The sequence below is a fragment of the Bradyrhizobium sp. LeoB3 genome (assembly GCF_055456055.1).
The window spans coordinates 1-56,835 of record NZ_JBVBEF010000036.1; the positions used below are offsets into that span (position 1 = coordinate 1).

General features: G+C 63.4%; 48 protein-coding genes (1 of these 48 only partly in view). 26 read left to right on the top strand and 22 right to left on the bottom strand.

From position 1 onward, the window contains the following. Nucleotides 1-218: 218 nt before the first annotated feature. The 3 genes from ACZXDY_RS22510 to ACZXDY_RS22520 form a co-directional block, all read right to left on the bottom strand. Nucleotides 219-1,589: a vWA domain-containing protein gene (locus ACZXDY_RS22510; protein ID WP_464346997.1), complete on the bottom strand. Its 1,371-nt coding sequence runs from the start codon at nt 1,587-1,589 to the stop codon at nt 219-221. A gap of 5 nt (nt 1,590-1,594) precedes the next feature. Next, nucleotides 1,595-2,542, bottom strand: a complete 948-nt coding sequence (locus tag ACZXDY_RS22515; protein ID WP_028167913.1) for an AAA family ATPase — start codon at nt 2,540-2,542, stop codon at nt 1,595-1,597. Between the two features lie 231 nt (nt 2,543-2,773). Continuing rightward, complete coding sequence (locus tag ACZXDY_RS22520; protein WP_464346998.1) at nt 2,774-3,028, bottom strand: hypothetical protein; 255 nt, start codon at nt 3,026-3,028, stop codon at nt 2,774-2,776. 137 nt (nt 3,029-3,165) lie between these two features. Between ACZXDY_RS22520 and ACZXDY_RS22525 the strand changes: the two genes are divergently transcribed. The 4 genes from ACZXDY_RS22525 to ACZXDY_RS22540 all read left to right on the top strand — a co-directional run bounded on the left by ACZXDY_RS22525 (nt 3,166) and on the right by ACZXDY_RS22540 (nt 7,300). Then, the gene (locus tag ACZXDY_RS22525) at nt 3,166-4,554 is read left to right on the top strand and encodes an FAD-dependent oxidoreductase (protein ID WP_464347039.1); all 1,389 of its coding nucleotides are present in this window, start codon (nt 3,166-3,168) and stop codon (nt 4,552-4,554) included. Nucleotides 4,555-4,565: 11 nt separating this feature from the next. Continuing rightward, nucleotides 4,566-5,570, top strand: coding sequence for an ABC transporter substrate-binding protein (locus tag ACZXDY_RS22530; protein ID WP_464346999.1), 1,005 nt, complete (start codon nt 4,566-4,568; stop codon nt 5,568-5,570). 136 nt (nt 5,571-5,706) lie between these two features. Then, complete coding sequence (locus ACZXDY_RS22535; protein WP_464347040.1) at nt 5,707-6,480, top strand: ABC transporter ATP-binding protein; 774 nt, start codon at nt 5,707-5,709, stop codon at nt 6,478-6,480. Then, entirely contained in the window at nt 6,473-7,300 is an 828-nt protein-coding gene (locus ACZXDY_RS22540) for an ABC transporter permease (protein WP_464347041.1), read from the top strand. Before ACZXDY_RS22535 ends, ACZXDY_RS22540 begins: the two co-directional genes overlap by 8 nt. 120 nt (nt 7,301-7,420) lie before the next feature. Here the strand turns inward: ACZXDY_RS22540 and gtdA are convergent, their stop codons facing one another. Then, nucleotides 7,421-8,461 carry a gentisate 1,2-dioxygenase gene (gene gtdA, locus ACZXDY_RS22545; protein WP_454616220.1) on the bottom strand — a complete coding sequence of 347 codons (1,041 nt, stop codon included), beginning with the start codon at nt 8,459-8,461 and terminating at the stop codon, nt 7,421-7,423. Between the two features lie 104 nt (nt 8,462-8,565). Between gtdA and maiA the strand changes: the two genes are divergently transcribed. The 3 genes from maiA to ACZXDY_RS22560 are packed head-to-tail and all read left to right on the top strand — an operon-like array spanning nt 8,566 to nt 10,890. Beyond that, complete coding sequence (gene maiA, locus ACZXDY_RS22550; RefSeq protein WP_464347000.1) at nt 8,566-9,198, top strand: maleylacetoacetate isomerase; 633 nt, start codon at nt 8,566-8,568, stop codon at nt 9,196-9,198. Beyond that, complete coding sequence (locus ACZXDY_RS22555; protein ID WP_028167905.1) at nt 9,188-9,703, top strand: MarR family winged helix-turn-helix transcriptional regulator; 516 nt, start codon at nt 9,188-9,190, stop codon at nt 9,701-9,703. Before maiA ends, ACZXDY_RS22555 begins: the two co-directional genes overlap by 11 nt. Then, nucleotides 9,703-10,890, top strand: coding sequence for a 3-hydroxybenzoate 6-monooxygenase (locus ACZXDY_RS22560; RefSeq protein WP_464347001.1), 1,188 nt, complete (start codon nt 9,703-9,705; stop codon nt 10,888-10,890). The genes ACZXDY_RS22555 and ACZXDY_RS22560 overlap by 1 nt, the downstream gene beginning before the upstream one ends. 272 nt (nt 10,891-11,162) lie before the next feature. On the opposite strand, the gene ACZXDY_RS22565 is transcribed toward ACZXDY_RS22560, so the two are convergent. The 3 genes from ACZXDY_RS22565 to ACZXDY_RS22575 all read right to left on the bottom strand — a co-directional run bounded on the left by ACZXDY_RS22565 (nt 11,163) and on the right by ACZXDY_RS22575 (nt 14,822). Beyond that, nucleotides 11,163-12,773, bottom strand: coding sequence for a benzoate-CoA ligase family protein (locus ACZXDY_RS22565; RefSeq protein ID WP_464347002.1), 1,611 nt, complete (start codon nt 12,771-12,773; stop codon nt 11,163-11,165). Continuing rightward, nucleotides 12,770-13,900, bottom strand: coding sequence for an FAD-dependent monooxygenase (locus ACZXDY_RS22570; protein ID WP_464347003.1), 1,131 nt, complete (start codon nt 13,898-13,900; stop codon nt 12,770-12,772). The genes ACZXDY_RS22565 and ACZXDY_RS22570 overlap by 4 nt, the downstream gene beginning before the upstream one ends. Nucleotides 13,901-14,045: 145 nt before the next feature. Continuing rightward, on the bottom strand, nt 14,046-14,822 hold the full coding sequence (locus ACZXDY_RS22575; RefSeq protein WP_464347004.1) for a cysteine rich repeat-containing protein: 777 nt from the start codon (nt 14,820-14,822) through the stop codon (nt 14,046-14,048). Between the two features lie 232 nt (nt 14,823-15,054). On the opposite strand from ACZXDY_RS22575, the gene ACZXDY_RS22580 reads away from it, so the two are divergent. Both ACZXDY_RS22580 and ACZXDY_RS22585 read left to right on the top strand, forming a co-directional pair. Next, the gene (locus ACZXDY_RS22580; protein WP_464347005.1) at nt 15,055-16,254 is read left to right on the top strand and encodes an efflux RND transporter periplasmic adaptor subunit; all 1,200 of its coding nucleotides are present in this window, start codon (nt 15,055-15,057) and stop codon (nt 16,252-16,254) included. A 10-nt stretch (nt 16,255-16,264) separates the two neighbouring features. Then, nucleotides 16,265-19,435, top strand: a complete 3,171-nt coding sequence (locus ACZXDY_RS22585) for an efflux RND transporter permease subunit (protein ID WP_464347006.1) — start codon at nt 16,265-16,267, stop codon at nt 19,433-19,435. A 149-nt stretch (nt 19,436-19,584) separates the two neighbouring features. On the opposite strand, the gene ACZXDY_RS22590 is transcribed toward ACZXDY_RS22585, so the two are convergent. After that, on the bottom strand, nt 19,585-20,592 hold the full coding sequence (locus ACZXDY_RS22590; RefSeq protein ID WP_464347007.1) for an NADP-dependent oxidoreductase: 1,008 nt from the start codon (nt 20,590-20,592) through the stop codon (nt 19,585-19,587). Between the two features lie 212 nt (nt 20,593-20,804). On the opposite strand from ACZXDY_RS22590, the gene ACZXDY_RS22595 reads away from it, so the two are divergent. Both ACZXDY_RS22595 and ACZXDY_RS22600 read left to right on the top strand, forming a co-directional pair. Beyond that, the gene (locus tag ACZXDY_RS22595; protein ID WP_028167897.1) at nt 20,805-22,094 is read left to right on the top strand and encodes a dicarboxylate/amino acid:cation symporter; all 1,290 of its coding nucleotides are present in this window, start codon (nt 20,805-20,807) and stop codon (nt 22,092-22,094) included. A gap of 12 nt (nt 22,095-22,106) precedes the next feature. After that, nucleotides 22,107-23,018: an amino acid ABC transporter substrate-binding protein gene (locus tag ACZXDY_RS22600; protein WP_464347008.1), complete on the top strand. Its 912-nt coding sequence runs from the start codon at nt 22,107-22,109 to the stop codon at nt 23,016-23,018. 273 nt (nt 23,019-23,291) lie between these two features. Here the strand turns inward: ACZXDY_RS22600 and ACZXDY_RS22605 are convergent, their stop codons facing one another. Beyond that, nucleotides 23,292-24,242: an ATP-grasp domain-containing protein gene (locus ACZXDY_RS22605; protein WP_464347009.1), complete on the bottom strand. Its 951-nt coding sequence runs from the start codon at nt 24,240-24,242 to the stop codon at nt 23,292-23,294. 290 nt (nt 24,243-24,532) lie between these two features. Here ACZXDY_RS22605 and ACZXDY_RS22610 point away from each other — a divergent pair, with 290 nt between their 5' ends. Beyond that, nucleotides 24,533-25,306 carry a ferredoxin--NADP reductase gene (locus ACZXDY_RS22610; protein ID WP_028163358.1) on the top strand — a complete coding sequence of 258 codons (774 nt, stop codon included), beginning with the start codon at nt 24,533-24,535 and terminating at the stop codon, nt 25,304-25,306. Between the two features lie 318 nt (nt 25,307-25,624). After that, a complete protein-coding gene (locus tag ACZXDY_RS22615) occupies nt 25,625-27,250 on the top strand; it encodes an FMN-binding glutamate synthase family protein (RefSeq protein WP_464347010.1) in 1,626 nt (541 codons plus the stop codon). A 219-nt stretch (nt 27,251-27,469) separates the two neighbouring features. On the opposite strand, the gene ACZXDY_RS22620 is transcribed toward ACZXDY_RS22615, so the two are convergent. The 4 genes from ACZXDY_RS22620 to ACZXDY_RS22635 form a co-directional block, all read right to left on the bottom strand. Continuing rightward, nucleotides 27,470-28,783, bottom strand: a complete 1,314-nt coding sequence (locus ACZXDY_RS22620; protein ID WP_464347011.1) for an ABC transporter ATP-binding protein — start codon at nt 28,781-28,783, stop codon at nt 27,470-27,472. A gap of 104 nt (nt 28,784-28,887) precedes the next feature. Continuing rightward, nucleotides 28,888-30,888 (bottom strand): carbohydrate porin, encoded by a 2,001-nt coding sequence (locus ACZXDY_RS22625; protein WP_051396673.1) that lies wholly within the window; start codon nt 30,886-30,888, stop codon nt 28,888-28,890. A 489-nt stretch (nt 30,889-31,377) separates the two neighbouring features. After that, a complete protein-coding gene (locus ACZXDY_RS22630) occupies nt 31,378-31,653 on the bottom strand; it encodes a hypothetical protein (RefSeq protein ID WP_028163362.1) in 276 nt (91 codons plus the stop codon). A gap of 119 nt (nt 31,654-31,772) precedes the next feature. Continuing rightward, nucleotides 31,773-32,606 (bottom strand): creatininase family protein, encoded by an 834-nt coding sequence (locus ACZXDY_RS22635; RefSeq protein ID WP_464347012.1) that lies wholly within the window; start codon nt 32,604-32,606, stop codon nt 31,773-31,775. A gap of 114 nt (nt 32,607-32,720) precedes the next feature. Between ACZXDY_RS22635 and ACZXDY_RS22640 the strand changes: the two genes are divergently transcribed. The 5 genes from ACZXDY_RS22640 to ACZXDY_RS22660 are packed head-to-tail and all read left to right on the top strand — an operon-like array spanning nt 32,721 to nt 37,053. After that, complete coding sequence (locus ACZXDY_RS22640) at nt 32,721-33,740, top strand: ABC transporter substrate-binding protein (RefSeq protein WP_464347013.1); 1,020 nt, start codon at nt 32,721-32,723, stop codon at nt 33,738-33,740. Between the two features lie 20 nt (nt 33,741-33,760). Then, a complete protein-coding gene (locus tag ACZXDY_RS22645; protein ID WP_464347014.1) occupies nt 33,761-34,570 on the top strand; it encodes an ABC transporter ATP-binding protein in 810 nt (269 codons plus the stop codon). Next, complete coding sequence (locus ACZXDY_RS22650) at nt 34,567-35,355, top strand: ABC transporter permease (protein WP_464347015.1); 789 nt, start codon at nt 34,567-34,569, stop codon at nt 35,353-35,355. The genes ACZXDY_RS22645 and ACZXDY_RS22650 overlap by 4 nt, the downstream gene beginning before the upstream one ends. Further along, nucleotides 35,355-36,341, top strand: a complete 987-nt coding sequence (locus ACZXDY_RS22655) for a 2-hydroxyacid dehydrogenase (protein WP_028163367.1) — start codon at nt 35,355-35,357, stop codon at nt 36,339-36,341. Before ACZXDY_RS22650 ends, ACZXDY_RS22655 begins: the two co-directional genes overlap by 1 nt. Nucleotides 36,342-36,354: 13 nt before the next feature. Then, a complete protein-coding gene (locus ACZXDY_RS22660) occupies nt 36,355-37,053 on the top strand; it encodes an AprI/Inh family metalloprotease inhibitor (protein ID WP_464347016.1) in 699 nt (232 codons plus the stop codon). Nucleotides 37,054-37,302: 249 nt separating this feature from the next. Here the strand turns inward: ACZXDY_RS22660 and ACZXDY_RS22665 are convergent, their stop codons facing one another. Beyond that, complete coding sequence (locus tag ACZXDY_RS22665; RefSeq protein ID WP_464347017.1) at nt 37,303-38,973, bottom strand: methyl-accepting chemotaxis protein; 1,671 nt, start codon at nt 38,971-38,973, stop codon at nt 37,303-37,305. Between the two features lie 321 nt (nt 38,974-39,294). On the opposite strand from ACZXDY_RS22665, the gene ACZXDY_RS22670 reads away from it, so the two are divergent. Continuing rightward, nucleotides 39,295-39,669: a hypothetical protein gene (locus ACZXDY_RS22670; protein WP_464347018.1), complete on the top strand. Its 375-nt coding sequence runs from the start codon at nt 39,295-39,297 to the stop codon at nt 39,667-39,669. An 89-nt stretch (nt 39,670-39,758) separates the two neighbouring features. Here ACZXDY_RS22670 and ACZXDY_RS22675 read toward each other — a convergent pair whose 3' ends face one another. Continuing rightward, entirely contained in the window at nt 39,759-39,950 is a 192-nt protein-coding gene (locus tag ACZXDY_RS22675) for a hypothetical protein (protein WP_464347019.1), read from the bottom strand. A 202-nt stretch (nt 39,951-40,152) separates the two neighbouring features. Here ACZXDY_RS22675 and ACZXDY_RS22680 point away from each other — a divergent pair, with 202 nt between their 5' ends. Continuing rightward, nucleotides 40,153-44,019, top strand: a complete 3,867-nt coding sequence (locus ACZXDY_RS22680) for a DUF4082 domain-containing protein (RefSeq protein WP_464347020.1) — start codon at nt 40,153-40,155, stop codon at nt 44,017-44,019. A 60-nt stretch (nt 44,020-44,079) separates the two neighbouring features. Here ACZXDY_RS22680 and ACZXDY_RS22685 read toward each other — a convergent pair whose 3' ends face one another. From ACZXDY_RS22685 to ACZXDY_RS22695, 3 genes are all read right to left on the bottom strand, one after another. Then, on the bottom strand, nt 44,080-44,511 hold the full coding sequence (locus ACZXDY_RS22685) for a GNAT family N-acetyltransferase (protein ID WP_028163371.1): 432 nt from the start codon (nt 44,509-44,511) through the stop codon (nt 44,080-44,082). An 81-nt stretch (nt 44,512-44,592) separates the two neighbouring features. Then, complete coding sequence (locus tag ACZXDY_RS22690) at nt 44,593-45,126, bottom strand: isochorismatase family protein (protein WP_464347021.1); 534 nt, start codon at nt 45,124-45,126, stop codon at nt 44,593-44,595. 4 nt (nt 45,127-45,130) lie between these two features. Beyond that, a complete protein-coding gene (locus ACZXDY_RS22695) occupies nt 45,131-45,754 on the bottom strand; it encodes a TetR family transcriptional regulator (protein WP_464347022.1) in 624 nt (207 codons plus the stop codon). 86 nt (nt 45,755-45,840) lie between these two features. Here ACZXDY_RS22695 and ACZXDY_RS22700 point away from each other — a divergent pair, with 86 nt between their 5' ends. Next, nucleotides 45,841-47,361, top strand: coding sequence for a 4-hydroxyphenylacetate 3-hydroxylase family protein (locus ACZXDY_RS22700; RefSeq protein ID WP_464347023.1), 1,521 nt, complete (start codon nt 45,841-45,843; stop codon nt 47,359-47,361). 28 nt (nt 47,362-47,389) lie between these two features. On the opposite strand, the gene radC is transcribed toward ACZXDY_RS22700, so the two are convergent. After that, a complete protein-coding gene (radC, locus tag ACZXDY_RS22705) occupies nt 47,390-48,103 on the bottom strand; it encodes a RadC family protein (RefSeq protein WP_028163375.1) in 714 nt (237 codons plus the stop codon). Nucleotides 48,104-48,308: 205 nt separating this feature from the next. Here radC and ACZXDY_RS22710 point away from each other — a divergent pair, with 205 nt between their 5' ends. From ACZXDY_RS22710 to ACZXDY_RS22725, 4 genes are all read left to right on the top strand, one after another. Next, the gene (locus ACZXDY_RS22710) at nt 48,309-49,256 is read left to right on the top strand and encodes a helix-turn-helix domain-containing protein (RefSeq protein WP_464347024.1); all 948 of its coding nucleotides are present in this window, start codon (nt 48,309-48,311) and stop codon (nt 49,254-49,256) included. 145 nt (nt 49,257-49,401) lie between these two features. Continuing rightward, on the top strand, nt 49,402-50,115 hold the full coding sequence (locus ACZXDY_RS22715; protein WP_028163376.1) for an SDR family NAD(P)-dependent oxidoreductase: 714 nt from the start codon (nt 49,402-49,404) through the stop codon (nt 50,113-50,115). Nucleotides 50,116-50,125: 10 nt separating this feature from the next. Further along, nucleotides 50,126-51,217 carry an NAD(P)H-dependent flavin oxidoreductase gene (locus tag ACZXDY_RS22720; protein WP_464347025.1) on the top strand — a complete coding sequence of 364 codons (1,092 nt, stop codon included), beginning with the start codon at nt 50,126-50,128 and terminating at the stop codon, nt 51,215-51,217. Between the two features lie 76 nt (nt 51,218-51,293). Beyond that, a complete protein-coding gene (locus ACZXDY_RS22725; RefSeq protein ID WP_035689916.1) occupies nt 51,294-52,013 on the top strand; it encodes a DNA-3-methyladenine glycosylase I in 720 nt (239 codons plus the stop codon). A 72-nt stretch (nt 52,014-52,085) separates the two neighbouring features. Here the strand turns inward: ACZXDY_RS22725 and map are convergent, their stop codons facing one another. Beyond that, entirely contained in the window at nt 52,086-52,910 is an 825-nt protein-coding gene (map, locus tag ACZXDY_RS22730) for a type I methionyl aminopeptidase (RefSeq protein WP_028163378.1), read from the bottom strand. 113 nt (nt 52,911-53,023) lie between these two features. Further along, complete coding sequence (locus tag ACZXDY_RS22735; protein ID WP_028163379.1) at nt 53,024-54,337, bottom strand: mechanosensitive ion channel family protein; 1,314 nt, start codon at nt 54,335-54,337, stop codon at nt 53,024-53,026. 214 nt (nt 54,338-54,551) lie between these two features. On the opposite strand from ACZXDY_RS22735, the gene ACZXDY_RS22740 reads away from it, so the two are divergent. Then, entirely contained in the window at nt 54,552-56,345 is a 1,794-nt protein-coding gene (locus tag ACZXDY_RS22740) for a potassium/proton antiporter (protein ID WP_028163380.1), read from the top strand. Between the two features lie 154 nt (nt 56,346-56,499). Here ACZXDY_RS22740 and ACZXDY_RS22745 read toward each other — a convergent pair whose 3' ends face one another. After that, nucleotides 56,500-56,835, bottom strand: partial view of a hypothetical protein gene (locus ACZXDY_RS22745; protein WP_464347026.1) — the final stretch only. It continues 393 nt past the right edge of the window; 336 of the gene's 729 nt are visible here — the last part of the coding sequence; its start codon lies off the right edge, out of view; the stop codon is at nt 56,500-56,502.

Below are 56,835 nucleotides of genomic sequence, written 5' to 3' on the forward strand. Positions count from 1 at the left end.
GGTGATCTTCGCAATCACCGGACTTACCATGACCGCTCCAGCCTCTCAGGCTTTTGCAGAACCTTCCGCACACTACCGGAGCTTGCTGCGCCGGCGCCGCGCAATTCTTGACGCCGACCCGTAGCCCGGATGGAGCGAAGCGTAATCCGGGACCGCTCGTGCCGGCCGCCAAAGAACCCCGGATTGCGCTTCGCTCTATCCGGGCTACAAGGCGCGATCTACTGATACGTCGCCACGATGTCCGACACCGCGCGCTCGAGCTGCTGGGCGGTGGCACATTGGCGCACCACGCTGCAGAAGGTGGCGTAACGCGGCATTTCCGAATCGCCGAAGCCCCAGGTCATGCGTCCCTCGGGGTTGAGCCAGACCAGGCGTTTCGAGCGCTCGGCGATGCGGCGCAGGATGTCGGCGCGCGGGTCGAGGTTGTTGCTGCGGGCGTCCCCGAGCACGATCACGGTGGTCTGCGGCGTGATCGTGTCCATCCAGCCCTTCTCGAAATCGGCAAGCGAATTGCCGTAGTCGGAAGAGCCGAAGCCGACCTTCGACATGATCTCGGCCATCGCCGCCTCAGGCGATTTGTCCTCCAATATGTCGCTCACCTCGATCAGATGGCCGGAGAAGGCAAAGGAGCGGACATCGTCGACCACTTCGTGCAGCGAGTGGATCAACAGCAGGAAGAAATCGGACACGCGCGCGACCGAGCCGGAGACGTCGCAGAGCGCGACGATCTTCGGCCGGTCGCGGTGCTTGCGCTTCCAGGCGGTCAGGAAGGGCACGCCGCCCCAGGCCGCGTTTCGCCGCAGCGTGCGGCGCACGTCGAGATGGCCGCGGCGCTGGCGCTTGCGCGGCTTGGAGTAGCGTTCGCGCAGGCGGCGGGCGATCTGGCGGATCAGCGCGCGCATCTGCTCGACCTGGCGCGGCTCGATCCGGGCGAGCGGCGCATTGCGCAGGATCTCGTTGCGCAGGTTCTCGGTCTCCTCGCGGCCGTAGAGCAGAAGCGCCTGCGAGACCGTGTCGCGGACGGTGGCGCGCAATCCGTCGAGTGCCGCCTGCAGCCGCTCGGCCAATGCCGGATTGGTCGCGGTCAGGTTGTCGAGATCGTCGCGCAGGCGCTGGATGCCCATGGCGTCCAGGATGCGGCCCGAGAAGATGCCGCGTTGGGTGAAGTATCTGATGTTTGAGAGCGAGGCCGCGCCGGAGGCGTTGGCGATCGCCGCCGCTATCGCACTACGGTCTTGCGACAGCAGCATCTGCGCGAGGGGGCCAAGATTCTGGGCCTGATCGCCGCTGCTTGCGTCGTTCGAAGAGTCGGAGCCCGCGCTGGAATCCGTATCGTCCGACTTGCTCTCGTCCTGCGCCGTATCCTGCGCCGGCTCGGGCTGGCTGAAGAACAGATCAAAGCATTCGCCGAGCGCGCGCTTCTCGTCCTGCGACTTCGCAAGCGTCAGCAGGAAAGTGTCGCGCAGGACGCCGCGATCGGCAAAGCCGACCTTTGAGACCGCGCGCATCGCATCGATGCTTTCGGCAGGCGAGACCCGGACCCCGGCTCCGCGCGCGGCACGAAGGAACCGATGCAGGTTCTCGCGCATGGCGTCTACCCGAACACGCCCTGCCGCGACGCCTTGGCGATGAAGGTGGTGAGTTGCGGCTGCGCGGCCTCGATGTCGGCCTCGTATTTGAGCAGGACGTTCAGCGTGTCCTTGACGATCTCGTGGTCGAGCTCGGTCGCCTGCAGCAGCACCAGCACGCGCGCCCAGTCGATGGTCTCGCTGACCGACGGCAGCTTCTTCAGGTCGAGGGTGCGGATTTCATGAATAAAGCCGACCATCTGCCGGCGCAGCGCCTGCGAGATGCCGGGCACGCGGCTCTCGACGATGCGTTCCTCCAGCTTCTGTTCGGGGAAACCGATATGCAGATGCAGGCAGCGCCGCTTTAGGGCGTCGCCGAGATCGCGTTCGCTGTTGGAGGTCAGGATCACGGTCGGCGGCGCGATCGCCGAAACCGTGCCGAGCTCGGGAATGGTGACCTGGAAATCGCTGAGGATTTCAAGCAGCAGCGACTCGAACTCGGCGTCCGACTTGTCGATCTCGTCGATCAGGAGCACGCAGCCCGCCGGCTGCTCCAGCGCCTGCAGCAGCGGCCGCGGCTCGACGAATTCCTTGGAGAAGAACACGTCGCCGAAGGTGTGGAGCTGGTCCAGCGCCTGATGCAGCGTCTGCGCGCCGCCCAGCACCTCGCCGAGCTTGTCCTTCAAGATCTGGGTGTAGAGGAGCTGTTTGGCGTATTTCCACTCATACAGCGCCTTGGCCTCATCGAGGCCCTCGTAGCATTGCAGGCGGATCATCTTCATGCCGCGCCAGGCGGCGATCGCCTTCGCCAGCTCGGTCTTGCCGACGCCCGCGGGGCCTTCGACCAGGATCGGTTTCTCGATCTCTCGCGAAAGATAAACCGCAGTCGCGATCTGCCGGCTCGCGATATAGCCTTGCGCGGCGAGGCCGCTTTCGACGGCCTCGATCGAGGCCGCAGGCCGATTGTCAGCCACCGATGTGAGCTCCGGATTTGCCTTGGTGCATCAGGTTGTTCTGCCTCCCTCCCCGGCAAAGCACAAGGCTCATTTGCGCGAGGGCGGACCTGGTTCCGGCATTTTCCGCCTAGCGATATTTGTTCTCCAACCGGGAGCCCCCCGCGATTCCATCTGTCACGGTGTTTGCGGAGGCCGCCCCAACCCTCCCTCCGTAAGAATGGGGAGAGGGGGAAGTACCGTCGACGCCGCTCAGCAGCCGCGGCAGATGCTGCGCAAGCTCTTGTAGACTTCCTCGTCATCCCGCCGCATCTGCTGCAGCGATTCCATCGGCTTGCTGTCGTAGACCGGCTCCGGCTTGCGCTTGGCCTCGAGCGCCACGGCCTGCCGCTCGTAGCAGGCTTCCCGCTCGGCTTTCGCCTGGATGAACCGGCATTGCTCGACCGCTGCCGAGGGAGGGGCGAAGCCGACCAGAAGGCCGAGGGTTAGGAGGCTGAGGAGTTTCATGTCGCCCGTCCTTTACCGGCCCCTTGTCTCAGTTCCGTGAAACGCGAGCAACATCAACTTTGCGCGCGAGCCATTTCCTGACCGAGCTTTCTTTGCTAGCCCGTTGTTGCGATAACAAAATCCTCCAGCCGGTCATGATGGCGGGTCACTTCCGGGAAGCAAGCGTGCCAAAGACGATCGACGAACCCGCACGGCGCGTGCCGATCTATGGCGAATATGAAGTCGCGGTGCTCGGCGGTGGGCCTGCCGGGATCGCGGCAGCGGTTGCCGCAGCGCGTGCGGGGCGGCGCACGCTCCTGATCGAGCGCTACGGCTTTCTCGGCGGCATGGGCACCGCCGCGGGCGTGACCAACTTTTGCGGATTGCACGCCAATGTCCGCGGCGAAGCGCATCGGGTGGTGCAGGGCATCGCCTCCGACCTGCTGGCTCGACTCGACCGGCTGAACGGGCTGAACAAGCCGCATCTGATCCTCGGCAAGATCCTGGCGCAGGCCTATGACACCGCGGCCTACAAGATCGCGGCCGATGATCTCCTGGCGAGCCACAGGGTCGATATCCTCTTCCATGCGCTCGGCGCCGGCGTCGTGATGGATGGCGAGAAGCGCATCGGCGCGCTGATGGTAGAGACTAAGGCTGGCCGCCGCGCGGTGCTGGCCAGCATCTTCATCGATTGCTCAGGTGACGGCGATCTCGCCGCCTGGGCCGGCGCGCCGTTCGAGGTCGGCGATAGCAAGGGCAGCATGCTCTATCCCTCGATGATGTTCCGTCTCAACGGCATCGACCCCGAAAAGGCCGGTGACGCCTGGCGCACGATCCCGGCGCTGATGGAAAAGGTGGAAGCCGCCGGTACCCACCGGTTTCCGCGCAAGGCCGCCATCGTGCGGCCGCAGCGCTCTCAGATCGAATGGCGGGTGAACTTCACCCAGCTCGCGCGCGAGGACGGCACCGCCATCAACGGTTTGGAGCCTGATGACCTGACCCGCGGCGAGATCGACGGCCGCCGCCAGGCGATCCAGGCGTTCGAGTTCCTGCGCACGGTGCCGGGCTTCGAGAATTCCTACATCGTCGACCTGCCGCCGCAGCTTGGCATCCGCGAAACGCGGCGCGTGATCGGTGGTTACAAGCTCAGCGGCGAGGATGTGCTCGGCTGCGCCTCGTTCGAGGATTCCATCGGCGTCAATGGCTGGCCGATCGAGGCGCATGTCGCCGGCGATGTCATCTTCAAGTTCCCGCCGATCCCGGAATCGCGCGGCTTCAACGAACTGCCCTATCGCATGCTGGTGCCTGAATGCGTCGACAATCTCCTCATTGCCGGGCGCTGCGCCTCGATGACCCATGAGGGACAGTCGGCGGCACGGGTCTCCGGCGCCTGCTTTGCCATGGGGGAAGCGGCAGGCTCCGCCGCCGCGCTCGCGCTGTCCGGCAATACCAGGCCGCGCGACATCGCGGTAGACAGACTGCAACAGGGACTGAAAGCGCAGGGCGCCTTCATCGGGCGCGAGCAGAAAGTTCCTGACGGATTGTGAGGAGAAAGTGGATGAAGGGTTTTGTGCGGCTTGCGCTTGCGGGCCTGCTGGCGCTGACGGCAAGCGGTGTCGCCCGGGCCGATGAATTGTTGAAAGCCAAAATCGGCGTGCTCCGGCTGTCGTCCTCGGCACCGGTGTTCATCGCGCAGGACAAGGGCTATTTCCGCGAGGCCGGGCTCGATGTTGAACTGAAATTCTTTGACGCGGCGCAGCCGATCGCGGTCGCCACCACTTCGGGCGATGTCGATTTCGGCGTCACCGCCTTCACCGCCGGGCTCTACAATCTCGCCGGCAAGGGCACGCTGAAGGTGATCGGCGGCATGAGCCGCGAGAAGGCCGGGTACCCCTTGATCGGCTATTTCGCTTCCAACAACGCCTATGCGGCCGGGCTGAAGACGCCGAAGGATCTTGCGGGCAAGCGCGTGGCGGTGACGCAGGTCGGCTCCAGCTTTCATTATTCGCTCGGCCTGCTCGCCGACAAATATGGCTTCAGGCTTGCGGACGTGAAGGTGGTGCCGCTGCAATCGCTTTCGAACGCGGCCGCCGCGCTGAAGGGCGAAACCGTCGATGCGGCGCTGCTGCCGGTCTCGACCGCGCGCCCGCTGATGGAGACGAATGGCGCCAAGCTCCTCGGTTGGGTCGGCGACGAGACGCCGTGGCAGCTTGGCGCTGTCTTCGCCTCGCCGAAGACGCTTGCGAACAAGGCGCTGGTGACGAAACTGCTTGCAGCTTTGGTGAGGGCCGACCGCGAATATCACGACGTGATCCTGGCTGCGATGAAGAACGGCACAGCACCGACCAACGAAAAGACAAAACCGCTGCTCGACATCATCGCCAAATACACAAATCTGCCAGTTGAGCAGGTGGTCGGCAATTGCGCCTATATCGATCCCGACGGCAAGCTCGACGTCAAGAACGTCGCCAACCAGATTTCCTGGCTGCAGGAGCAGGGCTTTGTCGACAAGGGTTTTGATGCGGACAGCATCATCGCGAAGGAATATGTGAAGCCGGATTGATACCGTAGTCGCCGTCATGGCCGGGCTTGTCCCGGCCATCCAGGCACTTTGTGGCCGGGGAAAGAAAGACGTGGATGCCCGGGACAAGCCCGGGCATGACGAGCGAGAACGAAGTGCGGAGCCAAGCAAGAGCCAGATGGACCTGATCGCCGACCATATCAGCCACCGCTTCGACACGCTCGACGTGCTCGACGACGTCTCGTTCACGGTGCGGGCGGGCGAGGTGGTTGCGGTTGTCGGCCCCTCCGGCTGCGGCAAGAGCACGCTGCTTTCGATCCTCGGCGGTCTGTTGCGGCCGAGCGGCGGCGCGGCCGAGCTGCGCGGCGCGCCGCCAAAGGACACCCTTAACCCGCTGACCTTCGTGTTCCAGGATTTTGCGCTGCTGCCCTGGTGCACGGTGGAGGAAAACGTCGCGTTCCCGCTCGAGCATACGGCACTCAGTGCTGCGGAGCGCCGCGGCATCGTCGATGATGCGCTCCGCCGCACCGGGCTTTTCGATTTTCGTGGGACCTACCCAAAACAGCTTTCCGGCGGTATGCGCCAGCGCGTCGGCATTGCGCGGGCGCTGGCCGTAAAGCCGGCAATCCTCTTGATGGACGAGCCGCTGTCGGCTCTGGATTCGCAGACGCGCGAACTCCTGATGGAGGATTTCGTCCGCCTGCTTGCCGACGGCGCGATGGGCGCAGTCTATGTCACGCATAATCTGGAGGAAGCGGTGCGGCTTGCAGACCGCATCGTGGTGCTGTCGCGCCGGCCCGGACGCATCCGCAAAGTCGTGCCCATTGCGATGACGCGCAGCGAGCGCGGCGACAGGAACGTGCGCGAAAAACTGCTGGTGCTGCAGGGCGAGCTATGGTCGCTGATCCGCGAGGAGGCGATCGATGCCGAGCGCGAGGTGCAGCATGCTTGAGCGCGCGCCACCAGAGACGCCGTCCGACATCGACACCAAATCGCGGCCGGTCGAATTTCGCGGCGCCGGCTTCACGCCGAGCACGGGGCGCGCGTCGGGCTGGATCGCGCTCGCGCTCGTCATCGCACTGTGGCAACTGGCGGGCAGTGCCGGATGGGTCAATCCGCTGTTCCTGCCACCGCCATCGGCGATCGCGGTCGCGACCTACAAGCTCGCGATGTCGGGCGCGCTCTGGCAGCATCTCGGCTGGTCGGTGATGCGGATCGGCGTTGGCTGGCTGCTTGGCACGGTGGCCGGCGTCATCGTCGGTTTCGCGATCGGCCTGTCGACGCTGGCGCGCGGCGTCGGCATCACCTTCATCTCGGCGCTGTTTCCGATTCCGAAGATCGCGCTGCTGCCATTGTTGATCCTCTGGCTCGGGATCGGCGAGGAGCCCAAGATCGCGACCATTGCGCTCGGGGTGTTCTTCTCCACCGCGATCTCGGTCTATAGCGGCGTCGATGCGGTGCCGCGCAATCTGATCCGCATGGCGCAGAGCTTCAACGTGCCGTTTCATGCCATCGTGCGGCGCGTGATCTGGCCGGGCGCGCTGCCCTCGATCCTGGCGGGTTTTCGCATCACCGCCTCGGTCGCGCTGCTATTGGTGGTGAGCGCCGAGATGATCGGCGCTCAGTATGGCATCGGCGCTTTCGTGCTGCAGGCCGGCAATCTGATGCAGACCGATCAACTGCTCGCCGGCGTCGTGATCCTGTCGCTGTTCGGGCTCGCAGTGGGGAAGCTGATCAATTTGCTTGAGGCGAGGTTGCTCCACTGGCGATGAGAGGTGGTTCCGCTCCACCACAGCCGTCATGCCTGGGCTTGTCCCGGGCATCCACTCTTGCTCTCCTTGCGCCAAAGGCGTGGCTGGCCGGGTCAAGCCCGGCCATGACGGAGAGAGCGGCTATGCATTGCCGCGGTCTTCACGGAACAGGTCGAGCTTCTGCTGCACCGGGCGGTCGGAGAAGCTGAAAAGCACCGAATCGACATCCGCCTCATGCGTGACCCAGTGCCAGCTCGGCACCACGAACAGGTCGCGCGGGCCCCATTCGAAGGTCTGCTCGCCGATCCTGGTGCGGCCCTTGCCCTCGATCGCGGCGAATACAGTCGCATCCGTTGAGCGATAGCGCGCGGTCTTGAAGCCCTTCGGCAGGAGCTGGATGAAAGTGCCGATGGTCGGCATCGCATAGTCGCCGGTCTCGGGATTGGAGAATTTCAGCTTCAGGCCGTGACAGGCGTCCCATTCGTCGCGCGCCTTGGCCTGCTCCAGCGCTTCGCGGGTGTAGCTGTAGGGATAGTTGAAGATCGGCGACGTCTTCGACGCGCGCTTCTGGTCGACCGGCAGCAGGTTGTGACCATAGCGCGCAAAGCTGTCGCCGGCGGGTTTTGTGATCTGCTGCTGATCTTCCTTCGCGCCCTCGGCGAAGGAAGCGTCGAAGAACTGCACCATTGGGATGTCGAGCCCGTCGAGCCAGAACATCGGCTCGCTGGTTTCGTTGGAATGGTCGTGCCAGGTCATCGACGGCGTGATCACGAAATCGCCCGGCGACATCGCGGTGCGCTCACCGTCGACGGACGTATAAGCGCCCTTGCCCTCGAGCACGAAGCGCAGCGCCGATTGGCTGTGGCGGTGGGCCGGGGCGATATCGCCGGGCACCACCATCTGCACGCCGGCAAACAGCGACGTCGTGATCTTCGATTGCCCGCGCAGGCCGGGGTTTTCCAGCACGAGCACTCGACGCTCGGCTTCCTTGGCCGTGATCAGCTTGCCTGCCTCATTCATGTAGTCGCGGATCTGGTCGAACTTCCACAGGTGCGGCCGGCAGGCGCTCCTCGGCTCCGGCGTGATCAGATCGTTCATCACGTTCCAGAGCGCGGAAAGATTTTCGCCGTCGATCTTCTTGTAGAACGCCTCGCGCTCCGGCGTCTTCTGCACCGCTTCCATGGCAGGCCTCCCGTCTATTTCTATGTTGTTCGCTGATTGACAGCATACTGACAATATGGCTAGCGTCAACTTGAAGAAAATCAGAAGACACCAGGGAGGTTCCGATGAAGCTGCACGGCTATTTCCGCAGCAGCGCCGCGTATCGGGTGCGGATCGCGCTGAACCTGAAGGGGCTCACCGTTGAGCACCTGCCGCATCACCTTCGCAAAGGCGAACAATGCGCTCCCGCCTATCTCGCCATCAATCCGCAAGGGCTGGTGCCGACATTGGAAAGCGACGCGGGCGCAATCCTCACCCAGTCGCTCGCCATCATCGAATGGCTCGACGAGGTCAATCCCGAACCACCGCTATTGCCGAAGGATTCGTTGCAGCGCGCAAAAGTCCGCGCCTTCGCGCAGGCCATCGCCTGCGACACCCACCCGGTGCAGAACCTGAAAGTGCTGGCGCGATTGCGGCAGCTTGGCCTGCCTGAGGACAAAGTGACGGAATGGGCGGCATGGGCCAACCGCGAGGGGCTTTCGGCCTGCGAGACATTGGCAGCGGGCGAAGCCGGGCCGTTCTGCTTTGGTGCTATGCCGACGCTGGCCGATCTTTGCCTGGTGCCGCAGCTTGCCAATGCACGGCGCTTCGGCGTCGATGTCACCGCTTTTCCGCGGCTGCTCAAGGCGGAAGCCGCGGCCAAGGCAATGAAGGCATTTGCCGACGCCGCCCCGGACAAGCAAGTCGATGCCGAATAATAACAAGCCAACCCTCGTTACCATGGACGCGGTCTATACCGCGCCCGGCTATCTGTTCCGGCGGATGCAGCAGATCGCTGTCTCGATTTTTGTCGAGGAGTGCAGGGCGTTCGACCTGACGCCGGTGCAATATGCCGCGCTGATCGCGATCCACACCCATCCCGGCATCGATGCGACGCGGCTGTCCGCCGTGATCGCCTTCGACCGCTCCACGCTCGGCAATGTGATCGAGCGGCTGCAGACCAAGGGTCTGATCGAGCGCAAGTCCGATTCCGACGACAAGCGCGTCAAGCTGCTCACCATCACCCGGCAGGGCGCTTCGCTGCTGCGCGAGATCATGCCCGTGGTTGACCGTGCCCAGGCGCGGATGCTGCAGCCGCTCAAGCCTGCCGACCGCAAGACGCTGATGGCGCTGCTCGCGCAGCTCGTCGATCTCAACAACGAGGCCTCGCGCGTGCCGCTGCGCGCCGAGGACGCCCTCGAACATCTCGGGAAGTCGGGCTGATGGCAAAGGGCGACCTGCCGGTCCTGATCGCAGGTGGCGGCATCGGCGGCCTTGCCGCGGCGCTCGGGCTTGCGCAGAAGGGCATTCGCTCGATCCTGCTGGAAAAGTCTGCCTCGCTCGGCGAGATCGGCGCCGGCATCCAGCTCGGCCCGAACGCATTCCATGCCTTCGACTATCTCGGCGTCGGCGAGGCCGCACGGCGCATGGCCGTCTATATCGACCAGCTCCGCCTGATGGATGCACTCACCGCCGAGGAGATCACCCATGTTGATCTGCGCGAGCCGTTCCGAACCAGGTTCGGCAATCCCTACGCCGTGGTGCATCGCGGCGATTTGCATGGCGTGTTCCTGCGCGCCTGCCGCGAGCACGAACTGATCGAGCTGCGCGTCAGCAGCGAGGTGACCGGCTACGAGCAGGACGGTGCCTCGGTCACCGCGCAGCTCGCCAATGCCGAGCGCGTCACCGGCCGGCTCCTGATCGGCGCTGATGGCTTATGGTCGAACATCCGCAAGCAGGTCACATCGGATGGGCCGCCGCGCGTATCCGGCCACACCACTTACCGCTCGGTGATACCGACCGAAGAGATGCCGGAGGATCTGCGCTGGAACGCGGCGACGCTGTGGGCCGGGCCGAAATGCCATATCGTGCATTATCCGCTGTCGGACTGGAAGGTATTCAACCTCGTCGTCACCTACCACAACGACGCGCCGGAGCCGGTCGCGGGAAAGCCGGTCGGCGATGAAGAGGTGATGCAGGGCTTTCGGCACGTCCATGCGCGTGCGCAAAACATCATCCGTCACGGCAAGAACTGGCGGCTCTGGGTGTTGTGCGACCGCGATCCGAACGAGCGCTGGGTCGACGGCCGCGTCGCGCTTCTCGGCGATGCCGCGCATCCGATGCTGCAATATTTCGCGCAAGGCGCGTGCCAGGCGATGGAGGATGCGGTGTGTCTGTCGCACATGCTGTCGCATCACGACGACCACGCAGTCGCGCTGGAGCATTACCGAGCACAACGCTTCCCGCGCACCGCGCAGGTGCAGCTTTGGTCGCGCGCGATCGGTGAGCACATCTATCACCCCGCCGGCGACCACGCCCGTTTCCGCAACGCCATCATGGGCGCGAAGACGTCCGAGGATTACTATCGTGATCTCGCCTGGCTGTACGGGGGGACGGGGTTGAACGCGTAACCACCCATACTCCGCCGTGGTCCCGGGCTTGACCCGGGACCCATAACCACGAATGTTGATGTGACGTGATGTCCGTGCGGCAAGCTCCACCTCTCCCCTTGTGGGAGAGGTCGGAATCCAAGCGCAGCTTGGATTCCGGGTGAGCGGTATGCCTCCGCGAGTCGTGGTCCCTCGATAGACCGCGACCCCTCACCCGGATCTCATTCCGCTTCGCTACATGCGCTCCGGCCTCTCCCACAAGGGGAGAGGCGGGGCAGTTGCGTAAGCGGATATCACATCCTCATCACCGCCTGCCGGTCGATCTTGCCTGTTCCCGTTTTCGGCAGCTCGTCAATAAACTTGATCTCGCGCGGATATTTGTACGGCAGCAGCTTTGCCTTCACGTAATCCTGCAGCCGCTTCGCCGTCTCCTCCGCATCGAACGCGCGGTCGTTCATCACCAGCACAGCCTTCAGCGTCATGCGTCTATCAGGCAGTTCGGCGGCGAAGACCGCGCATTCGCGCACGTCGGGATGATCGGCGAGGCAGAGCTCGACCTCCAGCGGATAGACCCATTGGCCTGATATCTTGATCAGGTCGTCGGCGCGGCCGCGGAAGAAATGGAAGCCGTCGCGGTCGCGGACGAAGCGGTCGCCGGTGTAGATCCAGCCGCCATCGCGCACGGTCTCGGCGGTCTTGTCGGGACGATTCCAGTACAGCGGCGTGTTCGAATCGCCGCGCACCCACAAAATGCCTTCTTCGTTGTCGGCGACCTCGCGGCCGTCCTTGTCGCGCAGCAGGATCTCGTAGCCGGGGACGCGTACGCCCGCAGCGCCCAGCTTCTTCCTGTCCGCGCGGTTGCAGAGATAGATGTGCAGCACCTCGGTCGAGCCGAGACCTTCGATGATCTCGAGCCCGGTCAGTGCCTTCCAACCGTTGAAGACGTCGGCCGAGAGCACCTCCGCGGCCGAGATCGCCATGCGCAGTGAGGAGAAATCGGCCTTGTCAGCACCGTCGGCCTTGGTCAGCGCGGTGTAGAGTGTCGGCAGACCGAAGAACACGGTCGGACGATACTGCTCGATCGCGGCGAAGATCGATGCCGGCTTCGGCTGGCCGGGCAAGAGCAGCGTGGCGGCGCCGACCGAGAACGGGAAAGTGATGGAATTGCCGAAGCCATAGGCGAAGAAAATCTTCGGCACCGAGAAGCAGATGTCGCTGGGCGTCAGCTTCAGCACGTTGCGGGAGAATGCCTGCTCGCTATAGGCCATGTCGTGGTGCAGATGGACGATGCCCTTCGGCCGGCCGGTCGAGCCGGAGGAGTACATCCAGAACGCCATCTCGTTGCGGTGGGTGTCGGCTGTGGCGAGCTCGGTCGAAAAACGCGGCAGCCATTCATCGGCCAGCAGCGCCTGCGGCGCGGCATGCTCGCCGGCCGCGCCATTGACCACGATCAGCGCTTGCAGCGGCGTGTCCTTGCAGGCCTCAGTGCTGAAGCGCGAGCAGAACTCGGCATCGGCAACCGCGATCGTCGCGCTCGCGTCCGAAAGATAGAACTGCAGGAGGTCCGGCGGCGTTAGCGTGTTGATGAGCAGCGGCACGAAGCCGGCGCCGATAGCACCGAAGAAGGCCGCCGGATAGGCGGGGGTGTCGTCAAGGAACAGCAGGATGCGATCGCCGCGCTTCAGGCCCAGAGAAGCGAAGCCATGGCCCCAGCGCGCGGCGTCGGCGCAGAGTTCACGGTAGGTCCGCGTTCCCGCCGGGCCGGTCAAAGCCATCAAATCCCCGCGGCCCTGCGCGAGATTGTCGAACAGGATGCGGCTTGCGTTGTAGCGCTCGGACAGCGCAAAGCCGATCTCGCGCGCGCCCGGACTGTCCGATGGTACCTGGTCGGCGATCTCGTTCACGACTTGCTCCTCGAGGCCTCGTAGCCTGCCATGAAGTTCGGCGACATCGCGCGCAGCCGCGCGTCGTCGATCCGTCCCGAACGGGTGATGTAGCTGAAGGCAAAATCCATCGGGTCGAGCTTCATGTGTTCGGGGAATTTCTCGTACCAGTCGGCGCTGGTGCGCGCCGCGGTCACCAGCTTCTTCACGATCGGTTTGCGTTCGGCTTCATAGCGGTGAAGGGCGGTGGAGACATGCGCCTCGGATTCGAGCGCCTTTGTCAGCGCAATCGCGTCCTCGATCGCAAGGCGGGTGCCGGAGCCGATCGAGAAATGCGCCGAGTGCAGGGCGTCGCCGATCAGCACCATGTTCTTGAACGACCAGTGCTCGTTCCAGATCCACGGGAAGTTGCGCCACAGCGATTTGTTCGAGATCAGCGGCTGTCCGCCGAGCGTCTCGGCAAACACCTCCTCGCACACGGCCTTGGCGTGATCGGCGTCCTTGTTGGCGAAGCCATAGGCGTGCCAGGTGGCACGGTCACACTCGACCAGGAACGTGCTCATGGTCGGCGAATAGCGATAGTGGTGGGCATTGAAGGCGCCGCGTTCGGTCTTGACGAAGGTCTGCGATAGCGTCTCGAACCGCTTCGCGGTGCCGTACCAGACGAACTTGTTGGACGAATAGGACAGCGAGGTCCCGAAGTCGCCCTCAAAACTCCGGCGCACCAGCGAGTTCAGCCCGTCCGCGGCGACGATCAGGTCATAGCCTTGCAGCGCGTCGACCGACTGGATCGGTTTTTCGAATTGCGGGGTGACGCCGACCGCGCGGACGCGCTCCTGCAACAGGGAAAGCAGCGCAAGTCGGCCGATCGAGGAGAAGCCGACGCCGTCGATCTCGACGCTCTCCCCGCGCAGGTTGAGCGTGATGTTCTTCCAGCTTTCCATGTTCGGCGCGATGGCGTCGACCGTATCGGGATCGTCGGCGCGCAGGAATTCCAGCGCCTGGTCCGAGAACACGACGCCGAACCCCCAGGTCGCATCGGCCGGGTTCTGCTCGAACAATTCGACGACGGCGTCCGGGTGGCGCCGCTTCCAGAGATAGGCAAAATAGAGGCCGCCGGGACCTCCGCCGATCACGGCGATACGCACGATATTCCTCCCGATTGACAGTGTACTTACGATTTTGCGCCTAGACTATCCGCAGGGCGCGCGCGGCGCCACCGGAAAGTTTCGGTCAGGCCTACTCAGCTCATTCTCGTGTTCCGCTGCGCGGAGCCGGCCGGTCGCGGCGGGCTCACCGCGCCGCGAACTGTCCCAGCACTTCCTTGCAGGCGGGCGACAGCGAGGCGGCATTCGAGGCCAGGCACTGCGCGATCCGGCCGCCTCCCGGCGCAACGCCGCCACACAGCGAGCGTACGTCGGCGCCGCAGGCCGACCGCACGACGAGCAGTTCTTCGCGCGGCCGCAAGGGCCGCAGTACGATCCCTGCCGCAGGCGCCGCCGGTGCGGTAGCCGCAGCAGTGGAGCCGTCGCCTGCCGCTGGCGCCGCACCACCACTCGCGGCCGCAACTGCCTCACCGCAAGCGGGCGAGAGCCTCGCCTTGTTCTTCTCGAGGCATCGCAGTGCGGGGGCGCCGCCGGTCGGCACGCCGGGACAGACCTTCTGATAGTCGGAACGGCAGGCGCTGCGGATCGTGGAAACCTGCGCCTCGGTCGGCTTGGCCTGCGTGCCCGCCGCTTTCGGCTTCGCTGCGCTGGTTGCCGCCGCCGGCGCCTCGGTCTTGGCAGGGGCAGGCGCCGTCTCCGCCTTCGGTGCGGCCGGTGCTTCTACTGCACGCACCGCACCGGCGCAGCCTGCAGACAAGCTCGACATGTTCTTCTGCAGACATTGCAGCGAAGCCTCGCCGCCGGGCGGAATGCTGGAGCAATGCGCCATGTAGTCGTTGCGGCATTGCGACTTGATCGCCTCACGCTGGGCCTCGCTCGGCGCCTGCGCGAGCGCCGCGGTCGCAAACAGCACGACGGAAAACGGCAGGGCGCGCCCGCATGCGCGCTTCAATGTCTTGATCATGTAAGCAAACCCTTTGTTGTCGACGGAAGCCGCCGCTTCAACCGAAGTTCATTCTTGCGAAGTTCGTTCTTGAAGAAGGTCGCTCTTGAAAAGTCTGCTACGGCAATCTTAGTGGGCGGTATCATTTTCTGTTTCGGGTTCCACTGCAAGCCAATTGTTGCTATGGATGCATCGCGACAGTCGTCTCCGGATGAACGCCTCTTTGCGGGGCAAGTTGAACTGGTGCACGGAAATGAAGCTTGCGCACCCATCGGCCTGTTGCAGATCGAGCGATGGCGCGCGGCCGGCCGCTGCGCCCCTGTTGCGCATTAGCTTCCTGCTGTCCGTCTTGGTCGGTTTAAGTGGCTGCGAGCAAAATACTTTCGTGCCACCGCCGCCGCCAAAGGTGGAAGTCGCCATTCCAGTGCAGCGCAGCATCACGCGTTTCCTGGAGACGACCGGCACCACCGCGCCGGTCAAGAGCGTTGACCTGGTGGCCCGCGTGCAGGGCTTTCTGCAGTCGATCGATTATCAGGACGGCACCTTCGTCAAGCAAGGCACCACGCTGTTCACGATCGAGCCTGAGACCTACAAGTTGAAGCTCGAGCAGGCAAAGGCGGCGGAGGTCGGCGCGCAAGCGACGCTGAAGCAGGCCGAGACCGATTTCAAGCGCCAGATCGACCTGGTGCAGCGACAGGCGGTCTCGCAGGCGACGCTCGATACGTCGACGGCGAATCGCGACAACGCCCAGGCCAGCCTGCAGCAGGCGCAAGCCAATACCCGGATCGCAGAGGTCAATTACGGCTACACCAATGTGACGGCGCCGTTCGACGGCATCGTCAGCGCGCACCTCGTCTCGGTCGGCGAGCTCGTCGGCTCGACTTCGCCGACACAGCTTGCCAGCATCGTCCAGCTCGATCCGATCTGGGTCAATTTCAACGTCAACGAACAGGACGTGTTGCGCATCCGCGAGGACGCGAGGCGGCGTGGTCTCTCCGTGGCCGAGCTGCGTCAGTTGCCGGTCGAGGTCGGCCTGCAGACGGAGACCGGCTATCCGCACAAGGGCAAGCTCGACTACATCTCGCCGATCCTCACCCAGTCGACCGGCACGCTGCCGGTGCGCGGCATCTTCGACAATCCCGACCGCACGTTGTTGCCGGGCTTTTTTGTCCGCGTCCGCGTGCCCTATGACCAGCAGCAGGATGCGCTGCTGGTGCCCGCTACCGCGCTCGGCAGCGACCAGGCCGGCCGCTATGTGCTGGTCGTCAATGCCGACAACGTGGTCGAGCAGCGGAAGGTGGAAACCGGACAGCTCGAAGGCGAATTGCGCGTCATCGATAGCGGGCTGAAGCCGGACGACCGCGTCCTCATCGCCGGATTGTTGCGCGCGATCCCCGGCCAGAAGGTCGATCCGCAACTGCAGAAGATCGAAGCCTCCGCATCGGCGAAGTGAGGGGGCGGCCATGATCTCGAAATTCTTCATCGAGCGGCCGGTCCTTTCCAACGTCATCGCGATCCTGATGATCCTGATCGGCGGCGTGGCGCTGCTCAACCTGCCGGTCGCGCAATATCCCGACGTGGTGCCGCCGACCGTGCAGGTGACGACCCGCTATCCCGGCGCGTCCGCCAAGACCGTGATCGACACCGTGGCGCTGCCGATCGAGCAGCAGGTCAATGGTGTCGAGGACATGCTCTATATGCAGTCCTATAGCGGCGCCGATGGCACCTATACGCTGACGGTCACCTTCAAGATCGGCACCGATCTCAACTTCGCGCAGGTGCTGGTGCAGAACCGGGTGTCGAGCGCGCTGTCGCAATTGCCGCAATCGGTGCAGAGTCAGGGCGTCACGGTGCAGAAGCGGTCGACCTCGATCCTGCTGTTCGTGACGCTGACCTCGCCGAACAAGACCTATGACAGCCTGTTCCTTTCCAACTACGCCACCATCAGCATCAGGGATGAGCTGTCGCGGCTGTCAGGGGTCGGCAACGTCACCGTGTTCGGCGCCGGCCAATACTCGATGCGGGTCTGGCTCGATCCGAACCAATTGCAGGCCCGCGATCTGGTGCCGCAGGACGTCATCCAGGCGATCCAGCAGCAGAGCCAGCAGGTCACGGCGGGACAGGTCGGCATGCCGCCGACGCCGCCCGGCCAGGCGTTCCAGTACACGCTGAACGTTGCCGGCCGGCTTGATGACACGAGCCAGTTCGAGAACATCATCGTCAAGACCGGAAACGTCGGCGACGTCACCCGCGTCCGCGACGTCGGCTGGGTCGAGCTCGGCGCCCAGACCTACAGCCAGATCTTCTCGCTCAACAATAAGCCTTCCACCGGCATCGGCGTGTTCCTGTCGCCCGGCGCCAACGCGCTCGAGGTCGAGAAGGCGGTGGAGAAGAAGATGGTGGAACTGGCCAAGCAGTTCCCGCAGGACATCAAATACGACACGCCGTTCGACACCACCATCTTCGTCCAGGCCTCGATCAACGAGGTCTACAAGACGCTGATCGAGGCCGGCCTCTTGGTGCTGATCGTGATCCTCGTCTTCCTGCAGGACTGGCGCGCGATGCTGGTGCCGGCGACCACCGTGCCGGTAACCATCATCGGCGCGTTCGCGGCGATGGCGGCGCTCGGCTTTTCCATCAATCTCTCGACGCTGTTTGCGATCGTGCTGGCGATCGGCATCGTGGTCGATGACGCCATCGTCGTGGTCGAGGGCGCCGCGCACAATATAGAGCGTGGCCTGTCCGGCCATGATGCGGCGATCAAGGCGATGGATGAATTGTTCGCGCCGATCGTCGGCATCACGCTGGTGCTGATCTCGGTGTTCCTGCCGGCGGCGTTCCTGCCGGGCCTCACCGGGCGCATGTACGCGCAGTTCGCGCTGGTGATCGCCGCGACCGCTCTGATCAGCGCCATCAATGCCGCGACCCTGAAGCCGACGCAGTGTGCGCTGTGGCTGCGCCGGCCGGTGCCGCTGGAGCAGCGCAATGTCTTCTACCGCGGCTTCAATGCCCTCTATGAGCGGCTGGAGCGCGGCTATGCGCGGCTGATCGGCGGGCTGGTCAGGCACAGCAATGTTTCGGTCGTGGCTGCGATGATCCTGATCGGTCTTGCCGGCTACGGCCTGTCGCGGGTGCCGACCGGCTTCATCCCGATCGAGGACCAGGGCTATTTGCTGGCTGCAGTGCAATTACCCGATGGTGCTGCGTTGGATCGGACACAACGTGTCCTCGAAAGGGTCAGCGAGATGGCCGGCAAGTCGCCCGGCGTGCAGCAGGTGGTCTCCATCGCCGGCATCTCCGCGCTCGACAACAGTTCGAGCCTGGCGAATGCCGGCGTCGCCTACCTAATTCTGAAGGATTGGAGCCAGCGCGGGCCCGGCGAGGATCTGCGTTCACTGGTGTTCGGGTTGAACGACAAGCTGGCCGAGATCGAGGAGGCGCGCATCCTGGTGATTCCTCCGCCGCCCATTCAAGGCATCGGCAATGCCGCCGGCTTCGCGATGCAGGTCGAACTCCGCGACGGCAATGCCGATTACGCGAAGCTGCAGGCGATCACCGGCGCGGTCGTCGCCAATGCGCAGACGCAAAGCGCGCTGCAGCGGGTCAGCTCGTCCTTCCGCTCCATGGTGCCGCAGTACGACGTCGAGGTCGACCGGACCAAGACCCAGACGCTGAACGTCACGACCGACCAGATCTTCTCGACGCTGTCGAGCTATCTCGGCGCGAGCTACGTCAACCAGTTCAACAAATTCGGCCGCACCTTCCAGGTCTATGTGCAGGCGGATTCGAAATTCCGCCTGAACCTGCGCGACATCCAGAACCTGATGGTGCGCAACAGCCAGGGCGACATGGTCCCGCTTGGCACCGTCGCCACGATCACGCCGTCGGTCGGGCCGTCGCTGATCAGCCTCTATAATCTCTATCCGTCCGCCTCCATCATCGGCCTGCCGGCGCAGGGCTACAGCTCGGGACAGTCAATGGCGTTGATGGAGCAGATCGCCGCAAAGACGCTGCCGCCGGGTACGGGCTTTGAGTGGACGGCGATGTCGTATCAGGAGAAGGCAGTCAGCAACCAGATCTACTATGCATTCGGCCTTGCCTTACTGCTGGTCTACCTGGTGCTGGCCGGTCAGTATGAGAGCTGGTACGCGCCGATCTCGGTGATACTCGCTGTGCCGCTGTCGTTGCTCGGCCCGATGCTGGTCTTGTCAGCCTTGCGGATCGACAACAATCTCTACACCCAGATCGGCATCATCTTGTTGATCGCACTGTCGGCGAAGAATGCGATCCTGATCGTCGAGGTCGCGCTCGAGCATCACGTGCGAGGCCGCGAGCCGCTGATCGAATCGGCGATCGCGGCGGCACGCGCCAGGTTCCGTCCGATCCTGATGACGTCCTTTGCCTTCATCCTCGGTGTGGTGCCGCTGGTGCTCGCGACCGGCGCCGGCGCCAACGCGCGCAAGTCGATCGGCATCACCGTGTTCTCCGGCATGATCGCCTCGACCTGCCTTGCCGTGCTGTTCGTGCCCGCGTTCTTCGTTGTGGTGCAGGGCTTCGAGAATTGGCGCAAGTCGCGCAAGGAAAAGGCGCCGGCTGCGCAGGCCGTTCCGCAAACGCCGAGCGTCGTGCCGTAGAAGACCCTATCCCCCGTCGTCCCGGGCTTGACCCGGGATCCATAACCACAGGATTGCATGGTTATGGATTAGCCTCTCCCACCTTACCAAACTGATGGCGCAGCGCGGTGTGGGTCCCGGCTCAAGGCCGGGACGACGGGCGAATGTGTTTAGGCCTGCACCCGGATCATGCGCTTGCCGCGGTTCTCGCCGGCGAGCAGGCCGATCAGCGCGGCCGGCGCGTTCTCCAGCCCGTCGATCACGTCCTCCTGCACCTTCAGCCTGCCGGAGGCGACCCAGGACTGCAGGTCGGCGAGTGCGGCGTCGCGCTGGTCCATGAAGTCCATCACGATGAAGCCCTGCATGATTAGCCGCTTGACAACGATCAATCCGGGCACGCCGCGCGGGCCGTGAGCGGAGGGGACGCCGTCATATTGCGAGATCGCACCGCAGCAGGCGATGCGGCCGCGGTTGTTCATCTGCGGCAGGCAAGCCTCCAGGATGTCGCCGCCGACATTGTCGAAATAGACGTCGATGCCATCAGGCGCAGCCGACCGTAGCGCCTTGTAGGTGCCGCCGTCCTTGTAATCGACCGCGGCGTCGAAGCCGAGTTCGCTGGTCAGCCAGTGGCACTTGTCCTTGCCGCCGGCAATGCCGACCACGCGGCAGCCCTTGATTTTTGCGATCTGTCCAACGATCGAGCCCACCGAGCCGGCGGCTGCCGAGACCACGACGGTCTCGCCTTCCCTGGGCTTGCCGACATGGAGCAGGCCGAAATAGGCGGTGAGGCCAGCGATGCCGTAGACGCTGAGCAAATGCGTCATCGGCTCGAGCTTTGGCATCTTGGTCAGATGCTTTGCCTGCACCGCGGCATAATCCTGCCAGCCGGTGTCCCCGAACACGATGTCGCCCGGCGCAAGGCCTGAGGCCTTAGACGCCACCACCTCGGCGATGCCGCCACCGGACATCACGGTGTTGGCCTCGACCGCGGCGCGGTAGGTCGCGCCGTGCATCCAGGCGCGGTTGGCGGCATCGAGCGAGAGATAGCGCAGCCGCAGCAAGGCCTCGCCGTCCTTCGGCTCGGGGATGCTGCCATTGACCATCCTGAAGTGCTCAGGTCCGAGCCTCCCGGTCGGCTTCTCCACCAGCAGGATCTGACGATTATTAGCTTCGCTCATGGTGTCCCTCCCTTGTTGGTCAATCCCGATGCAACTGCGTGCGCGTTGCGCGCCAGATTGCACAGATTGTGCGCTGCCATGACGCTAATCCCCGCGTGTCTATTCCACAACTGGAACATGCAGCTCTGCCCGCACAGAGCGAAAGCGTGTTGCGCGCCTGCGTAAATCTGCCACACTCCATCGCTTGCCGGGTGACTTACGGGAGTAAGAGCATGTCGAGCAGGTTCACGCAGTACATCCTCATCGCGATGGTGCTGGGCATCGTGATGGGTGCCTTCGTCTACAACTTCCTGCCCGACAGCCGGGCGGAGATCGCGGCCGACGTAAACCTGATCGCGATGCTGTTCCTGCGGCTGATCAAGATGATCATCGCGCCGCTGGTGTTCGCGACATTGGTCGGCGGCATCGCGCATATGGGAAGTGGCGCGCGGCTCGGGCGCATCTTCGCGAAGACCATGGGCTGGTTCGTCAGCGCCTCCTTCGTCTCGCTCCTGCTCGGCCTCGTCATGGTCAACCTGCTGCAGCCCGGCGCCAACTTTCCGGGCACGCTGCCCGACAAAGCCCAGTCGACCGGCCTGCCGGTCTCGGCCTTTTCATTTGAGAAATTTTTGATCCACCTGGTGCCGACCTCGATCGCGGACGCGATGGCGCAGAACGAGATCCTGCAGATCGTGGTGTTCGCGGTGTTCTTCGCGGTCGCGCTCGGCGCAATGCCGGAGCGGGCGAAGCCGATCATGGCTCTGATCGACGACCTCGCCCACATCATGCTGAAGGTCACGAGCTATGTGATGCTGTTCGCGCCGCTTGCGGTGTGGGCCGCGATCATGGCGACGGTGTCGAAGAACGGACTTGGGGTGCTCTGGAAACTCGTCGTGTTCATGGGCGGCTTCTACGTCTCGCTCCTGATCCTGTGGGCGATCCTGGTCGTCGTCGGCTTCATCGTGATCGGGCCGCGCTACAGCCACCTGTTGCGGCTGATCCGTGAGCCATTGATGATCGCGTTCTCGACCGCCTCGTCGGAGGCCGCCTATCCGAAGACGCTGGAGGGATTGAACCGCTTCGGCGCCTCGGCGCGGATTTCGGCCTTCGTGCTGCCGCTCGGCTATTCGTTCAACCTCGACGGCACGATGATGTACTGCACCTTTGCCAGCATCTTCATCGCGCAGACCTATCATATCGACATGTCGCTCGGCACCCAGCTTGCGATGCTGGCCACGTTGATGATCACCTCCAAGGGCGTCGCCGGCGTGCCGCGCGCCTCCCTCGTCGTGATCGCCTCGACACTCAGCCAGTTCGGCATTCCCGAGGCGGGCCTGCTAATGATCATGGGCATCGACACCTTCCTCGACATGGGCCGCAGCGCCACCAATGTGATCGGCAATTCGCTCGCCACCGCCGTGGTCGCCAAGTGGGAAGGCGAGTTGAAGGAAGAGCACGAGCTTGGGCCTGACGATGCGGTGCCGTCCGATGCAGTGCCGGGTGCGGTGATGGCCGGCCATTGATGGGAGGGGTGCATGCATCACGCCCGAAGCTTGGCCGCGGCGCTGTTGTCGGCAAGCCTGCTGGCCGGCGCCGCGGTCGCTCAAACGGTGGAGGGCCTTAGCCCGACGCTCGCCAATATCAAGAACACCCATGTGGTGCGGCTCGGCTACCGCGAGAGCTCGCCGCCGTTTTCTTTCCTCGATCAATCCAACCGGCCGATCGGCTACAGCCTCGAACTGTGCGAGGCGATCGTGGAGGAGATCGGCGTCGAGGTCGACGACCCCAATCTCAGGATCGACTACGTCAAGGTCACCTCCGACGATCGCATTCCTGCTGTTGTGCAGGGCAAGGTCGATCTCGAATGCGGGTCGACCACGGCGAATGCCGAGCGGGCCAGGCAGGTCGCGTTCTCTCCTTTGATCTTCGTCGCCGGCACCAAATTGATGGTGCCGAAGACCTCTTCCATCTCGGGCGTGACCGATCTCAACGGCAAGACGGTGGTGGTGACCAAGGGGACCACCAACGAACAGGCCATGCACAATGTCGACAAGAAATTCTCGCTCGGGCTGAATATCGTGACGTCGCCCGATCACGAGCAGTCCTACCAGATGTTGGCCGACGGCAAGGCGGATGCGTTCGCGACTGACGACATCCTGCTCTACGGCCTGATCGCGCGGCACAAGTCGCAGGACAGGTTCCGCGTGGTCGGCGACTACCTGTCCTACGATCCCTACGGCATCATGTACCGCAAGGGCGAGCCGCAGTTGAAGGACGTGGTCGAGCGCACCTTCCGCAAGCTCGGCTCCGGCCGCGACCTGATCCCGCTCTACAACAAATGGTTCATCGCGCGGCTTCCCACCGGCGAACGCCTCAACGTCGCGATCTCGCCGCAGCTCGAGGAGGCTTTCAAGGCGCTGGACGATAATGAGGGGACGAGCAATTAGCTCGATTGCGCGGGCGAACGCGTAGGGGGGCAAAGGAGCGCAGCGACGTGCCCACCACCAGACATTCCGCTCGCGATGGTGGGCACGCTTCCGCTTTGCCCACCCTACGGCACTGACGTGGACGAGAGCGACGCATTCCGACCTCTCCCCTCACCCTGAGGAGGCCGCGTCGCGGCCGTCTCGAAGGGCGAGGCCTGCGGCGGGGCCTCATGGTTCGAGACGCGCGTTCCGCGCTCCTCACCATGAGGGTCTGACAGTGTCGCTGCCGCCTCGTTACGCAAACACCCTATCCAGCGCCGCTTCATACGCGGCATAAGCCAATTCCGGGTGCGAGCGGCTCAGCGCTTCCATCTTCACGCCGGCGTTGACTTCGAGGATCCGCCAGGCGCCATCGGTGCGTACGACGTCGATCGAGCCGAAGCGGATGCCGATCGCGCGGGCGGCCTTGATCGCGATCTCGATGCAGGTGTCGCGCGTCTCGCCCTGCTTCAGCAGCACCGGTCGCGCGCCGGAATCGAGGTTGTGGCGCCAGTTGAGGATGCGCCGCTCGCCCTCCGGGACGATCGCATCGAGCTCGGCCCGCCCGATCGCTGCGATCAGGCCGGGCAGCGCCGTCGATCGCCGCTCGGCAGGCATGGCCGCGAGCGCAAGCTCGAGCAGCGAATGCCTGCCGTCGCCGATCACGAACGGGCGCTCCTTGCTGTAGACGACGACCGGGAGATCATCGACCAAGACAACACGAATCTCGTCCTCGATCTCGACATAGGGCGAGATAGCGAGGCTTGGGTAGGCCGCCAGGATCCTGCCGACCGCGAGCTCGAGCGCATGCTTGGTCGTCACCCGGAAGACTCCCTCGCCCGACGTGCCCTCGTTTGGCTTGACGACGAGCCCGTTGGGATGCTCGGCCAGCAGGCGGAGCATCGTTTCCCAGGAGCCGGCCGACCGCGTATAGGCCGCAAGCTTCGGCCCAAGGAACAGGGTATGGGGGATGCAGGGCACCCCAAAACATTGTAGCACCTCGGCGGTAGCCGCCTTGTCGTTGGCGATCTGGTGCGCGACCGCGCTGTTCAGCCCGACGTCATAGGCGAAGGCGAGGTGCCGCCGCTGCCCACGTTGCATGACGATCAGCCAGGCCTCCGACCGCACCTCGACCGTAATGTTACGGGCCAGGCAATATTTCGTGACCGCGTCGACAAAAATCCGCTGGCTGATCGGGATCGCCAAGTCGATTTTCCTCTCTCAATAGTGCCGTGTGGAATTAATTGCTCTACCGGCATCGTTTCCGGCAAGTTAATTGCGCCGCGTCGGAAACCTTAACAACGATGTTTTGAACCATTCTGCGAAATCAATCGACAGCCATGCTGAGTTCGCAATTGCACAATGGATGAATTCCATTATGTGTGTCAGCGGCGCGACGGGCAGGCGGGCTTCCCCTTGATGTCAGTCAATTACGTGCGGTCGAGCAGCCGCTACTCGGCCTCGTTTATGTAAGGTCAATCGGAAAAACCAGACACATGAGCGCGTTCTATCGAGAGAAGGTCCTTTCTGTTCGTCACTGGACCGATACGCTTTTCAGCTTCCGAGCCACCCGCGATTCCGGCTTCCGCTTCCAGAACGGCCAGTTCGCCATGATCGGCCTCGAGATCGATGGCCGGCCGCTGCTGCGCGCCTATTCGATGGCGAGCGCCAATCACGAGGAAGAGCTCGAGTTCTTCTCGATCAAGGTGCAGGACGGTCCGCTGACCTCCAAGCTGCAGAAGATCCGGGAAGGCGACATCATCCTGGTCGGCCGCAAGGCGACCGGCACGCTGATCACCGACAATCTCATCCCCGGCAAGCGGCTGCTGCTGCTGTCGACCGGCACGGGTCTGGCTCCCTTCGCGAGCCTGATCAAAGACCCCGAGGTCTATGACCGCTACGAGACCATTGTGCTGGTCCATGGCTGCCGCCAGGTCGCCGAGCTCGCCTATGGCGAGGATCTGGTCGCCAATCTGCGCGACGACGAATTGTTCGGCCCGCTGCTCGCCGAGAAGCTGCTCTATTATCCGACCGTGACCCGCGAGCCGTTCCGCAACCGCGGCCGCATCACCGACCTGATCACGTCGGATCAGCTCTTCAACGACATCCACCAGCCGCCGCTCGATCTTGAGACTGACCGCATCATGATGTGCGGCAGCCCGGCGATGCTGGAGGACCTGCGTAAGCTGTTCGAGGGCCGCGGCTTCACCGAAGGCAGCCACAGCACGCCCGGCCATTTCGTGATCGAAAAGGCCTTCGTCGAGCGCTGATCGGCTTCGAGTTTTAAGCCAACTCTCTCGCCCGTCATTCCGGGGCGCGCGCAGCGCGAGCCCGGAATCCATTTCTCCGCGGCGTTTGTGGCCCGATGGATTCCGGGCCCGATGCTTCGCATCGATCCGGAATGACGGCGGGGTGCCTCTTCCCCCTTTCGTTGCAGCGCAATACACCACCCCGGATCGTGTAGCGTCGGTGTCACATCCGTGAACCCGAAGACCCATTATACCGTGTAGCGTGTGGCGGACGGCGCGGGATCGATTAGGCTCTCCGCCCGCCGATAACCAGTTCGGCAGGATCCGCTGAGGGGTTTCATGGCAACGCTGCTGCTTCCGTTCTCGCCGCGCTTCATCGTGCTCACGATCTGCTCGGTGGTCACTGCGCTCCTGCTCGTGTTCGGCATCGTCGACCGGAAGCTGATCGACGTCATCCTGATCCCCTTACTGATCTTCGGCGCGCTGACGCTGCTGGGTGTCCGCGACCTCATGCAGAAGCATCACGCGGTGCTGCGCAACTATCCGATCTCGGCGCATCTGCGCTTCCTGCTCGAAGAGATCCGCCCGGAGATGCGGCAGTATTTCTTCGAGAGCGAGAAGGACGGCATGCCGTTCTCCCGCGACACCCGCGCCGTCGTCTATCAGCGCGCCAAGATGGTGCTGGACAAGCGGCCGTTCGGCACCCAGGAGGACGTCTACCGCGAGGGCTATGAGTGGATGCATCATTCGGTGGTGCCAAAGCCCCATTCGAACGAGAAATTCCGCATCACCATCGGCGGCCCCGATTGCGCCAAGCCTTATTCCGCCTCGGTCTTCAACATCTCCGCGATGAGCTTCGGCGCGCTCAGCCCGAACGCGGTGCGCGCGCTGAATGCCGGCGCCAGGAAGGGCGGCTTTGCGCATGACACCGGCGAAGGCGGCGTCAGCCCGTACCACCGCGAGAAGGGCGGCGACATCATCTGGGAGATCGGCTCCGGCTATTTCGGCTGCCGCAATCTCGACGGCACGTTCAATGCGGACGAGTTCGCGCGTATCGCCACTGAGGAGCAGATCAAGATGGTCGAGCTCAAGATGAGCCAGGGCGCCAAGCCCGGCCATGGCGGCGTGCTGCCCGCGGCAAAAGTCTCGGAAGAGATCGCCAAGATCAGGGGCGTTCCCCTAAGGGAAGATTGCATTTCGCCGGCCTCGCACAAGGCGTTCTCGACGCCGCTTGAGATGATGGCCTTCGTCGGCGAGATGCGCAGGCTGTCGGGCGGCAAGCCGGCCGGCTTCAAGCTCTGCATCGGCCATCCCTGGGAATTCCTCGCGATCTGCAAGGCGATGCTCAAGAGCGGGATCTATCCCGACTTCATCGTGATCGACGGCAATGAGGGCGGCACTGGCGCTGCGCCGCTGGAATTCATGGATCATCTGGGCATGCCGATGCGCGAAGGCGTCAATTTTGCCCACAATGCGCTGGTCGGCATCGATGCGCGTAACCGCATCAAGATCGGCGCCTCCGGCAAGATCGCGACTGCCTTCGACATGGCACGCGCGATGTCGATCGGCGCCGACTGGTGCAATTCGGCGCGCGGCTTCATGTTTGCGCTCGGCTGCATCCAGTCCTTGAGCTGCCACACCGACCGCTGTCCGACCGGAGTGACCTCGCAGGACCCGATCCGCAATCGCGCGCTCTACGTGCCCGACAAGATCGAGCGCGTCTGCAATTATCACCACGCGACGCTGCATGCGCTGGCCGAGCTGCTCGCCGCCGCCGGCCTCGAGCATCCGCAGGAGTTGCGGCCGATCCATTTCACCCAGCGGACATCGACCACGGAAGTCCGCACCTTTGCCGAACTCTACCCGGCGCTGCGCCCGGGCGAATTGCTCGAAGGCACCCAGGACCGCCGCTTCCGCGACGCCTGGGCCATGGCCCGCCCCGATTCGTTCCAGCCGGCGGGGTGAGCACGCGACCTCTCCCCGCAAGAACGTGGAGAAGGCGAACCGCCCATCCCGGTCATTCCGGGGCGCCACGCAGTGGCGAGCTATGATGTGCAATTGCACATCAGAGAATCCATGTTTCCACCCGCATCTGCTGCTCGATGGATTCCGGGCTCGCCGCTTCGCGTCGCCCCGGAATGACAGGGTTTGTTGCGGCGGCGAGGTAGGGACAGGCCGCGTCGGCTAATGCGGGTTCTCCAGGCTGAACGTCTCCGACTGTTCGTCATAGGCGAACAGCTCGGCATAGCGTCCCCATGAGACGATGGTCTTCAGCGTCTCGTCCGCATAGTCCTCGGACATGTAGTCCTCGAGCTCGTTGCGGAATCGCGCGGCGGGGGCCGTGTGGGACGGGCGTTCGTCAAGCACGCGTTTGATCAGGCCCATCACCGGCACGTAGCTGATCAGATGCTCGGCGAACAGTTTCTTGCGCGCGTCGGTTTCGAGATTGGCAAAGCGCAGACCGGCTTCGGTCAGCACCAGGTCGCCCTCGCTTAAGCGCGCGAACCGCAACAGCTGCAGCGCCTCGCCGAGATGCAGGATCTCGTCCGTCTCCATTTGCAGGCTGCCGGCGAGAACCGGCAGGTCGGCGTGGCCGTGATAGGGCGGCCCTGCCAGCGTCTCGATCAAGCCGGACAGTTCGTTGGACGAGACATGGCCGAGCGCCGTGCCGACGCCCGCGCCGGAAGCCGCCTCGGTTGCTGGGCTCGACTTGGCGTCGGTCCGCTGCGTCATGCGGCCATAGATGCTGTCGACGAGCTGCCGGAACGCCGGATCGAGACGGTTGCGCGGATGCGGGAAGTCGACCTTGATCTCGGTCGCCACCCTGCCGGGATTGGACGAGAACACCAGAATGCGGTCGCACATCAGCACCGCCTCCTCGATATTGTGCGTCACCATCAGCACCGATTTGATCGGCAGGCGGCCGTCGGTCCACAGATCGATCAAGTCGGTGCGCAGCGTTTCGGCGGTCAGGACGTCGAGCGCCGAGAACGGCTCGTCCATCAACAGCAGGTCCGGATGCACCACCAGGGCGCGCGCGAACCCGACGCGCTGGCGCATGCCGCCGGACAATTCCTTGGGGTAGGCGGATTCGAAACCATCGAGGCCGATCAGGTCGATCGCGGCGAGCGCGCGGGTGCGTCGTTCGGCGGCATCGATGCCGAGTGCTTCGAGCCCGAGCTCGACATTCTGCAGCACCGTGAGCCAGGGAAACAGCGCAAACGACTGGAACACCATCGCGACGCCGTTGGGGGGACCTGCGATCTTCTTGCCGCGGCAGGCCGCTTCTCCCGAGGACGGGTCGACGAGGCCGGCGATGATCCGGAGCAGCGTCGATTTGCCGGAGCCGGAGCGGCCGAGCAGGCCGACGATCTCGCCGGCGCGGATGGTCAGGTCGACGTTTTCGAGCACCAGCAGGTTCTCGCCGCTGCCCTTGGGAAAGGAGCGACAGACGCCGCGGATATCGATGAGGTTAGGCTGAGCGGATTGTTCGAGCATGGCGGCTCCTCATCACCCGAGGCGAAGGCGGGACAATGGCTGTTTAAACCGACCTCCCGCACCGTCGTTTCGTGTGAGCACGATCTTGCATGGGAAGATATGCTCTAGAATTCCCCGTGCAGCCTTCCTGAGAAGATGTGCACCGGCCCACGGTCGGCGTTGTAGGCCGGGTTTGTGATGAACTGATAGTCCGCCGTCAAGGTGACCTGCTTGGTCAGGGCGTAGGCATAGTAGGCTTCGAGGATGCGCTCGCGGCGGTAGTTGAGCGCGCCGTCACCGATCAGAATGCCGAGACCCCCGGCGGCGATGAAATCGCGGTGGTCATTTGACAGCGAATTGATCGCGCCGCCAATGCCGATGACGTCATCCGGCCGGCCCCATTTGGTGCCCTTGATCGAGGCGCCCAGCGACAGCGAGGCGTCGATGTCGGTGAAGGCCATGATCTCGGTCTTGCCGTTATTCCAGCTCCAGCGGCTGAACACGCCGAGATCGTCGGAGAGCGCCTGTTCCAGATTAATGACATAGCCGTATTTGATGCGGCCGGTACGGGTCAGCGCGATGTCGAGATTGAGGGCGGGATTGTCCAGCGTCTCGCGATAGCTGCCGGAGAAGGCGCTGTTCAGCCAGGCGATCGTGCGTATCTTGCCCGGCAGCGAGAACACTGAATAGCGTCCCTCATATTCGAGCACGTAAGTTCCGCGCTCGAACACGGCTGTATCGAAGCTGTTGGCGTTCGATACCGACGGGATCAGGAAATATCCGCCGCGCAATGCCCATCGTTTCTGATTGAGCTCGGCGGTGATGCCATAGGTGAGGCCGACCTTGTCGGCGGAATAGTCGAAGGCGCCCGGCGCCCACATGGCCCAGTTCATGAAATCCTTGCGCGTGTCCTTGGCGTAGGCGTTGCCGTCGAACACGTCGAGCACGGCGAATTTGCCGGCCTGCAGTGTCAATCTTGAAACGTCGACCTTGCCGCCGAGCTGGAGCGGCCCGCTCGGCAATTCCTCCTGCTCGCCGCCGAAGCCGAAGGTCTGGCGCACGAACAGGCGCGAGGTGTTGTAATGCGGGTAGGGGAAGTTCGATTTCTGCGCTTCCCCGCTGGAAAAGCCGCCGAGACCGACGGTGTCGTTCAAGCCGAAGCCATGCAGCAGCTCGGGATTGTAATAGATCTCGCCGCCTTCCCAGAGCCGTGCATTCAGGAACAGGCTGTTGCTCCAGGTCGACTGCGCCTGCCGGGCCGGCGTCAGGCTGTTCGTGCCGCTGTAGGGCGCGTAGAACGCCGGATAGCCCTGCGGCAGGTAGGTGGTCTGGCCGTGGATCTCCCAGCGATCGGATTCGGGATCGGTGATGTCGGTGTTCGGTGTCAGGCCCGGGGCGCCCGGCCACTCGATCTTGCGATTGAGGCCGATGCGCACCGACTGGAAGTCGAGGCTGGAGGAATACCGCGTGCCCGACGGCAGGAACTGGATGTTGGCCCTGTCGAACCGGCTGTAGAGATATTCGAGTCGCGCGGTCCAGTGCGGGGCGAAGGCATACTCGAATCCCGCGCCGGCAGCCCAGCCAAGGCGGACATGAATCTCCTTCTCCTCGTCGCCGATCGCCGTCGGCGTGTTGAGGAAGCGCCCGCCGGTATAGGCGAAGCCGCCGGTCACGTAAGCGAGCCATGGGCCGCTCGCATAGCCGAGGCGGCCGCGTATCGTGCCGACATAGTCCCATTGCTCGACGAAGTCGGTGCGCGGCGTCGCAAGCGACGTCACCACCGAATTCGAGGGCAGATAGTTCGGAAAGCTCACATCGCCTTCGACACCCACGAGCAGGCCGGACGGCAGGCGAACATTGTAGCCCGCCTGCACCCCGCCAATCACGCCGCTCACATTGCTGCTGCTGGTGCTGACGAGGGGATCGGCCAGCACTGCATTCGAGGAGCCGAAGCCGTAGCCCGTATGCGCGCCGATATAGAGCCCGGTCCAGTCGAACAGCGGCTGTGCGTACGGCGCCTTGACCGGCAGTTTGATATCGGCCGCAACCGCCGCGCCGCTCAAGGCCAAGGTCGCGGCCGCCGCATGGCCGAGAATCTGCTCAAGGGATCGGCTGCGGCGCGGCATGGCGGAGATGCTTCCAAACTGGACGTCGCGACGGTTCGGCGTGCCCGTTCCCGAAGCGCTGCTACGACGCCTTCCCGCACACGAAATCATCACGCCGCCTTTGCCCCAGTCGCATGTCCTGATTCCCCTCCATCGCGCAGATCGGGGAAGCCACACCGTACCACAATCCTTATTGCGAATAATTCGCAATAGCAAGAAACGGCGAGTCATTACCGCTGGATGGCATCGCTCAATGACAGTTTTGCAACAGAAGGCGCGATCATCTTGTCGCGGCCAGATCCGAACGTGGATGACCCGCCCGGGGGGACAGCCGGGCGGGTCGGGGTACGACACGGGGTGGATGAGGCGCCCGTGCCGGACGCACAATCCACGGTCGACGTGTTTTCGAGCGAAGGAGGTTTATCGGCTCGCGTAGCAATCGAGTTTACGCAGATTGCGTAGACTTATCTGCGCAGAAAACGGGTCAACCAAAACCGCTCCGTCGATCGATCAGAAATTGCAGGTACGCACGCGGCCCATGTAATTGCCGAACGCATCGTACTGGCGAACCCAGCCGCAGCGGCGATAGCCGTCGTAGTAGTAGCCGTTGTTCGCGGCGATGGCGCTGCCGACAACCGCTGCGCCGACGAGGCCGGCTCCGACGCCCCAGCCCCAGTGGTGGTGGTGGAACGGCTTGGCTTGCGCTTGGGTGGTCGACGTCGCGATCGTGCCGGTGACAGCGAGCGCGGCGAGGGCGAGAGCAGCAATCTTGGTCTTGATCGACATGGATAACTCCATCCTGTTGAAGGCGGCGCCGGGATGGCCCGCACGCACCGTTGGACGGAGCCTCCGCGATTTGGGTTCGAAGCGGAGGAGGAAGGCTATGGCTGTCGATTATTTTGCTGTCAGAACAGCGGCTTAGTGGATGAGCGCGGCCCGGCTGCGAGCTTGTTCACGTCGAAGTTATCGACGTCGATAAGCAGCTCGCAGAACGCGCGTGCGCCGTGATCGAGCAGGCGCTCGCCCTTCTCCGCGGAAGCCTTGGTCGCATCGCCGACCGCGCCGCTTGCGTGCAGGTCTTGCGTTTGCCAGGCGAAAGGCGCGGGCCGTTGCGTCGATAGCCAGCGGTGATCCTTTTCGATCGCGATGCTGGCGGGATGAAAATCCGAGATCGCGCCCCTAAGCACCGTCTGCGGATAGCGCGCCAGCATGATCGAGGTCTCGACCGCGCCGCCATGAATGCCGTGACGCACTTCTTCCGCATCGAACAGCTTTTCCGCCGCGCTCAGCCGCGACCAGCTTGTGGTGACCACCAGCATCTCGTGTTGCGCACGCAGATCCTGCGCGACCAGGCTCATCGCGGCGCTGTTGCCACCATGGCTCGTGACCATCACCAGCTTTTTGACGCCTGCGCGCGCCACGCTGTCGCCGAGCGTCGTCCACGTCTTCAATGCGACATCGGCCGGCAGCGTCAGCGTGCCAGGAAAGTCGATATGCTCGGTGGAAATGCCAACCGGCTGCAGCGGCAGGAAGGTGGCGGGGAGGCCCACGGGCAACAGCTCGCGCACAAGGGCCAGATAGGCTTCGGCGATCATGACGTCGGTGCCGAGGGGCAGATGTGGCCCGTGTTGCTCGGTCGCCGCGAGCGGCAATACCGCGATCCAGCGCGCCGGATCGGTGCCAGCGATCTCCGGCCAGCGGATTTCGGTCCAGTCGCGGGGTGGAACAGTCGAAGTCATTTCTCTGCCAAGCGTTCCTTTGCGCGGATTTGCGAGGTAATTTGCCGGCCCTGCCGCGGGCGCATTCGGCGTCCATCACCCATCATGGGCCATAACCAGCGACGGAGTCCAACCATGAAGCGGGCCTTTTTGCTGCGAGCGTTAACCATAGCCGTGTGCGCCCTGGTTGCGGCCTTTGCGCCTGCAAAGGCCCAGACCCTGGACAAGGTTTCGTTCGGCACCAACTGGGTCGCGGAGGCCGAGCATGGCGGCTTCTTCCAGGCGGTGGCCGACGGCACCTACAACAAATACGGCCTCGACGTCACCATCGTTCCCGGCGGTCCCAACAACAACAATCGCATCCTCCTGATCGCCGGCAAGATCGATTTCTTCATGAGTGCGAACTCGCTGCAATCCTTCGACGCGGTCACCAACAACGTGCCGCTGGTCGCCGTCGCCGCGATGTTCCAGAAGGATCCGCAGGTGCTGTTGACCCATCCTGACATCAAGGCAACCAAGCTCGAGGATCTGAAACCGCTGACGCTGCTCGTCTCCAAGGAGGGTATGACGACCTACTTCCAGTGGCTCAAATCCGAATACGGATTCAGCGAGAGCAAGGTGAAGCCGTACACCTTCAACCCGCAGCCCTTCATCGTCGACAAGAAAAGCGCGATGCAGGGCTATGTCACCTCGGAGCCGTTCGCGGTGGAGAAGGCCGCAAGCTTCAAGCCCGGTATCTTCCTGCTCGCCGATTACGGCTTCAACACCTATTCGACCCTGATCGAGACCCGCCGCGACATGGTCGAGAAGAAGCCCGATCTCGTGCAGCGCTTCGTCGACGCCTCCATCATCGGCTGGTACAACTATCTCTACGGCGACAATGCCGCTGCGAATGCCATGATCAAGAAGCTCAATCCGGAAATGACTGACGAACTGCTCAGCTATTCCATCGACAAGATGAAGGAATACGGCATCGTCGATTCCGGCGACTCCCTGAAGAACGGCATCGGCGCCATGACCGACGAACGGATGGCGAGCTTCTTCGACAAGATGGTGCGGGCCGGCGTCGTTCGCTCCGATATCGACTTCCGCCAGGCCTATACGCTGCGCTTCGTCAACAAGGGCGTTGGGCTCGACCTGCGACCGAAGAACTGAGCGCGAAGATTGCTTCCGTGATGGCCGAGCCAGCCCCGAGCGAACTGGACGCCGGCTCCTCGCTTGCGGTGAGCCTGCGTGGGGTCACGAAGGTTTATGACAGCGGCGTCGCGGCGCTCGGCCCGCTCGATCTCGAGGTCAAGCGGGGAGAATTCGTGACGCTGGTCGGGCCGTCGGGTTGTGGCAAATCCACCGCGCTGCGGCTGATCGCCGGCCTTGCGGCGCCGACCGCCGGCACCGTCAGCGTCTCGCATCTCGCGGCGGAAGTACGCGGCCATCACTCGATCGGCTTCGTGTTCCAGGAGCCGACCCTGATGCCGTGGGCGAGCGTGCGCGACAATGTCCGCCTGCCGCTGAAGCTTGCCCATGCGCCGACGAGCGAGGCGGATGCGCGCATCGACGAGGCGTTGGCGCAGGTCGGGCTCGCCGAATTCGCACACGCCTATCCGCGCGAACTGTCCGGCGGCATGAAGATGCGCGTCTCGTTGGCCAGGGCGCTGGTCACCGATCCCGATATTCTGCTGATGGACGAGCCGTTCGCGGCGCTGGACGAGATCACGCGTTTCCGCCTCAACAACGATCTGCTCGCGCTCTGGCGCAAGCTGCACAAGACCGTGATCTTCGTCACCCATTCGGTGTTCGAGTCGGTGTATCTCTCGCAGCGCGTGATCGTGATGACGGCGCGGCCGGGGCGGATCGGCGCGGAGTTTCGCATCAGCGCGACCGAGCCGCGTAGCGAGGAATTCCGCACCTCCGCCGAATATGCCGGCTTCTGCCGTCAGGTTTCGGGCGCGCTGGCGCCGGCCTATGCGGGACAGGCCGGCGCATGAAGTCCTCGCTGCATGCGGTCCGCCTGCTATTGCCGGTCGTCGTCTTCGCGGCTGCCATCCTGCTGTGGGAAGCGATCGTTCGCGTCAACAATATCCAGCCCTATGTGCTGCCGGGGCCGGTGGCGGTGTTCCAGACACTGATTGGCGACTGGCCGGTGCTGTCGCAATCGCTGGGCGTCACGCTGCTGACCACGCTCGAAGGTTTCGTGGCGGCCGCAATCGGCGGCATCGCGCTGGCGCTGTTGTTCAACCAATCGAAATGGCTGGAATATTCGCTGTTCCCCTATGCGGTGATCCTGCAGGTCACGCCGGTGATTGCGATCGCGCCACTGCTTCTGATCTATCTGCAGCAACAGAGCGCGGTGGTGGTCTGCGCCTGGATCGTCGCCTTCTTTCCGGTCCTGTCCAACACCACGCTCGGGCTCAATTCGGTCGACCGCAACCTCGCCGGATTGTTCCAGCTCTACGGCGCGACGCGGCTGCAGACGTTATGCTTTCTGAAACTGCCCGCGGCGTTGCCGTTCATCCTCGGGGGGTTAAGGATCGCGGGCGGTCTGTCGCTGATCGGCGCCGTCGTCGCCGAGATCGCGGCCGGCACCGCGGGCGCAGGCTCCGGTCTCGCGTTCCGCATTGCCGAGTCCGGCTATCGTCTCAACATTCCACGTATGTTCGCGGCGTTGTTCCTGCTCTCGGTCGCCGGGATTGTCATCTATGGGGTGCTGGCGCTAATTTCGCACCTGGTACTGCGGCGCTGGCACGAGAGCGCGCTTGGAAAGGAAAGCTGATGGCTGCAACTATCTCTTCTGACAAGATCGACCTTTTGGTTTACGGGCCGATCCGTCCCATTCTGCAGAATGGCTTTCCCGATCAGTTCATCCTGCACACTGCGGAAAACCGCGCCGATCTCGAACGCTTGACGCCGGAGACCAAGGCCAGGATCCGCGGCATGGCCGTGACCTATCACACCGTGTCGACCGACAGGACCGTGCTGGCGCAATTCCCGAAGCTCGAACTCGTCGCGAGCTTCGGCGTCGGCTACGACCATGTCGAATCCGCCTATGCGCGTGAGCACAACATCATCGTTACCAACACGCCCGACGTCCTGACCGAGGAGGTCGCCGACGTCGCCATGGGCCTCCTGATCGCGACCCTGCGCGAATTCATCAAGGCCGACCGCTATGTGCGCTCCGGCCTCTGGCAGACGCAGAACTATCCCTTGAGCGTCGGCTCGCTGCGCGACCGCAAGGTCGGCATCGTCGGCATGGGGCGGATCGGGCAGGCGATCGGCCGCAGGCTCGAGGCTTCGCTCGTTCCCGTCGTCTATCATTCGCGCAATCCCGCGGCCGGCGTGTCCTACCAGCACTATCCCGACCTGATCGAGATGGCGAAGGCGGTGGATACGCTTGTCGTGATCGTGCCCGGCGGCGCCTCCACTGCGAAAATGATCAATGCCGAGGTGTTGAAGGCGCTCGGCCCGCGCGGCGTGGTGATCAACGTCGCGCGAGGTTCGGTCGTGGATGAGCCGGCGCTGATCGCGGCCTTGAAATCGGGGACCATCCTGGCCGCCGGTCTCGACGTGTTCGCCACCGAGCCGAACGTGCCGGACGAGCTGAAGTCGATGCAGAATGTCGTGGTGCTGCCACATATCGGTTCGGCTTCCGTGGTAACGCGCAATGCCATGGACCAGCTCGTGGTCGACAATCTCAAGAGTTGGTTCGCCGGCAAGCCGCCGCTCACGCCGGTTGCGGAGACCCCGGTAAAGGGACGTTGATCAGGGATCGTCGATGTCAGTCCGCCGTTTCAGCGTCGTGGCCGTGCTGCTGGCAATTGCCGGCGGCGCTGGACCTGCGTCGTCCCAGGATGCCTCGTCGCTGAAACAGGAAATGATCGGGCAGTGGGAGCTTGCCACCACTGAGCGCAGCAAGACCTGCGTCGTGACGCTAAAGGGCGATGCCACGGCGCAAGGCCTCAAGCTCGAGCTCGAGCCTTCCTGTCCGGCGGCGCTGCCCTTCACCATGGACATCGCCGCCTGGAACATCAAGGGCCTCGACATCGTGCGGCTGCAGAATGCGGCCGGCGAACCGGTGATCGATTTCACCGAGGTCGAGAGCGGCATCTTCGAGGGGCACCGGACCGGCGAGGGCGTCTACATCCTGCAAAACCTCGCCGCGGCCCGCGCGCTCGCCAAATCGATGGACCAGATGATCGGAGACTGGTCCATGGTGCGCGGCAACGGACAGGCGATCTGCGGCCTGACGCTGACCAACACCGAAGCCGGCCAGGACAATTTCCAGGTCTTCCTGAAGCCGAAATGCGAACCGGCGGTGACGGCATTCGCGCCGACGGTTTGGCGGCTCGATCACGGCCAGATGCTGTTGATGTCCGAGAAGGGCGAGACCTGGCAATTCGAGGCTGATGACAATGCGCAGTGGCGCAAGGTCCCCGACACCGCCGACCCCCTGATCATGCTGCGTGATCAGTAGCGGCACCGCAGGGCGTGACGACTCTTGTTTGACTCGGCGTGACCGCCGTTGTTCACCTCTCCCACAGGGAGAGGTCGGCGCGCAGCGCCGGACGAAGGGTTACGGTCCCTCGATGGGGTTCATCCCCCTCACCCGGATCGCATCTTGCGATGCGATCCGACCTCTCCCCAATGGGGAGAGGTAAGGCACCTCCGACGTGGTACCAACTCGCCTGATCTCGCGATCCGCGCCCGTGGCGATCCGCTACTATCAGCCGATGGCGGCGGCCTCGTTGGCGGCGCGCTGCATGCTCGACGACATCTCGCCGGTGACGACGCTCTGCTCCTCGACTGCGGCCGCGGTCGACGTCACATATTCTCCCACCGCCTCGATCGAGCGGCGGACCGTGCCCAGCGCGGTGACCACGTCAGCGGAAATGCCATTGAGCGAGTCGATCTCGACGCCGATCTTGTCGGTCGCCTGCTTGGCCTGGTTGGCGAGGTTCTTGACCTCGGCGGCGACCACCGCAAAGCCACGGCCGGCCTCGCCGGCGCGCGCCGACTCGATCGTCGCGTTCAGCGCCAGCAGATTGATCTGGCCGGTGATGTCGCCGATCATTTGCAGGATGCCGCTCATCGAGGCCGCAGCGGCGGTCAGCCGTTGCGCCTGGTGGTCGGCGGATTGCACATGATCGGTGGCCGCCGCAGCCGTTTCCTTCGACTTGACCATCGCCTCAGAGATCTCTCGCACCGAGGCATTCAACTCCTCGGCCCCGGCCGCGACCTGCTCCATCATGCCGCGGACGCGCTCGCTCTTCAGCCGCGCGATAACCTGCGCGGTGACGTCGGAGGCATATTTGACGACTTTGAACGGCCTGCCGTTGAGATCCATGATCGGATTGTAGGAGGCCTGGATCCAGACATCACGCCCGCCGGCGCCGATGCGGCGAAATTCACCGGCCTGGTATTCGCCGCGATTCAGCGCGGCCCAGAATTCCCGATAGGCAGGCAGGTCGCACTCGGCCGGATCGACGAACATGCTGTGGTGACGGCCCTGGATGTCGTGCAGCGTGTAGCCCAGGGCTTTCAGGAAATTCGCATTCGCCGTTTTTACCGTGCCGTCCATCGCGAATTCGATCACGGCCTGGGACTTGTCGATGGCCGCGATCTGGCCGGCAAAATCAGCATTGCGCAGCTTCTGCTCGGTCACGTCGGTTGCGAATTTGACCACCTTGAACGGCTTGCCATTTTCATCAAATACTGGATTGTAGGACGCCAGAATCCACACCTCCTTGCCACCCTTGCCGATCCGCTTGAATTCGCCAGCCTCGAACTCTCCGCGATTCAGCTTCTGCCAGAACTCCCGATAATTCGGGCTATCGCGGAACGAGGCCTCGACAAACATGCTATGGTGCTTGCCCTGGATCTCGGCCAGCGAATAGCCGAGCGCGCGCAGGAAATTCTCATTGGCGGTGATGACGCTGCCGTCGAGATTGAATTCGATCACCGCCTGGACGCGGCCGATCGCAATGGTCTGCGCGCGGAAGTCCAGGTTCTGCAGCCGGACCGATGCATCGAACCATTCCACGGCGAAGCCCGAGCGCTGTTCGTTGTCGGTCCCGAGCGGCGTTACCACGAGATCGAAGGCGCGCCCACCGAACCTGATGGTCGCCCGATGCGGCGACTTCAACTGCCCCAGCACTTGGCGCTGATGGGCGGGATTCTTGTGAAAGACGTCGATGCTGCTGCCGATCAGTTTGGCGACCGAGAAGCCCGGAAGCTCCTTGCGGATGTCGGCTTCCGCGTCGGTGAGCAGCCTGGTCACCGCACGATTCATGTAGGTGATGGTCAGTGACGCATCTGCGATCATCAGGTTGGCAGTGATGACGTCGGCGGCAGTCTTGGCAATGTCACCGGCACGCGATTTCCGGCTTCCAAACATGTCTGGGTTCCTGCGTTGGCGGGCCAGGCGACGCAATTGTCGATCTGGTATTCATGATCGGCGAATCAAACTTCCAAATGTCACCAGAAGCTTCTCAGCATGGTGTGAACGGTCCCTTAAATATCCCGCTACCGGTGACAAAATTGCCGAGCTCCGATATTGCGTCGCGGCCGAACACGCAAAACCGCGTGCTCGGCGCTTTCTTCGAGCAGTTCTTCACCCGCTCTCACCTGTCCTTGTGCTGGGACGAGGAACGCCCTTGGCGTGTGCGGCGTTGGCTGTTCATGTCTCGATCCGGCTTCTTCGGACCAGGAGCGCGCTATGGCGACGACCGTGCTTGCAATTGGCATCGATCCCGCATTCGCGGACTTCAGCGCCTTTCCGCAGCTCACGCCGGAACTCATCAGGAACTATATCGACGCGCAGATCGATCAGTTGCGCAGCCACGGCTATGAGGCGGACGCCTGCCTAGTCGATCTCGGCGATACCGCCGAGCAGGTGGTGGCCATGGCGCTCGAGTCGAAGCGGTTCGACTGCGTTGTCATTGGCGCCGGCCTGCGCGAGCCCGCCGAGCAACTGCTGCTGTTCGAGAAGATCATCAACCTCGTGCACCGGCTGGCACCGGAGGCCTCCATCTGCTTCAACGCGTCGCCTGCGGACACGATGGATGCGGTGCGGCGTTGGGTCGGGCCGTAACTCTTCGGCGATGCGAACGATCCGAGTGTTTCTCTCTCGAAGCTCCGCACACAATCACGACACTGATGTACCCCGACCGGGGAATCTCGTCAGGGCGCCGAGGGATGGAGTCTGTCGATGTAGTCGGTTACCTCCTTGTATGTGACCGGCTTGGCAAGGCTTTTCATCGGCGGCTCGCCACCTTTGCGAACCTCCAGGCTTTTTCCGTCACGAGCGTGCGTGACCTGATAGCCGCGATACAACCAGGTTTTGCCTTCGGTCCAAGTCGGTCGTTCTTGCATCGGATCATCACTCCCTGACTGATCGGTTAACCTCTGGGGCCGGCGGTTAGTCTCTCAACAATCGAACGTGGTGTCACGGCGCCATCGCAATCGCACTAGATTGTGAACGTCGATTAATGAACGCTCGAGTAGTCGTTCGATACCAAGCTTTGCAGACGACGATTTATTGCAGTCACGTTTCCCACAGCAAAGATGCTAGCAAATGGCACCAAATCCGATCGTTATCGAAAACCAGAACACCGGCACCCCTCAAGCAGTATGGGACCTCAGCGGTCCGGCAGCCACCAATATCGAAGGCTTCGCCACCAGCATCAGCGTCAATAGTGGAAGCCAGATCGGCTTCAAGATCAATACTGATTCGACGAACTACCGGATCGACATCTATCGCCTTGGCTATTACGGCGGCGCCGGCGCTCGTTTCGTAACGTCCATTCAGCAGAACACCGCGTCGATCCAGCCGTCGCAACCGGACGGTGATCCGTCGATCGGTCTGTACGATGCCGCCAACTGGAACGTCACCGTCACGTGGACCGTCCCCGCGACGGCGGTCTCCGGCGTGTATATCGCAAAGCTTGTCCGTCAGGACACGACAGCCGGCGAAAGCCATATTACCTTTGTCGTCCGCAATGACGGTGTGGCGCGGGACATCGTCTTCAAGACCTGCGACACCACATGGCATGCCTATAACGGCTGGGGCGGTGCAAGCCTGTACGGAGGAAATGCGACGCAGAGTGGTGACGGGCGCGCTTTCAAAGTCAGCTACAACCGGCCCTTCGGTACACGTGACGGCATTGGGCTATATGCTGGCCCGCAGGATTTCGTGTTCAGCGCGGAATATGCAGCAATTCGCTGGCTCGAGCGAAACGGATACGATGTGACCTACATCTCAACCGTCGACGCGGGGCCGGGCAACATCCCGCTGACGAACTACAAGGTGTTCATGTCGGTCGGACACGATGAATATTGGTCCGGCGATCTCCGGACCAATGTAGAGGCCGCACGTGATGCGGGCGTGCATCTCATCTTCATGAGCGGCAACGAGGTTTACTGGAAAACGCGATGGGAAGCGGATGCGAACGGCACGGCGAACCGCATTCTCGTCTGCTACAAGGAAACCCACGCCGCCGCAAAAATCGACCCGACGCCGGAGTGGACCGGCACCTGGCGCGATCCGAGCTTCAGCCCTCCGTCCGATGGAGGACGTCCTGAAAATGCGCTGACCGGCACCATCTTCCAGGTGGATTCATTTCGCGGCGACACGATCACGATCCCCTCGGACCTCGCACAGTTCAGATTCTGGCGGAATACTGCGGTGCAAGCCGGTCAGACCAACTCTCTGGCAATCGGTATGCTTGGCTACGAATGGGACGAAGCGCCTGACAACGGCTTCCGGCCGGGCGGATTGATTGCGTTGTCATCGACGGTCCTTCCGGTGGACACCTATCTGCTCGATTATGGCAACACCACCGGCGCCCGAACTGCGACACATAATCTCGTCCTGTATCGCGCATCGAGCGGGGCAATCGTGTTCGGTACGGGAACGGTCTTCCTGTCTTTTGGCCTCGACACGACGCACGACTACTGCAATCTTGGCAGTGTGGGGCCGACGCCCGAGGATCCCAACGTACAGCAGGCCATGGTGAACGTGTTTGCGGACATGGGCGTGCAGCCGCAAACCCTGCAGACCAACCTCGTTGCCGCCAGCGCATCAACGGATCACACGCCACCGGTCTCGACGATCTCTACTCCCGCTTCAGGTGCAAGCCTTGTCCAGCAGCAAGCGGTGACGATTTCGGGCACCGCCAGCGATGTCGGCGGGCTGGTTGCGGTCGTCGAGGTCTCGACCGACGGCGGAACGACCTGGCACCCGGCCACAGGCACCACGAACTGGACATACACGTGGTGGCCACTGCAGCCGGGCACGTTTACCATCAAGTCCCGTGCTGTCGACGACAGCCTCAATATGGAGACACCCGCTGCCGGTGTAACCGTAAGCGTTATACCTGGAGCGGTCGTGAGCCTTTTCACGCCTGCTGATGCGCCGTTTGTGGTACTCGCCAACGATCCCTTGGCAATAGAGCTTGGTATCCGAGTGCAGATCAGCTCTGCCGGCACTGTCAGCGGTATCCGTTTCTACAAGGAGCCGCTCAACACCGGCCCGCACGTCGGCAATTTCTGGAGCGCCGACGGAACGTTGCTTGCAACCGCGGCCTTCTCCGGCGAAACGTCGAGCGGCTGGCAGCAGGTCAATTTTTCTACTCCGGTCACTGTCACTGCCGGCGCCACATATGTTGCGTCGTACCACACCGCTACGGGCCTCTATTCGGCGGACTTGAACTACTTTCTCAATACGCGGAGCGCGGGTCCGCTGCGCGCACCGGCCGCCGGCGCCAATGGTGTATTTGCCTATGGATCGACGAGCATTTTTCCCGCGAGCTCAAATCTGAAAGGCAATTACTGGGTCGATCTGGTATTCAACCGCGCTGGTGGAACCGGGAATCTTCCACCCATCGCGAATGACGTCGGAGGCTTTATCACCCCTCCGAACTCCGTCCTGTCCATTCCGGCCGCCTCGATCCTGGCTAATGATACGGATCCAAATGGCTACACACTATCCATCTCAAGCGTCAGCAGCCCGGTCAATGGAACTGTAAGCTACGATGCAACAACGCAAGTCGTTAGCTTCACGCCGACGACCGGTTACCTTGGGACAGCCAGTTTCATTTATACAATCACCAACGGCCATGGCGGCACCGCCTCCGCGACCGTATCGCTGACCGTGAGTGCCGGCACCGTCAGCCTGTTCGGTCCATCGACGACACCGGCAACGATCACAGTCAGCGACGCCAACCCGGTCGAACTCGGGGTCAAGTTCGAGACATCCGTTGCCGGCCAGGTCCTCGGAATTCTTTTCTACAAGGGTCCGCAAAACACAGGCACGCATGTCGTCAATCTGTGGACCTCGACGGGTACCCTGCTGGCCAGTGCAACATCCAGCAACGAAACCGCGAGTGGTTGGCAGACCGTGGGTCTGACCACACCGGTGACCTTGACCGCCAATACGATCTATGTCGCTTCCTATCACACCAACGGCTTCTATTCTGTGGACGGGAACTACTTCGCCACCGACCATACCAGTGGGCCGCTGACGGCCCCCAACAGCGCCGGCAGCAACGGCAATGGAGTCTTCTCCTACGGCGCCAGCGGCAGCTTCCCAACCAGCAGTTTCGACGCAAGCAACTATTGGGTCGATGTCCTTTTCAACCCGAGTGGCAGCGGAGACCTACCTCCCGTTGCGAACAACGACAGCGGATTTACGACGCTCCAGAATACAGTCCTTGCCATTCCGGCCGCTACGATTCTGGCCAATGACTCGGATCCCAACGGCTTTGCCCTCTCGATCTCGAGCGTCAGCGCCCCGACCAACGGAACCGTCAGCTACAATGCAACGACGCAGGTGGTCAATTTCACGCCGACCAGCGGCTACCTCGGAGCGGCGAGCTTCACATACACAATCACCAACGGCCACGGAGGGACCGCCTCGGCAACCGTCTCACTGACTGTTATCCCATCCGCTGCCATCAGCCTCTTCACCGCCACGACCACCCCGGCAAACATCACGGTCAACGATTCCAATGCGGTCGAACTCGGGGTCAAGTTCGAGACGTCGGCCGGCGGCCTCGTCTTTGCGATTCTCTTTTACAAAGGGCCGCAGAACACTGGTCCGCATATCGTCAACCTATGGACCGAGACCGGGACCCTGCTAGCCAGCGCGACATCCAGCAACGAGACTCCCGGCGGCTGGCAAACTGTCAATCTCGCTACACCGGTGGCTTTGACCGCCAACACGATCTACGTCGCTTCTTATCACTGCAACGGCTTTTACTCGGCGGACTCCAACTATTTCGCCGCCGACCATGTCAACGGCGCACTTACGGCGCCGGCCAGCGCGAGCAGCGGAGGCAATGGTGTCTATGTCTACGGCACCAGCAGCAGCTTCCCGACAAATACCTTCGGCGCCAATAACTACTGGGTCGACGTCTTGTTCGTCGTCGGCGCTGGGCCGTAAGGGTGACAAGCGGGAAATGTAAAGTGAACCGGCCGCTGGTTCAACCGATGGTACCAAGTTCTAAGCCGAGGACGCCGCGATCAAGCCCCTCTTGATCGCGGCGTCCTCGCTGCTGAAGATGGCCATCGCCGTGAGCATGTGCCGGAAACCGAGTTTCTCATAGAACGCCTCGGTGCCGGGATTGGCGTACAGGATGATCTTCCTGTGGCCGCGCGACAGATCCCGCAATCGCGTCGCGATCTCCTTGCCGAGGCCTCGCCCCTGAAAATGCGGATGGACCGCGATGTCGCAAATGTAGGAGCAATCGACACCGTCAGCGACGGCACGTCCGGCGCCGGCCAGGACGCCCTCCTCGAACGCGAAGCATTTGTACATGCTGTTTCCGAACGCGCGCTTCAGGTCCTCCGGCTTCTTGTCGCCGAGCGGAGCGATTCGATAGAGCTCCGACAGCGTATTCCAGTCGATCCGGTCCTGGTCGGATGTCCATTCCATGTCGTCACTCCTTTTCAAGAACCCAGCCGCGCGCCATCGCTGGCGCGTGTGGAGCGTATTTCCCACCGCGACGGCCAACGATCATTTAATCAACGCGATCGCATCGCGGAAATGCGGATGTTCGGCCGTTTGAAGCCATTCGAATACGACCATTTCGGTTGTGACGATCTCGGCGCCATGCCTCTCCATGCGGCGGATCGCAGTCTCCTTGTTCTCCTGATAACGCGACCCGAGCGCGTCGCGCATCACGTAAACCTTTCGACCGGCATCGAGCAGGCCGAGCACCGTCTGCTGGACGCAGACGTGAGCCTCACAGCCGGCGGCGACGATCTGCCGGTCGGCGGGTATGCTGTCCAGGAAGCCGCTTTCCCGGCAGGCGTCGAAGAACTGTTTGTGCACCAGACGGCCTCTGTCCACTGGCAGGTCCTCGATGGTCGGCCCGAGCCCCCTGGCGTTTTGCTCGGTGAACACCATCGGCACGCTGACGAGGGATGCCATCTCAACAAGGCGGCGGGCGTTTCTGACCGCGGCAGCACCCTGATCGATCGCCGGCATCAGGCGGGATTGGAAATCGACGATGAGGAGAAGGGACCGTTTCGGATCGACAGTCAGCATGGGTTCACTCCGCAGCCAGGTGAGCGATCCTTTCCCGGATGTAGGCATCCATCAAGTCCGGAGCCGAGGCTCCAAACATTCGGATGCGGCCGGTATGGAGCAGCAAGAGCAGGCCCGCAGCGTGCGCAAAGCAGTCGACCATCAGAAGATTTGCCTTCTGTCGCGAGGCGCCTAGCTCCTCCGCAGCCTCAGCTATAGGACGCAGCGCGGCCTCGAGGGCCGCATTAAGTTCAACGTCGCGGTCGTGGCCGAGGCCTGCAGGCTTCATGCCGCCGCGAAACAGGTAGAAGCCGAGATCCAGATCACGGGGATTTTCCGCGTAGAATCGGAAGAACGACATCGCCGCCGCCTTCAACTTCTGCTGCGGACTCCTGGACTTCGCGACCGCCTGATCGACGGCAGTGCCCAAGGAGGCGAGGGATGCCCTCAACACCTCGGCATAAATCTCCTCTTTGGACTCGAAGTGGAAGTACAGCGCGGCCGGAGTGTAGCCCGCCCGAGTGGCGATCGCTCGCAAGCTTGCGCCTTCCAGTCCTTCGTCAGCGAATACCTGCTTCGCGGCATCCAGGATGAGTTCCCGCTTATGGCCGCTGACCGCCTGCCGACGACTCTCTCGCTTTTCGACCATGCCCCCGGATCCTTCTTGACTCCATTCTAACAGTGTTCAATATTCTAACAGCGTTAGATAAATTGAACAAGAGTCGGAGGAGTGCCATGTTGATGACGGCTGCCGATTATCGGGAATCGCTCAGGGCCTACAAACCGCGGGTGTTCGTGAACGGTCATGCCGTGCAGAGCGTCGCCGATGAGCCGTTGCTCGCGCCGGGCGTCGCCGGCGTCGGTGTCACCTACGATTTCGCGCACCGCAGGGAACATGTCCCGATCATGACGGCGCGGCAGGGTACATCCGGAAACACCGTAAATCGGATGCTGCACATCAACGAGAGCTCGCAGGACCTGCTCTACAAGCTTGAAGCCGTGCGCCTGGTCTGCAAGACGTCCGGATGCGCGCAGCGCTACCTGACCCATGACGCGCTGAACGGCATCTTTCAGTCGACCAGGCTGACCGACGATCGTCACGGCACCGACTATAGCCAGCGTTTCCTCGCCTACCTGCATGACGTTCAGGACAAGGACCTGACGCTCGGCGTCGCGATGACGGATGCCAAAGGCGATCGCTCCAAACGTCCGGGCAAGCAGCTCAACCCGGACGTCTACGTTCATATCAAGGAGCGGCGCGAGGCCGGCATCGTGATCCGCGGCACCAAGGCCATCGTCACCGGTGCGCCGTACATGCATGAGTTCCTGGTCATGCCGTGCCGGACCCACGTTCCGGAGGATAGCGAATTCGCCGTGTGCTGCGCCGTCCCCTGCGATGCGCCAGGCGTCACCATCGTTGCACGTCCCGCCGGCCGTCCTGGCGAAGCGTCGGCCAAGTTCTCCGGGAAGTACGGCCAGTCTGTCGGCGTCGTGATCTTTGACGACGTTTTCGTCCCGTACGATCGCGTCTTCCTGGCCGGCGAGACCGAGGAAGGCGGCGTGCTCACGACATCCTATGCGACACATCACCGCCACTCCTGCATCGGCGCAAGGGCGGGCTTCGGTGATCTCCTGATCGGCGCAGGCGCGCTGATGATCGAAGCCAACGGGCTCGATGTCGCGCATCACGCCCATATCCGCGAAGCAATGGTCGAGCTCATCACCATCACGGAAGGCTTTTATGCGTGTGGGGTTGCTTCTTCGGTGTACTGCACAAAGGATCCGGCCGGCTCGGTGATGCCGGATGCGGTCTTCGCCAACATTGGCAAGCTGCTGCTCGCGACCAAGATCTACGACATGCACCGTTTGGCGCATTACGTCTCGGGCGGCCTGATCGTCGCTCTGCCCGGCCCGGAGGAAGACCACAATCCGGAGACCAGGGCCTCGCTCTCCGCGGTAATGGGCGGACGCCCGGACATTCCCGCCGCGCAGCGTGCGGAAGTGGCGCGGCTCGTCGAAGACCTGACGGTCTCTCACGAAGCAGGCTGGTACTCCGTCATCTCGCTGCACGGCGGCGGCTCGCCGGAAGCGATGAAGCGCGAGATCTGGCGCAACTATCCAGTCATGGAGAAGATCGCCTTGGTCGAAGGCTTGCTCGACCGTGGCATGCTCGACGAGGGGCGCCGCGTTTCCAGGCAGCCGGGCCGCTGCTGCACAACCGGATGCCAGGTCCCCGAGCCAGCCGGCTCGCAATGAGGGCGCGAACTGAAGGCAGGATCGTGCGTTAAATCAGCCGCATCCCCTTCAAACTCGCATGCCCGTTCTTGCCGACGATGATGTGGTCGTGCACGGAGATGCCGAGCGGTTTGGCGATGTCGACGATCGCTTTGGTCATCTGGATGTCGGCCTGCGAGGGCGTCGGGTCGCCGGAAGGGTGGTTGTGCACCAGGATCAGCGCGGTGGCGGACAGTTCGAGCGCGCGCTTGATCACCTCGCGCGGATAGACCGGCGTGTGGTCGACGGTGCCGATCTGCTGCACCTCATCGGCAATGAGCTGGTTGCGCTTGTCGAGGAACAAGAGGCGAAACTGCTCCTTGTCAGCGAAGGCCATGCTCGAGCGGCAATAGTCGAGCACGTCGTTCCATGACGACAACGCCTTGCGCCGCTTCACCTCGCCCTTGGCGACGCGGCTCGCGGCGGCCGCGATCAGCTTGAGCTGGTTGACCGAGGCTTCGCCGATGCCGTCGACCTCGCGCAGGCGGGCGACGGGGGCATGGATCACCTCGGCAAACGAGCCGAAGCGCCTCAGCAATTCCTTGGCGAGCGGCTTGGTGTCGCGCCGCGGGATCGAGGCAAACAGCGCCATCTCCAGCAGTTCATAGTCGCTGAGCGCGTCGGGCCCGGCGCTATGGAAGCGCTCGCGCAGGCGCTCCCGATGGCCGTGGTAATGCGGCGTCTCGGCGGGCTGGTCGGGGCTGGCAGTTGTCTTGGCGGGCATCGGCGCCAAACATGCCGTGCCGCACGGTTTTTGCAACCATGAAGTGCCGCGGACGCATCGAAGCCTTCGACATGCGCCAGAAGACCGGCAGGTGTTGATCGCTTCCGCGTGATGGGCGGCCAGGAATCGTTGCGATTTGGCGGCGAGCCGGCCACATTGGGGTGGCTGGGGATTTCGTCGATTGCCGGATATCGGGTTATGTCGAATGAATTCCACCCATGAAAAGCACAAGCTCGCATCTCAGCCGAAGCAGCCAGCCCCGCCAGGGGCACGCGGGCTCGAAAGTTACGGCACCTGCGGGCTTCTGGCGTCTTCCACCGATCGGGGCTGGTCGGGCATAACGGCGGAGCTTCGCAGTCACGGCAGTGGCACGATCGCCTGGAAGAGCCCGCAGCCGGACATCGAAATCTGCATCGACGTCCGCGGCAATGGGTCCGTGGTCACGCGCGAGAGGTATGGCATCACCGATCGCAGCGTCTCCGAACGTGGGACGATCTGGGTTTCGCCGCCGGTGGTCGAGCATGGCCTGATCGATTTGTCCGATCCCGTTCCGGCGGTCCTGCACATTTATCTGCCGCCGAGCCGGTTTTCGCCGGAGAGCTTTGGCGAAGGGCTCGCCCCATGCGTTGTGACGTCGCTGCGTCATGAAAGCAGTTTTCGCGATCCGCTTCTGGCCGAGATCGCCTATGCACTCACCTCCGAGCTGGAGCGCGAGACGTCTGCCGGCCGGCTCCTCGCGGAGACGCTGGCCTCGAGTCTGGCCGCAAGATTGGTTCAAAACCATTTCGGCAAGCTATCGCTCGACTTCCTCCCACCCCGCGAGGGACTTGACCGGCGCAGGCTGGCGCGTGTGCTGGATTACATCGAGACGAATTTGGAGGGCGAATTGACGGTCGGCCATCTGGCATCGATCGCGTGCCTGAGCCAGTTTCATTTCGCCCGCGCGTTCAAGGCAGCCGTCGGCCGATCGCCGCATCGTTACGTCAGCGCCCGGCGGCTCGAACGTGCCAAGGAATTGCTGGGACAAAGGGAGCAGCCGCTGGCCGATATCGCGCTCAGGCTCAGATTTTCGTGCCAAGCCAATTTCACCCGCGCGTTCAGGCAGGCAACCGGCCTGACGCCTCTTCAGTACCGCCGCAGCGTCGTGGCCTGATTTGTTACGGATGTAACCGATCTGCGTCTGCTGATCCTGACAGCGGCAAGAAATGACAAAAGGTGAGCAACCGAGGCAAAGCCGCGTCCGGTCGCATGGTGCATCTATCGCTCCGATAAACCCCAAGCAATTGCGAGGAGCGAACATGACATCAGAGCGAAAGGTCGTCATCATCACCGGCGCGTCACGCGGCATTGGCGCGGAATTGCTGAAAGCCTATCGCGAAAACGGCTACCGCGTCGTGGCCACCGCCCGTTCGATCGGCAAGAGCGATGATCCGTCGGTCCTCATGATCGAGGGCGACATTGCGCACCCCGAGACGGCCGAGCGCATCTTTAAGCTGGCGATCGAGCGTTTCGGGCGCATAGATACGCTCGTCAACAATGCCGGCGTGTTCATTGCCAAGCCTTTTACCGAATATTCCGCCGCCGATTTCGCAAAGATGGTCGCGGTCAATCTCGCCGGATTCTTTCATCTGACCCAGAAGGTCGCAGCGAGAATGCTGCAGACGGGTTCTGGCCACATCGTCAACATCACCGCCACGATCGCCGAACAGCCGATGACATCGCTCGCAGCGGGTCTTGCGGCGCTGACCAAGGGCGGGCTCAACGCGATCACGCGCTCGCTCGCGATCGAATATGCGCCCCGGAATATCCGGGTGAATGCCGTTTCGCCGGGCGCGATCAGCACGCCGATGCATTCGCCGGAGGCGCATGGTTTTCTCGCAGCGCTGCAGCCGATCGGTCGGATGGGCACGACGCAGGAGGTCGTCGATGCCGTGATGTATCTGGAGAAGGCAGCCTTCGTCACCGGCGAGATCCTGCATGTCGATGGCGGCTGGTCCGCCGGTCGCGGCTAGGAGATGCGAGATGTGGTCCGACCGTCGTCTGCTTGAATTGTTTGGAATCGGACACCCGATCGTGCTGGCACCGATGGCGGGTTTCGCAACGGTTGAGCTCGCTTCCATCGTCGCCGATGCCGGCGGCCTCGGCTCGATCGGCTGCGCAACCATGGACCCGCAGCGAGCCACCGACGCGATTGCGCAGATGCGGCGGCTGACCAGCAAGCCTGTCAGCCTCAATTTCTTCTGCCACGAGCCGGCGAGGGCTGATGCGGGGCGCGAGCGTGCGTGGCACGAGACGCTGTCAACCTATTATCGCGAGCTCGGAATTGACGATGCGACACCGCCGCCGCGCACCGATCTTGCGCCGTTTGGCAGTGCGATGTGCGAATTCGTCGAGGACGCGAGGCCGGAGGTGGTGAGCTTCCATTTCGGCTTGCCTGCACCGCCATTGCTGGCACGGATCAAGGCGGCAGGCTGCAAGGTGATCTCGTCGGCGACGACGGTTGCGGAAGCGCGCTGGCTGGAAGACCATGGCGCGGATGCAGTCATTGCCCAGGGCTATGAGGCCGGCGGTCACCGGGGCACGTTCCTCGATCTCGACCACACCTGTGCGCTCGCTTCGCAGCTCGGCACCTTCGAGCTGGTGCCGCAGGTCACTGACGCGGTCAGCGTGCCCGTGATCGCCGCCGGCGGCATCGCCGATGGGCGCGGCATCGCCGCCGCTCTTGCCCTCGGTGCCTCCGGAGTCCAGATCGGGACCGCCTTCCTGCTTTGCCCCGAGGCGGCGACGCCGCCGCTGCACCGCGACGCCTTGCGCCAGGCGCGCGAGCTTGGCACCGTGATGACCAACGTGCTCTCCGGCCGGCCGGCGCGCGCCATGGTCAACCGCTTCGTCGCCGAGGTCGGCCCTCTGTCCGACGCTGCACCGGATTTTCCGTTGCCGATGGGCGAGCTGGCACCGCTGCGGGCCGCGGCAGAGCGGAAGGGAAGCCGCGACTTCACCCCGATCTGGGCAGGACAGGGCGCTGCGCTGGCCCGCGAGCTCCCGGCCAAGGCGCTGATGCAGACCTTGGTGAAGGAGGCCGTCGAGCGTCTGAAGCATATCAGGGGCGGCTGAGATCCGCCGCATTGGCATCACGGCGTGCGTCACGCTATGATCGTCCGTCCCTGCCAATGCAAAGAGGTCTCGCCGCGTGACGTCGTTTAGGGCTATTCGGGCGCGGGCCGAGAAGCGCAAGGGCGGCGCGAAAGCGCTGGAGAAGCTGCTGCCGCCGGCGCCGAACGCGAAATCTCTGGCTAAGCTGAAAGACGATCGCGTTCTCGCCGAGATGACGAAGCGGGTGTTCTGTGCCGGCTTTGCCTGGAGCGTGATCGACGCAAAATGGCCGGGCTTCGAGGAGGCCTTCCTCGGTTTCCAGGTGGAGAAGCTCGCCTTCGAGCCGGACGAATTCTGGGAGCGGCTCACGAGCGATGCGCGCATCGTGCGCAACGGCGCCAAGATCATGTCGGTGCGTGACAACGCCCGCTTCGTGCAGGAGATCGCAGCTGAGCACGGCAGCTTCGGCAAATTCTTGGGCGATTGGCCGTCCTCCGACGAAATCGGGCTGTTGAACCTTCTGGTCAAGCGCGGCAGCCGGCTCGGCGGCAATACCGGCCAGATGCTGCTGCGTTTCCTCGGCTGGGACGGCTTTGTCACATCAAGGGATGTCGTCGCCTGCCTGCGCGACGCCGGCCTCGATATCGCGGAAGAGGTGAAGTCGAAAGGCGATCTCGCCAAGGTGCAGGCGCAGTTCAACGCCTGGGCCAAGGAGACCGAGCTGCCTTATGTGCATCTCTCCCGCATCTGCGCGATGTCGATCGGGGAGAATTACGAGCCGGCCGAGCTCACGCGACGCATGGGCGGCGATGAATAGCGTGTGCTCGTTGGATTGTGTTTGCCGGGGGTGCTTCGCCTCTCCCCGACGGGGAGGTGAAGAAGAGTCCGATCACACCACCGTCCACGGCTTCTCGCCGCTGCGCTGCGACAGCGTGAAGATCTCCACGCCATCGGCGGTCACGCCGACCGAATGTTCGAACTGTGCCGACAGCGAGCGGTCGCGCGTCACGGCGGTCCAGCCGTCGGACAGGATCTTCACATGCGGCTTGCCGAGATTGATCATCGGCTCGATGGTGAAGAACATGCCTGGCTTCAACGCCACGCCTTCGCCGGGCCGGCCGACATGGATAATGTTCGGCTCGTCGTGGAACATCCGCCCGAGACCGTGGCCGCAGAAATCGCGCACCACGCTCATGCCTTGCGGCTCGACATAGCTCTGGATCGCATGGCCGATGTCGCCGGTGGTGGCGCCGGGCTTCACCGCGGCGATGCCCCGCATCATCGCCTCATAGGTCACCTCGATCAGCCGCTCGGCTTTGCGCGCGATCGGCCCGACCGCATACATGCGGCTGGAATCGCCATACCAGCCGTCGACGATGAAGGTGACGTCGATATTGACGATGTCGCCTTCCTTCAGTGGGCGGTCGCCCGGCATGCCGTGGCAGACCACATGGTTCAGCGAGGTGCAGGTCGAATAGCGATAGCCGCGATACATCAGCGTCGCCGGATAGGCGCCATGGCTGAAGGCGAACTCGCGCACGAACTGGTCGATCTTGGAGGTCGGGATCCCCGGCTTGACGATGTCGGTGAGCTCATCGAGGCATTTCGACACCAGCGCGCCCGCTTTGCGCATGCCGACAAAGCCGCTTTGTCCGTGCAGCTTGATCTGGCCGGTCTTGCGTAGGGAGGTGTCGGTTGCTTCGATATAGCTCATGTTCGGGTCATTTGGCGGGGTCTGTCGGACGGGCGATAATTCACCTAATTTAATGATCGAGGCGGCCAGCGCAAGCCAAGGTTGGGGCCGAAATGGCCTTTCCTGCCATGGATTTAGCTGGAAGTCTCGATCACGGTCTCGACCGGCAGGGCGCCGCGGACCCGAAGTTCCCGCACCGGATAGGGCACGCGGATGCCCTCGCGCTTGAAGGCGTCCCACAGCGCCAGCATCACGTCGCTTTTGACGTTGTCGAGGCCATCGGGATCGCCAATCCAGAACGTCAGCGAGAATTTCATCCCGGCTTCGGCGAATTCGGTCAGTATGCAGTTTGGCGGCTTGCCCTTCAATGCCCGCGGCGCCGCGGCGGCGATCTCGATGGCGAGCTTGCACACCAGCCGCGGATCGGCCTCGTAATTGGTGCCGAAGGGGATTTTGACCAGCGTGTTCTTGTCGGTATAGGTCCAGTTGACGACCTTCTGCGTCACCAGGTCCTCGTTCGGGATCAGGAATTCGCGGCCGTCGCCGGCGGCTACCGAGATGTAGCGGGTTTTCATCGCGCTGATGCGCCCCGAATTGTCGCCGATGGTGACGAGGTCGCCGGGCTTCACCGACTTGTCAGCGAGCAGGATGATGCCCGAGATGAAGTTGGCGACGATCTTCTGCAGGCCGATACCGATACCGACACCGACCGCGCCGGAGAACACCGCGAGCGCTGACAGGTTGATGCCGACCGCGCTCAGCGCGATGGCGATCGCGACCACCATCAGCCCGATGCGGATGATCTTGATCAGGAGCACCTGGACCGACGGCGTCAGGTCGGTGGCGCGGTTGATGCGGCTCTCGACGAAATTGCTCGCGATGTTGGTGAGCCACAGCGCCAGGATCACCAGCGCGCCGGCTTTGATCAGGAGCAGCGGCGTCAACCGCAGGCCGCCGACCTCGATCGCGACCGAATCCAGCGTCTCGGCCGTCGCATCGAGCTGGCCGATGATGCTGAGCGCCGCGACGATCCAGGCCCCCACCGACACCAGGCGGACGATGAAGGCGTTGCGGATGACCGACGCCACCAGGGAGATGACGAGCCAGGCCAGCGCCAGCTTGGCCGAGACCACGATCAGGTAGCTGCGGCTCGGCCAGGTCGAATGCGCCATGATGATGCGCGTCGCGATCATCAGGAGCGCGAACACCGCGGTCGAGGCGCTGCCGACCAGCACGCGGATGAAATGCCTGAGCGGCAGCGGCAGGTGCGACGCCAGCGAATCCATGTCGACCCGTAGGCGGATCGCGGCGTCGGCCGCATAGGCGATGCCGGCGGCGGCCAGGATGATGCCGAACTGCAGATAGAACCAGGGCGAGGTGACCTCCGCTCCGACCGACCGTGCGGCCATCTGCAGGGTCTCGATGACGTCCTTCAGCTCCATTTCCATCGGCGAAATCTCATGAAGTGCAGATTCAAGCGAATTTGATTCGAACGGTCGGCACGATCCCACAAACGCGACGCGCGGACCATCGCCACAACTGGCGTGCGAGGTGAGGCTGGGCGCAAAACCAGAAGTCTGACGCCATGTTCAGAAAATGGGTTGGCGTCGAACTGTGGCGACGGTAAGGATGCATTGCAACTCTTCTCTTTCCCTACGGCGTATGGCTTCTCTCGATCAGGTCAGCATAGCCATCCTGCTTGGCGCAGTTCTCGTGATGGCCGGCATCCTGTCGAGCCTTTTGGCGCTGCGCTTTGGCGCCCCCCTGCTGCTGGTCTTCCTCCTGATCGGTATGCTCGCGGGCGATGCCGGTCCCGGCCACCTGCAGTTCGACGACGTCCGCACCACCTATCTGGTGGGCTCGGTGGCGCTGGCGCTGATCCTGTTCGATGGCGGACTACGCACGCGCTTCCAAAGCATCCGTGCCGTGCTGGCGCCCTCGATGGTGCTCGCGACCGCCGGCGTGCTGTTGACCGCGCTGATCACGGCGCCGGTGGCCAAATATATGCTCGACCTCTCCTGGACCGAGGCATTGCTGGTCGGGGCCGTGGTGGCCTCGACCGACGCCGCGGCGGTATTTTTGCTGGTCCACACCCAGGGGTTGCGCCTGCGCCCGCGCGTCGGCGCCACGCTGGAGGCCGAAAGCGGCACCAACGATCCCTTCGCGATCTTCCTGACGCTGATGCTGGTGGAATTCATCTCCCTCGGAGAAAGCTCGGCGTCGCACATCGTCCTGGAGTTCGTCCGCGAGGCCGTGCTTGGGGCGATCGTGGGCGTGATCGGCGGCCGGCTGGTCGTGATCGCCATGAACCGCGTCGCTCTGCCGCAGGGCCTGCACGCGCCGTTCGTGACCACGGCGGCGCTCGTGATCTTCGGCGCGGCGCAGATCGCCCATGCCTCCGGCTTCCTCGCCGTCTATCTCGCCGGCATCATCATCGGCAACCGCCCGACGCGCGCGCACAGCTCCGTGGTCGCGTTCCTCGACGCCGCGACCTGGCTCGCGCAGATCGTGATGTTCGTGCTGCTCGGGCTCCTGGTGTCGCCGCACCGCGTGCTCAGCAGCCTGGGTGCTTCGGTCGTGGTGGCGCTGGCGCTGATGCTGCTGGCGCGGCCGCTTGCGGTATTCGCCTGCATGGCGCCGTTCCGCTTCAACTGGCGGGAGAAGGTGTTCATTGCGTGGACCGGGCTGCGCGGTGCGGTTGCGATCTTCCTTGCCTCGATCCCGATGCTGGTGGGCCTGTCGAAGGCCTATCTCTATTTCGATGTCGCCTTTGTCGTCGTCATCATCTCGCTTTTGCTGCAGGGCTGGACCCTGGCGCCGGCGGCGCGTCGGCTGCACGTGGCGCTGCCGCGCGTCGACCGCGGCCCGCGGCGCGTCGAACTGGACCTGCCCGGCCAGCTCGAGCAGCAGCTCGTCGGCTATCCCGTCGGTGCGAAGAGCCTGTTTTTCCGCCGCGGATTGCTGCCGTCCTGGTCGAAGCCGACACTGGTGATCCGCGACGAGAACATTCTCTCCCCCGCCGAGGCCGACCCGATCGCGCCCGGCGACTACCTCTATCTGCTGGCGCCGCCGGAGCGGGCGGAAGCGCTCGACCGCTTCTTCGTCGACATGCCGCCAAGCACCGCGCCGGACCCGCATCTGCTCGGCGACTTCGTGGTCTCCGGCGAGCATACGCTTGGCGAGCTTGCCGAGATCTACGGCGTGACCGTCGATGAGGACCAGAAGAAGCTGACGCTGTCGGATTATTTCGACATCCATCTCGACCGCGCGCCGAAGGAAGGCGCGGAGCTCGCGCTGGACAGCATCGTCCTGGTCGCGCGCAGCCTCGGTGGTGGCAGGGTCAATGTCGTCGGCCTGCGCCTGCCGGAGGAAGAGGAGCCGGTCGTGCCGGCGACCCGGCTGCAGCAGTTCAAGCGGAAGCTCGCCGGGATCTGGACATCGGTCGCAGGCGTCTAAAGTCGCGCCCCGAAAGAGAGCGTAGCCCGGGTGGAGCGCCAGCGTAACCCGGGACCGCTTGCAAACGTTGATGGAGATGTCCCGGGTTGCGCTTCGCTCCACCCGGGCTATGCGGCTGTTTCGCGGGGACGGTCGTCGTGGGCTGGGAAAGGGCTTATCTTCGAAGGAAGCCCGCATCGCCCGCGAACTGCTTGATCAGTTCGTTGAGGTCGTCGTCAGCGGGCCCATCGTTTCCATCTTGCGGATTCGATTCGGTACGAATCTCGGGTGCGGCAGGCGGTACCACAGCGATCTTCGGCGCGTGGAGTTTCACAGCGCGGCGATCCGGCTTGACCTCTGCGCGCGGCGATCTCGGCTCCCGATTTGCATCGACCGATGCCTGATGCACTTCGGGCGATGCCGCCGGCGTGGATTCCTTTCGTGCGGCCTTCGCGATGATTTCGTTGACGATCGCGCCGAGGCGGCCCTTGTCGGGCTGGGCGAGATAGCT

What these genes read in the sequence shown, in the direction of transcription:
- ACZXDY_RS22685 (WP_028163371.1), bottom strand. Translation starts at nt 44,511, where the DNA reads ATGGAATGGACATCCGACCAGGACCGGATCGACTGGAATACGCTGTCG.
- ACZXDY_RS22720 (WP_464347025.1), top strand. Translation starts at nt 50,126, where the DNA reads ATGTGGTCCGACCGTCGTCTGCTTGAATTGTTTGGAATCGGACACCCG.
- ACZXDY_RS22525 (WP_464347039.1), top strand. Translation starts at nt 3,166, where the DNA reads ATGGCGGGTCACTTCCGGGAAGCAAGCGTGCCAAAGACGATCGACGAA.
- ACZXDY_RS22520 (WP_464346998.1), bottom strand. Translation starts at nt 3,028, where the DNA reads ATGAAACTCCTCAGCCTCCTAACCCTCGGCCTTCTGGTCGGCTTCGCC.
- ACZXDY_RS22640 (WP_464347013.1), top strand. Translation starts at nt 32,721, where the DNA reads ATGAAGCGGGCCTTTTTGCTGCGAGCGTTAACCATAGCCGTGTGCGCC.
- ACZXDY_RS22650 (WP_464347015.1), top strand. Translation starts at nt 34,567, where the DNA reads ATGAAGTCCTCGCTGCATGCGGTCCGCCTGCTATTGCCGGTCGTCGTC.
- ACZXDY_RS22690 (WP_464347021.1), bottom strand. Translation starts at nt 45,126, where the DNA reads ATGCTGACTGTCGATCCGAAACGGTCCCTTCTCCTCATCGTCGATTTC.
- ACZXDY_RS22645 (WP_464347014.1), top strand. Translation starts at nt 33,761, where the DNA reads ATGGCCGAGCCAGCCCCGAGCGAACTGGACGCCGGCTCCTCGCTTGCG.
- ACZXDY_RS22655 (WP_028163367.1), top strand. Translation starts at nt 35,355, where the DNA reads ATGGCTGCAACTATCTCTTCTGACAAGATCGACCTTTTGGTTTACGGG.
- ACZXDY_RS22715 (WP_028163376.1), top strand. Translation starts at nt 49,402, where the DNA reads ATGACATCAGAGCGAAAGGTCGTCATCATCACCGGCGCGTCACGCGGC.
- ACZXDY_RS22740 (WP_028163380.1), top strand. Translation starts at nt 54,552, where the DNA reads ATGGCTTCTCTCGATCAGGTCAGCATAGCCATCCTGCTTGGCGCAGTT.
- ACZXDY_RS22625 (WP_051396673.1), bottom strand. Translation starts at nt 30,888, where the DNA reads ATGCCGCGCCGCAGCCGATCCCTTGAGCAGATTCTCGGCCATGCGGCG.
- ACZXDY_RS22535 (WP_464347040.1), top strand. Translation starts at nt 5,707, where the DNA reads ATGGACCTGATCGCCGACCATATCAGCCACCGCTTCGACACGCTCGAC.
- ACZXDY_RS22665 (WP_464347017.1), bottom strand. Translation starts at nt 38,973, where the DNA reads ATGTTTGGAAGCCGGAAATCGCGTGCCGGTGACATTGCCAAGACTGCC.
- ACZXDY_RS22710 (WP_464347024.1), top strand. Translation starts at nt 48,309, where the DNA reads ATGAATTCCACCCATGAAAAGCACAAGCTCGCATCTCAGCCGAAGCAG.
- ACZXDY_RS22610 (WP_028163358.1), top strand. Translation starts at nt 24,533, where the DNA reads ATGAGCGCGTTCTATCGAGAGAAGGTCCTTTCTGTTCGTCACTGGACC.
- ACZXDY_RS22700 (WP_464347023.1), top strand. Translation starts at nt 45,841, where the DNA reads ATGTTGATGACGGCTGCCGATTATCGGGAATCGCTCAGGGCCTACAAA.
- ACZXDY_RS22630 (WP_028163362.1), bottom strand. Translation starts at nt 31,653, where the DNA reads ATGTCGATCAAGACCAAGATTGCTGCTCTCGCCCTCGCCGCGCTCGCT.
- ACZXDY_RS22510 (WP_464346997.1), bottom strand. Translation starts at nt 1,589, where the DNA reads ATGCGCGAGAACCTGCATCGGTTCCTTCGTGCCGCGCGCGGAGCCGGG.
- ACZXDY_RS22620 (WP_464347011.1), bottom strand. Translation starts at nt 28,783, where the DNA reads ATGCTCGAACAATCCGCTCAGCCTAACCTCATCGATATCCGCGGCGTC.
- map (WP_028163378.1), bottom strand. Translation starts at nt 52,910, where the DNA reads ATGAGCTATATCGAAGCAACCGACACCTCCCTACGCAAGACCGGCCAG.
- ACZXDY_RS22530 (WP_464346999.1), top strand. Translation starts at nt 4,566, where the DNA reads ATGAAGGGTTTTGTGCGGCTTGCGCTTGCGGGCCTGCTGGCGCTGACG.
- ACZXDY_RS22600 (WP_464347008.1), top strand. Translation starts at nt 22,107, where the DNA reads ATGCATCACGCCCGAAGCTTGGCCGCGGCGCTGTTGTCGGCAAGCCTG.
- ACZXDY_RS22580 (WP_464347005.1), top strand. Translation starts at nt 15,055, where the DNA reads ATGAAGCTTGCGCACCCATCGGCCTGTTGCAGATCGAGCGATGGCGCG.
- ACZXDY_RS22585 (WP_464347006.1), top strand. Translation starts at nt 16,265, where the DNA reads ATGATCTCGAAATTCTTCATCGAGCGGCCGGTCCTTTCCAACGTCATC.
- ACZXDY_RS22575 (WP_464347004.1), bottom strand. Translation starts at nt 14,822, where the DNA reads ATGATCAAGACATTGAAGCGCGCATGCGGGCGCGCCCTGCCGTTTTCC.
- ACZXDY_RS22635 (WP_464347012.1), bottom strand. Translation starts at nt 32,606, where the DNA reads ATGACTTCGACTGTTCCACCCCGCGACTGGACCGAAATCCGCTGGCCG.
- ACZXDY_RS22660 (WP_464347016.1), top strand. Translation starts at nt 36,355, where the DNA reads ATGTCAGTCCGCCGTTTCAGCGTCGTGGCCGTGCTGCTGGCAATTGCC.
- ACZXDY_RS22615 (WP_464347010.1), top strand. Translation starts at nt 25,625, where the DNA reads ATGGCAACGCTGCTGCTTCCGTTCTCGCCGCGCTTCATCGTGCTCACG.
- ACZXDY_RS22670 (WP_464347018.1), top strand. Translation starts at nt 39,295, where the DNA reads ATGGCGACGACCGTGCTTGCAATTGGCATCGATCCCGCATTCGCGGAC.
- ACZXDY_RS22695 (WP_464347022.1), bottom strand. Translation starts at nt 45,754, where the DNA reads ATGGTCGAAAAGCGAGAGAGTCGTCGGCAGGCGGTCAGCGGCCATAAG.
- ACZXDY_RS22560 (WP_464347001.1), top strand. Translation starts at nt 9,703, where the DNA reads ATGGCAAAGGGCGACCTGCCGGTCCTGATCGCAGGTGGCGGCATCGGC.
- ACZXDY_RS22735 (WP_028163379.1), bottom strand. Translation starts at nt 54,337, where the DNA reads ATGGAAATGGAGCTGAAGGACGTCATCGAGACCCTGCAGATGGCCGCA.
- radC (WP_028163375.1), bottom strand. Translation starts at nt 48,103, where the DNA reads ATGCCCGCCAAGACAACTGCCAGCCCCGACCAGCCCGCCGAGACGCCG.
- ACZXDY_RS22675 (WP_464347019.1), bottom strand. Translation starts at nt 39,950, where the DNA reads ATGCAAGAACGACCGACTTGGACCGAAGGCAAAACCTGGTTGTATCGC.
- ACZXDY_RS22540 (WP_464347041.1), top strand. Translation starts at nt 6,473, where the DNA reads ATGCTTGAGCGCGCGCCACCAGAGACGCCGTCCGACATCGACACCAAA.
- maiA (WP_464347000.1), top strand. Translation starts at nt 8,566, where the DNA reads ATGAAGCTGCACGGCTATTTCCGCAGCAGCGCCGCGTATCGGGTGCGG.
- ACZXDY_RS22555 (WP_028167905.1), top strand. Translation starts at nt 9,188, where the DNA reads ATGCCGAATAATAACAAGCCAACCCTCGTTACCATGGACGCGGTCTAT.
- ACZXDY_RS22595 (WP_028167897.1), top strand. Translation starts at nt 20,805, where the DNA reads ATGTCGAGCAGGTTCACGCAGTACATCCTCATCGCGATGGTGCTGGGC.
- gtdA (WP_454616220.1), bottom strand. Translation starts at nt 8,461, where the DNA reads ATGGAAGCGGTGCAGAAGACGCCGGAGCGCGAGGCGTTCTACAAGAAG.
- ACZXDY_RS22680 (WP_464347020.1), top strand. Translation starts at nt 40,153, where the DNA reads ATGGCACCAAATCCGATCGTTATCGAAAACCAGAACACCGGCACCCCT.
- ACZXDY_RS22590 (WP_464347007.1), bottom strand. Translation starts at nt 20,592, where the DNA reads ATGAGCGAAGCTAATAATCGTCAGATCCTGCTGGTGGAGAAGCCGACC.